The sequence below is a fragment of the Enterobacter cloacae complex sp. P29RS genome (assembly GCF_014893445.1).
In the GTDB taxonomy this organism is placed as follows: domain Bacteria; phylum Pseudomonadota; class Gammaproteobacteria; order Enterobacterales; family Enterobacteriaceae; genus Enterobacter; species Enterobacter intestinihominis.
Window position 1 is genome coordinate 115,343 of record NZ_JADBPZ010000002.1, and the last position, 55,682, is coordinate 171,024.

57 protein-coding genes and 5 tRNA genes (2 of these 62 running past the window's edge) are annotated in these 55,682 nt (G+C 58.2%); 23 read left to right on the forward strand and 39 right to left on the reverse strand.

Going from position 1 to position 55,682, the window contains the following annotated elements; all coding sequences use genetic code 11:
* From gshA to mltB, 17 genes are all read right to left on the reverse strand, one after another.
* Positions 1–1,203: the 5' portion of a glutamate--cysteine ligase gene (gene gshA, locus IM282_RS02095; protein WP_192970066.1), read on the reverse strand. 342 nt of this gene lie to the left of the window's left edge; only the first 1,203 of its 1,545 coding nucleotides appear in the window; its start codon is at positions 1,201–1,203; its stop codon lies off the left edge, out of view.
* A gap of 83 nt (positions 1,204–1,286) precedes the next feature.
* Positions 1,287–1,715, reverse strand: a complete 429-nt coding sequence (locus tag IM282_RS02100) for a YqaA family protein (protein WP_017692791.1) — start codon at positions 1,713–1,715, stop codon at positions 1,287–1,289.
* Positions 1,712–2,278 carry a fructose-1-phosphate/6-phosphogluconate phosphatase gene (gene yqaB, locus IM282_RS02105; RefSeq protein ID WP_022649138.1) on the reverse strand — a complete coding sequence of 189 codons (567 nt, stop codon included), beginning with the start codon at positions 2,276–2,278 and terminating at the stop codon, positions 1,712–1,714. Before yqaB ends, IM282_RS02100 begins: the two co-directional genes overlap by 4 nt.
* A 126-nt stretch (positions 2,279–2,404) precedes the next feature.
* Positions 2,405–2,481: transfer RNA gene (locus IM282_RS02110), tRNA-Arg, on the reverse strand.
* Positions 2,482–2,545: 64 nt separating this feature from the next.
* A tRNA-Arg gene (locus tag IM282_RS02115) sits at positions 2,546–2,622 on the reverse strand.
* A 64-nt stretch (positions 2,623–2,686) separates the two neighbouring features.
* Positions 2,687–2,763 (reverse strand) — tRNA-Arg (locus tag IM282_RS02120).
* Between the two features lie 64 nt (positions 2,764–2,827).
* Positions 2,828–2,904, reverse strand: a tRNA-Arg gene (locus IM282_RS02125).
* A gap of 4 nt (positions 2,905–2,908) precedes the next feature.
* Positions 2,909–3,001 (reverse strand) — tRNA-Ser (locus IM282_RS02130).
* 342 nt (positions 3,002–3,343) lie between these two features.
* Positions 3,344–3,529, reverse strand: coding sequence for a carbon storage regulator CsrA (gene csrA, locus IM282_RS02135; RefSeq protein ID WP_000906486.1), 186 nt, complete (start codon positions 3,527–3,529; stop codon positions 3,344–3,346).
* 241 nt (positions 3,530–3,770) lie between these two features.
* Positions 3,771–6,398, reverse strand: coding sequence for an alanine--tRNA ligase (gene alaS, locus IM282_RS02140; RefSeq protein WP_192970067.1), 2,628 nt, complete (start codon positions 6,396–6,398; stop codon positions 3,771–3,773).
* A gap of 131 nt (positions 6,399–6,529) precedes the next feature.
* The gene (gene recX / locus IM282_RS02145; RefSeq protein WP_017382782.1) at positions 6,530–7,030 is read right to left on the reverse strand and encodes a recombination regulator RecX; all 501 of its coding nucleotides are present in this window, start codon (positions 7,028–7,030) and stop codon (positions 6,530–6,532) included.
* 68 nt (positions 7,031–7,098) lie between these two features.
* The gene (gene recA / locus IM282_RS02150) at positions 7,099–8,157 is read right to left on the reverse strand and encodes a recombinase RecA (RefSeq protein WP_022649140.1); all 1,059 of its coding nucleotides are present in this window, start codon (positions 8,155–8,157) and stop codon (positions 7,099–7,101) included.
* Between the two features lie 89 nt (positions 8,158–8,246).
* The gene (gene pncC, locus IM282_RS02155) at positions 8,247–8,744 is read right to left on the reverse strand and encodes a nicotinamide-nucleotide amidase (protein WP_003862172.1); all 498 of its coding nucleotides are present in this window, start codon (positions 8,742–8,744) and stop codon (positions 8,247–8,249) included.
* A 130-nt stretch (positions 8,745–8,874) separates the two neighbouring features.
* Positions 8,875–9,753: a metal ABC transporter substrate-binding protein gene (locus tag IM282_RS02160; RefSeq protein WP_192970068.1), complete on the reverse strand. Its 879-nt coding sequence runs from the start codon at positions 9,751–9,753 to the stop codon at positions 8,875–8,877.
* 14 nt (positions 9,754–9,767) lie between these two features.
* On the reverse strand, positions 9,768–10,628 hold the full coding sequence (locus tag IM282_RS02165) for a metal ABC transporter permease (protein ID WP_192970069.1): 861 nt from the start codon (positions 10,626–10,628) through the stop codon (positions 9,768–9,770).
* Positions 10,625–11,278, reverse strand: a complete 654-nt coding sequence (locus IM282_RS02170; RefSeq protein WP_192970070.1) for a metal ABC transporter ATP-binding protein — start codon at positions 11,276–11,278, stop codon at positions 10,625–10,627. The genes IM282_RS02165 and IM282_RS02170 overlap by 4 nt, the downstream gene beginning before the upstream one ends.
* Before the next feature lie 268 nt (positions 11,279–11,546).
* The gene (mltB, locus tag IM282_RS02175; RefSeq protein ID WP_022649145.1) at positions 11,547–12,647 is read right to left on the reverse strand and encodes a lytic murein transglycosylase B; all 1,101 of its coding nucleotides are present in this window, start codon (positions 12,645–12,647) and stop codon (positions 11,547–11,549) included.
* A gap of 251 nt (positions 12,648–12,898) precedes the next feature.
* Here mltB and srlA point away from each other — a divergent pair, with 251 nt between their 5' ends.
* The 7 genes from srlA (at position 12,899) to gutQ (ending at position 17,833) form a co-directional block, all read left to right on the forward strand.
* Positions 12,899–13,462 (forward strand): PTS glucitol/sorbitol transporter subunit IIC, encoded by a 564-nt coding sequence (srlA, locus tag IM282_RS02180; protein ID WP_003862164.1) that lies wholly within the window; start codon positions 12,899–12,901, stop codon positions 13,460–13,462.
* Positions 13,459–14,418 carry a PTS glucitol/sorbitol transporter subunit IIB gene (locus tag IM282_RS02185; protein WP_022649146.1) on the forward strand — a complete coding sequence of 320 codons (960 nt, stop codon included), beginning with the start codon at positions 13,459–13,461 and terminating at the stop codon, positions 14,416–14,418. The genes srlA and IM282_RS02185 overlap by 4 nt, the downstream gene beginning before the upstream one ends.
* 12 nt (positions 14,419–14,430) lie before the next feature.
* Positions 14,431–14,793: a PTS glucitol/sorbitol transporter subunit IIA gene (srlB, locus tag IM282_RS02190; protein ID WP_022649147.1), complete on the forward strand. Its 363-nt coding sequence runs from the start codon at positions 14,431–14,433 to the stop codon at positions 14,791–14,793.
* A 14-nt stretch (positions 14,794–14,807) separates the two neighbouring features.
* Positions 14,808–15,587, forward strand: coding sequence for a sorbitol-6-phosphate dehydrogenase (srlD, locus tag IM282_RS02195; RefSeq protein ID WP_023298456.1), 780 nt, complete (start codon positions 14,808–14,810; stop codon positions 15,585–15,587).
* 91 nt (positions 15,588–15,678) lie between these two features.
* Positions 15,679–16,038 (forward strand): transcriptional regulator GutM, encoded by a 360-nt coding sequence (gutM, locus tag IM282_RS02200; protein WP_069596895.1) that lies wholly within the window; start codon positions 15,679–15,681, stop codon positions 16,036–16,038.
* A 63-nt stretch (positions 16,039–16,101) separates the two neighbouring features.
* Positions 16,102–16,875 carry a DNA-binding transcriptional repressor gene (locus IM282_RS02205; protein WP_015571676.1) on the forward strand — a complete coding sequence of 258 codons (774 nt, stop codon included), beginning with the start codon at positions 16,102–16,104 and terminating at the stop codon, positions 16,873–16,875.
* On the forward strand, positions 16,868–17,833 hold the full coding sequence (gene gutQ / locus IM282_RS02210; protein ID WP_023298458.1) for an arabinose-5-phosphate isomerase GutQ: 966 nt from the start codon (positions 16,868–16,870) through the stop codon (positions 17,831–17,833). Before IM282_RS02205 ends, gutQ begins: the two co-directional genes overlap by 8 nt.
* Here gutQ and norR read toward each other — a convergent pair.
* On the reverse strand, positions 17,830–19,344 hold the full coding sequence (norR, locus tag IM282_RS02215; protein ID WP_192970071.1) for a nitric oxide reductase transcriptional regulator NorR: 1,515 nt from the start codon (positions 19,342–19,344) through the stop codon (positions 17,830–17,832). The two genes, gutQ and norR, sit on opposite strands and share 4 nt — an antisense overlap.
* Before the next feature lie 187 nt (positions 19,345–19,531).
* Between norR and norV the strand changes: the two genes are divergently transcribed.
* Positions 19,532–20,980, forward strand: a complete 1,449-nt coding sequence (gene norV, locus IM282_RS02220; protein ID WP_022649152.1) for an anaerobic nitric oxide reductase flavorubredoxin — start codon at positions 19,532–19,534, stop codon at positions 20,978–20,980.
* Entirely contained in the window at positions 20,977–22,110 is a 1,134-nt protein-coding gene (gene norW, locus IM282_RS02225) for an NADH:flavorubredoxin reductase NorW (protein WP_192970072.1), read from the forward strand. The genes norV and norW overlap by 4 nt, the downstream gene beginning before the upstream one ends.
* A gap of 112 nt (positions 22,111–22,222) precedes the next feature.
* On the opposite strand, the gene IM282_RS02230 is transcribed toward norW, so the two are convergent.
* The 4 genes from IM282_RS02230 to IM282_RS02245 form a co-directional block, all read right to left on the reverse strand.
* The gene (locus IM282_RS02230; RefSeq protein WP_126502707.1) at positions 22,223–23,245 is read right to left on the reverse strand and encodes a HoxN/HupN/NixA family nickel/cobalt transporter; all 1,023 of its coding nucleotides are present in this window, start codon (positions 23,243–23,245) and stop codon (positions 22,223–22,225) included.
* Between the two features lies 1 nt (position 23,246).
* Positions 23,247–25,463, reverse strand: a complete 2,217-nt coding sequence (hypF, locus tag IM282_RS02235) for a carbamoyltransferase HypF (RefSeq protein ID WP_192970073.1) — start codon at positions 25,461–25,463, stop codon at positions 23,247–23,249.
* Between the two features lie 6 nt (positions 25,464–25,469).
* Positions 25,470–26,015 (reverse strand): electron transport protein HydN, encoded by a 546-nt coding sequence (gene hydN, locus IM282_RS02240; RefSeq protein WP_017382793.1) that lies wholly within the window; start codon positions 26,013–26,015, stop codon positions 25,470–25,472.
* 133 nt (positions 26,016–26,148) lie between these two features.
* The gene (locus IM282_RS02245; protein WP_022649156.1) at positions 26,149–27,162 is read right to left on the reverse strand and encodes a LacI family DNA-binding transcriptional regulator; all 1,014 of its coding nucleotides are present in this window, start codon (positions 27,160–27,162) and stop codon (positions 26,149–26,151) included.
* Positions 27,163–27,376: 214 nt separating this feature from the next.
* On the opposite strand from IM282_RS02245, the gene ascF reads away from it, so the two are divergent.
* Both ascF and IM282_RS02255 read left to right on the forward strand, forming a co-directional pair.
* Positions 27,377–28,828 carry a PTS cellobiose/arbutin/salicin transporter subunit IIBC gene (ascF, locus tag IM282_RS02250; RefSeq protein WP_022649157.1) on the forward strand — a complete coding sequence of 484 codons (1,452 nt, stop codon included), beginning with the start codon at positions 27,377–27,379 and terminating at the stop codon, positions 28,826–28,828.
* An 18-nt stretch (positions 28,829–28,846) separates the two neighbouring features.
* The gene (locus IM282_RS02255; RefSeq protein WP_192970074.1) at positions 28,847–30,271 is read left to right on the forward strand and encodes a 6-phospho-beta-glucosidase; all 1,425 of its coding nucleotides are present in this window, start codon (positions 28,847–28,849) and stop codon (positions 30,269–30,271) included.
* 59 nt (positions 30,272–30,330) lie between these two features.
* Here the strand turns inward: IM282_RS02255 and hycI are convergent, their stop codons facing one another.
* From hycI to hycA, 9 genes are all read right to left on the reverse strand, one after another.
* Positions 30,331–30,816, reverse strand: a complete 486-nt coding sequence (gene hycI / locus IM282_RS02260) for a hydrogenase maturation peptidase HycI (RefSeq protein WP_022649159.1) — start codon at positions 30,814–30,816, stop codon at positions 30,331–30,333.
* On the reverse strand, positions 30,809–31,219 hold the full coding sequence (locus tag IM282_RS02265) for a formate hydrogenlyase maturation HycH family protein (protein ID WP_023294422.1): 411 nt from the start codon (positions 31,217–31,219) through the stop codon (positions 30,809–30,811). Before IM282_RS02265 ends, hycI begins: the two co-directional genes overlap by 8 nt.
* Positions 31,216–31,983 (reverse strand): NADH-quinone oxidoreductase subunit B family protein, encoded by a 768-nt coding sequence (locus IM282_RS02270; RefSeq protein WP_022649161.1) that lies wholly within the window; start codon positions 31,981–31,983, stop codon positions 31,216–31,218. The genes IM282_RS02265 and IM282_RS02270 overlap by 4 nt, the downstream gene beginning before the upstream one ends.
* Complete coding sequence (locus IM282_RS02275; RefSeq protein WP_022649162.1) at positions 31,983–32,525, reverse strand: formate hydrogenlyase complex iron-sulfur subunit; 543 nt, start codon at positions 32,523–32,525, stop codon at positions 31,983–31,985. Before IM282_RS02275 ends, IM282_RS02270 begins: the two co-directional genes overlap by 1 nt.
* 9 nt (positions 32,526–32,534) lie before the next feature.
* The gene (gene hycE / locus IM282_RS02280) at positions 32,535–34,244 is read right to left on the reverse strand and encodes a formate hydrogenlyase subunit HycE (protein WP_022649163.1); all 1,710 of its coding nucleotides are present in this window, start codon (positions 34,242–34,244) and stop codon (positions 32,535–32,537) included.
* A gap of 15 nt (positions 34,245–34,259) precedes the next feature.
* Complete coding sequence (locus IM282_RS02285; protein ID WP_032625965.1) at positions 34,260–35,183, reverse strand: respiratory chain complex I subunit 1 family protein; 924 nt, start codon at positions 35,181–35,183, stop codon at positions 34,260–34,262.
* A gap of 1 nt (position 35,184) precedes the next feature.
* On the reverse strand, positions 35,185–36,999 hold the full coding sequence (gene hycC / locus IM282_RS02290; protein WP_192970075.1) for a formate hydrogenlyase subunit 3: 1,815 nt from the start codon (positions 36,997–36,999) through the stop codon (positions 35,185–35,187).
* Positions 36,996–37,604, reverse strand: coding sequence for a 4Fe-4S dicluster domain-containing protein (locus tag IM282_RS02295; RefSeq protein WP_192970076.1), 609 nt, complete (start codon positions 37,602–37,604; stop codon positions 36,996–36,998). Before IM282_RS02295 ends, hycC begins: the two co-directional genes overlap by 4 nt.
* A 73-nt stretch (positions 37,605–37,677) precedes the next feature.
* The gene (hycA, locus tag IM282_RS02300) at positions 37,678–38,142 is read right to left on the reverse strand and encodes a formate hydrogenlyase regulator HycA (RefSeq protein ID WP_022649167.1); all 465 of its coding nucleotides are present in this window, start codon (positions 38,140–38,142) and stop codon (positions 37,678–37,680) included.
* A gap of 210 nt (positions 38,143–38,352) precedes the next feature.
* Here hycA and hypA point away from each other — a divergent pair, with 210 nt between their 5' ends.
* From hypA to flhA, 6 genes are all read left to right on the forward strand, one after another.
* Positions 38,353–38,703 (forward strand): hydrogenase maturation nickel metallochaperone HypA, encoded by a 351-nt coding sequence (hypA, locus tag IM282_RS02305; protein ID WP_045308751.1) that lies wholly within the window; start codon positions 38,353–38,355, stop codon positions 38,701–38,703.
* Positions 38,704–38,706: 3 nt separating this feature from the next.
* Positions 38,707–39,570 (forward strand): hydrogenase nickel incorporation protein HypB, encoded by an 864-nt coding sequence (hypB, locus tag IM282_RS02310; RefSeq protein WP_032625971.1) that lies wholly within the window; start codon positions 38,707–38,709, stop codon positions 39,568–39,570.
* Positions 39,561–39,833, forward strand: coding sequence for a HypC/HybG/HupF family hydrogenase formation chaperone (locus IM282_RS02315; RefSeq protein ID WP_045308750.1), 273 nt, complete (start codon positions 39,561–39,563; stop codon positions 39,831–39,833). The genes hypB and IM282_RS02315 overlap by 10 nt, the downstream gene beginning before the upstream one ends.
* Positions 39,834–39,836: 3 nt before the next feature.
* Complete coding sequence (gene hypD, locus IM282_RS02320; RefSeq protein ID WP_045308749.1) at positions 39,837–40,958, forward strand: hydrogenase formation protein HypD; 1,122 nt, start codon at positions 39,837–39,839, stop codon at positions 40,956–40,958.
* On the forward strand, positions 40,955–41,965 hold the full coding sequence (hypE, locus tag IM282_RS02325; protein ID WP_063148649.1) for a hydrogenase expression/formation protein HypE: 1,011 nt from the start codon (positions 40,955–40,957) through the stop codon (positions 41,963–41,965). Before hypD ends, hypE begins: the two co-directional genes overlap by 4 nt.
* A 63-nt stretch (positions 41,966–42,028) precedes the next feature.
* Positions 42,029–44,101: a formate hydrogenlyase transcriptional activator FlhA gene (gene flhA, locus IM282_RS02330; protein WP_023330179.1), complete on the forward strand. Its 2,073-nt coding sequence runs from the start codon at positions 42,029–42,031 to the stop codon at positions 44,099–44,101.
* A 140-nt stretch (positions 44,102–44,241) separates the two neighbouring features.
* Here flhA and IM282_RS02335 read toward each other — a convergent pair whose 3' ends face one another.
* Entirely contained in the window at positions 44,242–44,586 is a 345-nt protein-coding gene (locus IM282_RS02335) for a nitrous oxide-stimulated promoter family protein (protein WP_022649174.1), read from the reverse strand.
* 165 nt (positions 44,587–44,751) lie between these two features.
* On the opposite strand from IM282_RS02335, the gene IM282_RS02340 reads away from it, so the two are divergent.
* A complete protein-coding gene (locus IM282_RS02340; RefSeq protein WP_022649175.1) occupies positions 44,752–44,982 on the forward strand; it encodes a SymE family type I addiction module toxin in 231 nt (76 codons plus the stop codon).
* A 113-nt stretch (positions 44,983–45,095) separates the two neighbouring features.
* Positions 45,096–47,657 carry a DNA mismatch repair protein MutS gene (mutS, locus tag IM282_RS02345; RefSeq protein WP_192970077.1) on the forward strand — a complete coding sequence of 854 codons (2,562 nt, stop codon included), beginning with the start codon at positions 45,096–45,098 and terminating at the stop codon, positions 47,655–47,657.
* A 140-nt stretch (positions 47,658–47,797) separates the two neighbouring features.
* Here the strand turns inward: mutS and IM282_RS02350 are convergent, their stop codons facing one another.
* Genes IM282_RS02350 through IM282_RS02360 form a run of 3 tightly spaced genes read right to left on the reverse strand, consistent with a single transcriptional unit; the run spans position 47,798 to position 50,049 of the window.
* The gene (locus IM282_RS02350; RefSeq protein WP_003862116.1) at positions 47,798–48,019 is read right to left on the reverse strand and encodes a non-oxidative hydroxyarylic acid decarboxylases subunit D; all 222 of its coding nucleotides are present in this window, start codon (positions 48,017–48,019) and stop codon (positions 47,798–47,800) included.
* 10 nt (positions 48,020–48,029) lie between these two features.
* Positions 48,030–49,457, reverse strand: a complete 1,428-nt coding sequence (locus IM282_RS02355; protein WP_022649178.1) for a non-oxidative hydroxyarylic acid decarboxylases subunit C — start codon at positions 49,455–49,457, stop codon at positions 48,030–48,032.
* Positions 49,447–50,049 carry a non-oxidative hydroxyarylic acid decarboxylases subunit B gene (locus IM282_RS02360; protein ID WP_192970078.1) on the reverse strand — a complete coding sequence of 201 codons (603 nt, stop codon included), beginning with the start codon at positions 50,047–50,049 and terminating at the stop codon, positions 49,447–49,449. Before IM282_RS02360 ends, IM282_RS02355 begins: the two co-directional genes overlap by 11 nt.
* Before the next feature lie 172 nt (positions 50,050–50,221).
* Here IM282_RS02360 and IM282_RS02365 point away from each other — a divergent pair, with 172 nt between their 5' ends.
* Positions 50,222–50,629, forward strand: coding sequence for a MarR family winged helix-turn-helix transcriptional regulator (locus IM282_RS02365; RefSeq protein WP_022651767.1), 408 nt, complete (start codon positions 50,222–50,224; stop codon positions 50,627–50,629).
* Here the strand turns inward: IM282_RS02365 and IM282_RS02370 are convergent.
* On the reverse strand, positions 50,626–51,513 hold the full coding sequence (locus tag IM282_RS02370; protein WP_023298477.1) for a LysR family transcriptional regulator: 888 nt from the start codon (positions 51,511–51,513) through the stop codon (positions 50,626–50,628). The genes IM282_RS02365 and IM282_RS02370 overlap by 4 nt on opposite strands.
* Before the next feature lie 109 nt (positions 51,514–51,622).
* Between IM282_RS02370 and IM282_RS02375 the strand changes: the two genes are divergently transcribed.
* Together IM282_RS02375 and IM282_RS02380 are read left to right on the forward strand one after the other, a co-directional pair.
* Positions 51,623–52,825 carry an MFS transporter gene (locus IM282_RS02375; RefSeq protein WP_038416600.1) on the forward strand — a complete coding sequence of 401 codons (1,203 nt, stop codon included), beginning with the start codon at positions 51,623–51,625 and terminating at the stop codon, positions 52,823–52,825.
* Positions 52,822–53,199 carry a DUF4440 domain-containing protein gene (locus tag IM282_RS02380; protein ID WP_045308747.1) on the forward strand — a complete coding sequence of 126 codons (378 nt, stop codon included), beginning with the start codon at positions 52,822–52,824 and terminating at the stop codon, positions 53,197–53,199. Before IM282_RS02375 ends, IM282_RS02380 begins: the two co-directional genes overlap by 4 nt.
* Before the next feature lie 50 nt (positions 53,200–53,249).
* On the opposite strand, the gene rpoS is transcribed toward IM282_RS02380, so the two are convergent.
* Both rpoS and nlpD read right to left on the reverse strand, forming a co-directional pair.
* Positions 53,250–54,242 carry an RNA polymerase sigma factor RpoS gene (gene rpoS, locus IM282_RS02385; RefSeq protein ID WP_022649182.1) on the reverse strand — a complete coding sequence of 331 codons (993 nt, stop codon included), beginning with the start codon at positions 54,240–54,242 and terminating at the stop codon, positions 53,250–53,252.
* A 60-nt stretch (positions 54,243–54,302) separates the two neighbouring features.
* Positions 54,303–55,376, reverse strand: coding sequence for a murein hydrolase activator NlpD (nlpD, locus tag IM282_RS02390; RefSeq protein ID WP_306307778.1), 1,074 nt, complete (start codon positions 55,374–55,376; stop codon positions 54,303–54,305).
* Between nlpD and IM282_RS21980 the strand changes: the two genes are divergently transcribed.
* The gene (locus IM282_RS21980; RefSeq protein ID WP_306173474.1) at positions 55,318–55,449 is read left to right on the forward strand and encodes a peptidase; all 132 of its coding nucleotides are present in this window, start codon (positions 55,318–55,320) and stop codon (positions 55,447–55,449) included. The genes nlpD and IM282_RS21980 overlap by 59 nt on opposite strands.
* Before the next feature lie 94 nt (positions 55,450–55,543).
* Here the strand turns inward: IM282_RS21980 and IM282_RS02395 are convergent, their stop codons facing one another.
* Positions 55,544–55,682 carry the 3' portion of a protein-L-isoaspartate(D-aspartate) O-methyltransferase gene (locus IM282_RS02395; RefSeq protein WP_022649184.1) on the reverse strand. Its footprint extends 488 nt past the window's final position, so the window shows 139 of its 627 coding nt (coding positions 489–627); the start codon falls outside the window, past its right edge — the gene reads right to left on this strand; the stop codon is at positions 55,544–55,546.

Consider the following 55,682-nt stretch of genomic DNA (forward strand, 5'->3'; position numbering starts at 1 on the left):
TACCTTAGACAGTGGGAACTGAGCCGTTTCACAGCCAATACCTAACGTCAGGCCCGGCTTGCGCCCTTCCAGAATCACGCGATTCCAGTTGGCACGGGTACACAGCAGTTCGTCGGAACTCATTTCCGGCGCATCCGCCAGTACGCACCAGACCATAAACAGGTCAAGGAAACGAACCTGCTGCTCGTCAACGCCAATCGGTGAGAACGGGTTGATATCCAGCGAGCGCACTTCAATGTATTCGATCCCGCCGCGCTGTAGCGCATCCGACGGCGTTTCACCGCTGCGCGTCACGCGCTTCGGACGAATCGGCGCATACAGTTCATTTTCAATCTGCAACACGTTGGTGTTAATTTGCAGGCGCTTGCCGTCTTTTTCGAGGCCGATTTTTTCGTACTCTTCCGACGGGGTTTTTATCGCCCGCTTCAAGCCTGCCACATATTCGTGCAGATCGTTAAACGTAATTCCGAGATTGCTTTGCGATTTATTGGTATAGCCAAGGTCGCTCAGGCGCAGGGAGGTCGCGTATGGCAGGTAATACATGCCACATTCGGTCTTCTCGAACGGTAGCGTGGTCGGTTTCCCTTGCAGGAACGAAGAACAGACGGCCGGTGAAGCGCCGAACAGATACGGAATAACCCAGCCAAAACGGTAGTAGTTGCGGATCAGGCGGAAGTAGCCCGCGGAGATCGCTTCTTTATCCGTTTCACCGCACTTCGCCTGCCAGAACGCCATCGGCAGAGAGAAATTGTAATGCACGCCAGAGATCGTCTGCATCAGTGCGCCGTAGCGATTTTTCAGTCCTTCGCGATACAGCGTTTTCAGCCGTCCAATATTCGAGGTGCCGTACTGAGCCAGCTCAATCTCCTGCCCCTGCTCGATATAGCACGGCATGCTGAGCGGCCACATACGCTCGTCGCCGAGGTTGCGGGCGGTGAAGCGATGCACGTCGCGCATGATCGTCAGCATATGATCAATATCACCGTCTACTGGCGTAATGAACTCCAGCAGCGCTTCGGCGAAATCGGTTGTGATCCATTTATGTGTCAGCGCCGAGCCTAACGCCTTCGGGTGTCCCGTAGTCGCTAAGCTACCATCCGCATTTACGCGCAGCGTTTCGCGCTCAAGCCCACGCTGAATCCCCTTCAGTGCCTGAGGGTGATTTTCCAGCCAGGCCAGCGCCTGTGATACGTCCGGGATCAATTTGACCTCCCGCCTGTCAAAAAATTGTCACTCAGCATAATTGTAATGGTTGACGATTGAAGGTCGCGAATTCATTCCACCAATTAGTGCCACCACGTCATACCCTGTAGTGTTACCCATGCCAGTAAAACATAGCGTAACGCCTTGCCAAGGCACAAAAAAAAGAGCACTGGTCCCCAGGAGATGCGCATCCATCCCGCCAGCAGACACAGTAAATCGCCTATTACAGGCATCCAGCTTAATAACAGCGTGGCAGCGCCATAGCGTTTTAGCCAGCCCACTGCCTTTTCCTGCCAGCGAGATTTTTCGCGTAGCGGAAAGAAACGTCCAAGAATAACGTTAGTCAGCCCTCCAAGGCTATTACCCATTGTTGCTATTAAGACCAGCAACCAGGGCTGACTCACGCCGGACAACAGCATCGCCACCAGCACCACTTCCGAATTCCCCGGTAAGAGGGTGGAGCTTAAAAAACTGCTGGCGAATAATGAAGCGAGTGACAGCGCGTCACTCACAGTAAGCGAACGTCCACCGCCGCCATTCCGGCATCACGCGCGGCCTGAATGCCAAAATCAGCATCTTCAAACACCACGCATTTTGCAGGTGGTACACCCATTAATTCTGCACAGCGCAGGAAGGTATCCGGTGCGGGTTTGTGATGTTTAACATGATCGGCGGCAACGACGGCAGAAAAATAGTGGCGCAGGCCAAGGTGTTTGAGTAGCGCTTCAGCAATCGCGCTCTCGCTGCCCGTACCGACAGACATAGGACGACGGCCGTGCCACTCCTTGACGACGTCAATGAGTGGTAAAGGCTGCACGGTGTCTAACAGTATGGCTTTTACCGCGTCGGTTTTTTCACGCGCGAGCTGGTGCGGGTCGAGATCGGCCTGATTCAGCTCAATCACGGCCTGTGCGATACGCCAGGTGGGCGATCCGTTGAGGGCAATCATCGCCTGTAAATCGAAGCGCATACCGTAACGGCCCAGGACTTCGGTCCAGGCCTGACGATGCGTGGGTTCGGTATCCAGGAGGGTGCCGTCCATGTCGAAGATCAAACCGTCATACTGTGCGTACATCGTGCTCTCGCTAAACGATTAACAAAGCATTACTTTATCGTAAAAGGGGATTTTTGTCGCTGATTGCGAAGTGATAACAATGAGAGTGATTAAGAACTAAACATCGAAGGGGATCACAAGAAGAGATGGTGCATCCGGGAGGATTCGAACCTCCGACCGCTCGGTTCGTAGCCGAGTACTCTATCCAGCTGAGCTACGGATGCATCGGGATTTGCTGCTGTACTTCTCGATACTCATATCACTTCAAAAGCAATATGAATTAAAAAATGGTGCATCCGGGAGGATTCGAACCTCCGACCGCTCGGTTCGTAGCCGAGTACTCTATCCAGCTGAGCTACGGATGCATCGGGATTTACTACTGTACTTCTCGATACTCATATCACTTCAAAAGCAATATGAAGTAATAAATGGTGCATCCGGGAGGATTCGAACCTCCGACCGCTCGGTTCGTAGCCGAGTACTCTATCCAGCTGAGCTACGGATGCATCGGGATTTACTACTGTACTGCTCGATATTCATATCACTTCGAAAGCAATATGAAGTAATAGATGGTGCATCCGGGAGGATTCGAACCTCCGACCGCTCGGTTCGTAGCCGAGTACTCTATCCAGCTGAGCTACGGATGCAAAATGGCGGTGAGGCGGGGATTCGAACCCCGGATGCAGCTTTTGACCGCATACTCCCTTAGCAGGGGAGCGCCTTCAGCCTCTCGGCCACCTCACCACACAACGCCTCTTTCGAGTGCTTCGAGCAACTCGTTAAGAGCTTCTCGTCGCTGCGTGGCGCATATATTACTTTCTGGGACTTATAAGTCAAACAATTTTCCACATGCTTTTTTCGTTTGCACAATTCGCACCCAATTCGCATGTAAAAGCCGCAAAGAGAGTGTTTTATAAGCGGATTTTGCAGGCATCTTCACAGAATTGTGTTGAGAGAAGCGCGTCTTTTGGATGAGATAAGATTATGAGAGTGGTCAAAAACGAAGCGTTTGAAATAGAACGGTAACTTTATGCAGGAAAAATAGCAGGAGGGTTGCGTCTCGCCCGACAGCGAGACGCGACAATATCAGTAACTGGACTGCTGGGATTTTTCAGCCTGGATACGCTGGTAGATCTCTTCACGGTGGACAGATACTTCTTTAGGAGCGTTAACACCAATACGTACCTGGTTACCCTTTACCCCTAAAACTGTCACGGTGACCTCATCCCCAATCATGAGGGTCTCACCAACTCGACGAGTCAGAATCAGCATTCTTTGCTCCTTGAAAGATTAAAAGAGTCGGGTCTCTTGTATCCCGGCATTATCCATCATATAACGCCAAAAAGTAAGCGATGACAAACACGTAAAGTGTAAGCAGTCACGGCATCACATTCTGTTAAACGTAAGTTTAGCCGATATACACAAACTCAACCTGACTTTATCGTTATCGATAGCGCAGTGAGCAAGACGCCATAACGTTACCGCTATGGCGTCTGCTTGTGCTTTGTAGTTATTACAGTTTCGCGCTTACCCAGCTTTCAACGCTGGCTAATGCCGCGGGAAGTGCCGCCGCATCCGTACCACCGGCTTGCGCCATGTCCGGACGACCGCCACCTTTGCCACCCACCTGCTGGGCGACCATGCCAATCAGTTCCCCTGCTTTGACACGATCCGTCACATCCTTAGAGACGCCCGCAATCAGAGAAACCTTACCCTCTGCGACCGTTGCCAGCACGATAACCGTCGAACCAAGCTGGTTCTTCAGATCGTCGACCATGGTACGCAGCATCTTAGGCTCAACGCCCGCCAGATCGCTGACCAGCAGTTTGACGCCCTTAATGTCTACCGCTTTGCTGGAGAGGTTTGCGCTCTCCTGCGCCGCAGCCTGTTCTTTCAGCTGCTGGAGTTCTTTTTCCAACTGACGGGTACGATCCAGCGCGACACGCACTTTTTCGCCCAGGTTCTGACTATCGCCTTTCAGCAGCTGCGCGATCTCGAGCAGCTGGTCGCTCTGCGCATGCAGGCTGGCAATCGCGCCTTCCCCGGTCACCGCCTCAATACGACGCACGCCTGCCGCCGTCCCCGACTCGGAAACGATGCGGAACAAGCCGATGTCACCGGTGCGGGATGCGTGAGTACCGCCACACAGTTCGGTAGAGAAGTCGCCCATGCTCAGCACGCGAACGCGGTCGTCATATTTCTCGCCAAACAGCGCCATCGCACCTTTCTTCTTCGCTGCCTCAAGATCCATGATGTGGGTTTCGATTGGCAGGTTACGGCGGATCTGGGCATTCACCAGGTCTTCCACCGCACGAATTTCAGACGGCTTCATCGCTTCAAAATGCGAGAAGTCGAAACGCAGCACTTTGTCGTTAACCAGAGAACCTTTCTGTGCAACGTGCGTACCCAGCACTTCGCGCAGGGCTGCGTGCATCAGGTGGGTTGCCGAGTGGTTCAGACGGATGCGCGCGCGGCGAGCTTCGTCAACGTTGGCCTGAACGCCCTCGCCCACTTTCAGAGAACCGGAAACCAGTTTGCCCTGGTGACCAATTGCCTGACCGTATTTCTGGGTATCGCTTACGCTGAAGCTGAAGCCATTGCCTTTCAGTTCGCCTTTATCGCCAACCTGGCCGCCGGATTCCGCATAGAACGGTGTTTTATCCAGGATAACAACCGCGTCCTGACCTGCGCTAATGCTGTCTACGGCTTTACCGTCAACAAACAGCGCGGTCACGTTGCTGGTCAGAGCCAGCTCTTCGTAGCCTTTAAATTCAGACGCGCTATCAACGCGAATCATCGCGTTGTAGTCCGCGCCAAAACCGCTGGATTCACGCGCACGACGACGCTGCTCTTCCATTGCGGCTTCAAAGCCTGCTTCGTCAACTTTGATGTTGCGCTCGCGGCAAACGTCCGCCGTCAGGTCAACCGGGAAGCCATAGGTGTCGTACAGGCGGAAAGCGGTTTCGCCATCCAGCGTGTCGCCCTTGAGTTTCGCCAGCTCGTCGTCCAGCAGCGCCAGTCCGCGCTCCAGCGTACGGGCAAACTGCTCTTCTTCGGTTTTCAGAACCTGTTCAACTTGCGCCTGCTGGCGTTTCAGCTCGTCACCGGCAGAGCCCATCACGCCAATCAGTGGCCCAACGAGTTTATAGAAGAAGGTGTCCTTCGCGCCCAGCATGTTGCCATGACGGATCGCACGACGAATGATACGACGCAGCACATAGCCACGGTTTTCATTCGACGGGATAACGCCGTCAGCAATCAGGAACGCACAAGAACGAATATGGTCTGCGATAACGCGCAGTGATTTGTTGTTCAGATCGGTTGCGCCCGTCACTTCGGCAACGGCTTTGATCAGGGTGCTGAACAGGTCAATCTCATAGTTGGAGTTAACGTGTTGCAGAACGGCCGCGATACGCTCAAGACCCATACCGGTATCTACGGACGGTTTTGGCAGCGGCTCCATGGTGCCGTCGGCCTGACGGTTGAACTGCATGAAGACGATGTTCCAGATCTCAATGTAGCGATCGCCATCTTCTTCCGCGCTTCCCGGAGGGCCGCCCCAGATGTGGTCACCATGATCGTAGAAGATCTCGGTGCATGGACCGCAAGGGCCGGTGTCACCCATCTGCCAGAAGTTATCAGACGCGTAAGGCGCGCCTTTGTTGTCACCGATACGGATGATACGTTCGCGAGGGATACCCACTTCTTTTTCCCAGATGTCGAACGCTTCGTCATCGGTCTCATACACGGTCACCCACAGACGCTCTTTCGGCAGATTAAACCAGTTTTCACCGGTCAGCAGTTCCCACGCATATTGAATGGCGTCGTGTTTGAAGTAGTCGCCGAAGCTGAAGTTACCCAGCATTTCGAAGAAAGTGTGGTGGCGCGCGGTGTAACCGACGTTTTCCAGATCGTTGTGTTTACCGCCCGCACGCACGCAACGCTGTGAGGTTGTGGCGCGGGAATAATTACGCTTGTCGAGACCAAGGAACACATCCTTGAACTGGTTCATCCCGGCGTTGGTAAACAGCAGAGTCGGGTCATTGTTCGGTACCAGGGAGCTGCTGGCAACAACCTGGTGTCCCTTACTATGGAAAAAATCGAGAAACGCCTGACGGATCTCAGCGGTGCTCTTGCTCATAATTATCCTGAAATCAAGCTAACGAAATGTCGCAGCAGATCTGTATCTGTAAACAGTTGGACGGACCAGCTACTGGAAAAAGTGGGAATAAGATAAGTTTTCTTTAGTGGGAAGTAAAATCCCGCATGCGTTCAATCGGTAAAATTACGCCAGATATCCTGAATATCTTCCATCAGGAAGCCGCGGTAGAGCAAAAAGCGCTGGATTTTAACTTTTTCTGAAAATTCACGCGGCAGCGGCTCACCGTACTTTCGTACCGCCTGCTCACGCGCCAGTTCGCACCAGTCGATTTCACTTTCGCGCATGGCTTTTTCAATCGATTCACGGGCTACACCTTTCTGGTTCAGCTCCTGGCGGATACGCGCTGGCCCATAGCCTTTACGACCACGGCTGGCAAGAAAGCGAGCGGCAAAACGGCCGTCATCCAGATAGTGATGCTCGTAGCACCAGGCAACCACGCGGTCATAATCTTCCGCGGTGGCATCAATGTCTTCCGGACCGTTTTTGCTCATGACGGGCGCTGACAGTTTCCGCCGCAGCTCCTGTTCACTATGGTCACGCACGGCAAGAATACGCACGGCCCGATCCAGCAAGCGTGAGTAGGCTGGTCGGCGTGATGTCGGTTCACTCATAAAAAACCTGTCGATTCAGAAATGCAAAAAGGGCCGCATCAGCAGCCCTTCATTTTTATCCGAGAGGATTAAAAGTCTTCGTTGGTTTCTTCAGCATCCGCGCCGTCGACCACGAAATCAGGTTTAGAGTCCTGGTTGCTCAGCAGGAGTTCACGCACCTTCTTCTCAATCTCTTTCGCCGCCGCCGGGTTCTCTTTCAGCCAGGAGATAGCATTCGCTTTACCCTGACCAATCTTGTCACCGTTGTAGCTGTACCATGCGCCCGCTTTTTCAATCAGCTTCTCTTTCACGCCCAGGTCAACCAGCTCGCCGAGGAAGTTGATACCTTCGCCGTAGAGGATCTGGAATTCAGCCTGTTTGAACGGTGCTGCGATTTTGTTCTTCACAACCTTCACGCGGGTTTCGCTACCGACGACGTTATCCCCCTCTTTCACCGCGCCGATACGGCGGATATCCAGACGGACAGAAGCGTAGAATTTCAGAGCGTTACCGCCGGTGGTGGTTTCCGGGTTACCGAACATTACACCAATTTTCATACGGATCTGGTTGATAAAGATCAGCAGCGTATTGGACTGCTTCAGGTTACCCGCCAGCTTACGCATCGCCTGGCTCATCATACGTGCCGCGAGGCCCATGTGAGAGTCACCGATTTCACCTTCAATTTCCGCTTTTGGCGTCAGCGCCGCAACGGAGTCGACGATGATCACGTCAACCGCACCTGAGCGCGCCAGCGCGTCACAAATTTCCAGGGCCTGCTCGCCGGTGTCCGGCTGTGAGCACAGCAGGTTGTCGATATCAACGCCCAGTTTACGGGCATAGACCGGGTCCAGCGCGTGCTCGGCATCGATAAACGCACAGGTTTTACCTTCGCGCTGTGCCGCCGCAACAACCTGCAACGTCAGGGTGGTTTTACCCGAGGATTCCGGACCGTAGATTTCTACGATACGGCCCATCGGCAAACCGCCAGCACCCAGTGCGATATCAAGAGAAAGCGAACCAGTGGAGATAGTTTCCACGTCCATGGAACGGTCTTCACCCAGGCGCATGATGGAGCCTTTACCGAATTGCTTTTCGATCTGGCCCAGTGCTGCCGCCAACGCTTTCTGTTTGTTTTCGTCGATAGCCATTATTACTCCTGTCATGCCGGGAGAAGCAACTGCGCTTCACCATGGACTTCTGTTCTGTTGAGGCAATTATACTGTATAGTCATACAGTATCAAGTATTTTGTAGAAATTGTTGCCAGAGCGTTTTTAACGCGTATTCCGTTGCCTGACGACGCACGCTTTCGCGATCGCCGCTGAAGCATTCCCGGCGAGTGATCCCTTCACCTTTTGAGGTGGCAAAGCCAAACCAGACGGTGCCGACAGGCTTCACGTCGCTGCCGCCGTCCGGCCCCGCGATACCGCTGATGGAGATAGCGTAATCTGCGCGCGCCTCTTTCAGCGCGCCAATCGCCATTTCGATCACCACCGGCTCGCTGACCGCGCCATGCTGCTCAAGCGTGGCTTCACGCACGCCAATCATCTGCGCTTTAGCCTCGTTACTGTAGGTCACAAAGCCGCGTTCAAACCAGGCGGAACTGCCAGCAATATCGGTAATTGCTTTCGCCACCCAGCCGCCGGTGCAGGATTCTGCGGTCGTAAGAGTCGCGCCGCGCTGTTTCAGCGCCAGCCCCACCACTTCGCTTAGCTGCATCAATTCATGGTCAGTCATTCTCGCTCCAGGCCTTAGAAAAACATGCAGCACAAGATAGCACTTTCTCATCAAATATGGGGATGCGCGTCGGGTTTTACGAGGGGGCTTCAGAAAAAAGCCGATGCGGGCGCATCGGCCAGAGAGACGCTTATTTCATGCTGTTAGCGAGGGTATCCACATTGTGGCGAAACGCCTTGACGTAGGTGTCCGCCACGCCGCCCTTCGCGGACAGCGCTTCCGGGTAAAGTTCACCGCCCGGCTGGGCGCCCGTGGCGGTCGCAATCTGCTTCACCAGGCGCGGATCAAGCTGGTTTTCCATAAACCAGGTTTTCACACCGTCAGCTTTAATCTGATTGATGATCACCGCTACCTGCGCCGCGCTGGCTTCACTCTCAGACGACAGCCCCTGCGGCGCCATAAACGTCACGCCGTAGGCGCGGCTGAAATAGCCGAAAGCGTCGTGGCTGGTCAGCACTTTGCGCTTCGCCTGTGGGATGTCGCTGAAACGCTTTTTAGCCCAACCGTCCAGCTGAGAGAGATGCGCAATATAGGGTTTACCGGTAGCTTCAAGCGCCGCCGTATCTTCAGGATCGGCCTTCACCAGCCCTGAGAGAATATTTTGCGCATACAGCGCGCCGTTCGCCGCGCTGTTCCACGCGTGCGGATCGGTCACGGTTTTACCGTCCTCTTCCAGCGTGTGCGTTTTCACGCCGTCCGAAGCAACCACCAGCTGGCCTTTGAATCCGGAGGCTTTCACCAGACGATCGAGCCAGCCCTCCAGCCCCAGCCCATTGACCACCACCACGTCAGCTTTACTCAACGCCGCGCTGTCTTTGGGCGAGGGTTCGAAAGTATGGGGATCACCGTCCGGCCCCACCAGCGTCGTCACCTTCACACGATCGCCGCCAACCTGCTGCGTGATGTCTCCCAGGATGGAAAAGCTGGTCACCACATTAAGCGTTTTCGCCATTACGCCGTGCGTCATCATGCCGAGCGCGAGCGCCACGGCTAACCCTGTACGTTTCATCGTTTCCCCTTGCGTTAAAAAAGCGCCCGCAGGCTATCCGCCAGCCTGCTGCGCGTGCCAAATAAAACGGAAATAAAGAACAATGCGCTGGCGGTCAGCACAATGGAGGGCCCGGCGGGCAGACTCACTGCCCAGGAAAGGCTTAAGCCCAGCCACGCGCAAAAAATACCGCTGATACCCGCCATCAGAAGTAACCCTGGCAGGGTGCGCACCCAGCAGCGTGCCGCCACGGCGGGTAACATCATCAGCCCGACGGCCATCAACGTGCCGAGCACCTGAAAACCGGCCACCAGGTTGAGCACCAGCAGCGCCAGAAACAGACCGTGTAACATCCCGGGCAGCCAGCGCGCGTTCACCTGCAACCACGCGGTATCGAACGCTTCGCTGACCAGCCCACGATAAAACATCGCCAGCGTGAGGAGCGTGAACATGCAAACGCCCGTCACGAACAGGGCTGACGCGCTATCCACGGCGAGAATGGAGCCAAACAGAAGATGAAGCAGATCGACATTTGAACCGCGCAGCGACACCAGCGTGACGCCCAGCGCCAGGGAACCCAGGTAAAACCCCGCGAAGCTGGCATCCTCTTTAAGGGGCGTGCGGCGGCTGACCAGCCCGGCCACCAGCGCAACGGCGATCCCGGCAATAAACCCGCCGACAGTCATTGCCAGAAGCGATATACCGCTGAGCAGATAGCCCACCGCGACACCCGGCAAAATGGCATGAGAAAGGGCGTCCCCCATCAGGCTCATCCGACGCAGCTGAAGGAATACCCCCAGCGCCGTGGTGCTGACGGAGAGCGCCAGGCAAACCACAAGTGCACGGCGCATAAAGCCGTACTCAATAAACGGCTGGAAGAATGTATGCCAGATCATGCCACCCTCACCCGCTCGGTTTTCCATTGGGGACTATCAGCGTCCAGACGTAACGTCTGCGGGAAGTGACGTGCTACGCGCTCGCTGTCATGCAGAACCGCCAGCAGGGTCTGCCCCTGCATATACATCTCCAGCATCAGATCCATCAGCACGTTGCAGGTCGCTTCATCGACGCCGGAGAAGGGTTCGTCCAGCATCACCAGCGGTGCCTGCTGCACTAAAACGCGGGCAAACAGCATGCGCTGGAATTGCCCGCCGGAGAGTTCATCGATGGTGGATAACGCCATGGACGCCAGCCCCACGCGCTCAAGCGCGCCGGCAATGCGCATGCGGGTATCCCGACGAAAACTGGCAAATAGCGAGATTTCTGGCCAGCAGCCCATGCTCACCACGTCCTGCACGGTCAGAGGAAATTGCGCCTCCAGCGCGTGACGCTGCGCCAGCCAGCCCACCACCGGACGTCTCCCCTGCCAGCGAAACGTACCGCTGACGGGCGGAAGAAAGCCAGCGAGCGTTTTCAGCAGCGTGGATTTGCCGCAGCCGTTGGCCCCGACGATGGCGGTCATGCTCCCGCGTTCAATCACGCCGGACAGTGCGCGCGTAACGGGCTGGCGATCGTAACCCGCCACCAGGTCGTTCATCACTATCATGGCAACGCCACCGCCCAGCGCACGGCCAGGCCGAGAAACAGAATGAGCACCAGCGCCAGCAGCAGCCGAACCGGGGATGAGAGAGAAAACAGGGACATGGACATCTCAATTCAAAATTATGTTATAACATAACAATAATGAAAGACGATTAAGATGTAAACGGCGGGAGTGAAATGGGAATGTGGCGAAATGTTTCTGCGGGAAACAGGTGCGGGCGGGTGCCCTCACCCCAGCCCTCTCCCACAGGGAGAGGGAGGCATAAGGGGACTTACTGGCTAAACGGTGACGCTGCCGGCACACGCGCCTGAGACACCGCCAGCCCCAGCTGCCACACCGCCATCGCATAGTGCGTGCTGTGGTTGTAGCGGGTAATGGTGTAGAAGTTCGGCAGTCCGAACCAGTACTGATAACCGGTTCCGACATCCAGGCGCAGCAGGCTCACCTGGTCAACATTGCCCAGCGGCTGCGACGGCGTTAAGCCTGCCGCTGCAAGCTGCGCAACGCTGTATTTGGTTTTAAATCCGTTTTCCAGACCAAACGCCTCGCCGTTCGCCTGTACCGCCACCTGGCCGCCCGGCGTCCAGCCGTGCGCTTTGAAGTAGTTGGCCACGCTGCCAATGGCGTCTTCGGGATCCCACAGGTTGATGTGACCATCCCCGTTAAAATCTACCGCGTACTGCTTATAGGAGGACGGCATAAACTGGCCGTAGCCCATCGCACCGGCGAACGACCCTTTCAGATCTAACGGATCGTCCTGTTCGTCTCGCGCCATCAGCAGGAAGGTTTCCAGTTCAGAGGAGAAATACTCGGCGCGGCGCGGGTAGTTGAAGGAGAGCGTCGCCAGCGCATCGAGGATGCGGGTTTTACCCATAATGCGTCCCCAGCGGGTCTCAACCCCAATAATACCGACGATGATCTCCGGCGGCACGCCATAGACCTGCCACGCGCGGTTCAGAGCGTCTTCATACTGATTCCAGAACACCACGCCATTTTGCACGTTGTCCGGGGTAATAAACTGTTTGCGATAGCGCAGCCACGCCCCGTTTGGCCCGGTCGGCACCTGGGCCGTCGGCGCCTGCCTGTCCATCAGGCGCAGCACGTAGTCCAGACGCTTCGCCTGAGACAAAATGGCATGCAGCTGCTGGCGATCAAAACCGTGCTTGCTCACCATTTTATCGATGAACTGTTCGGCCGCAGGGTTATTCGCGAAGTCGCCGCCCATCTGCATCATATTGTGCTGCGGCTCAAGCAGGAACCCGCCGGAAGGCGCGCCCGCCGTTTGTTGAACAGCTTCAGTCCTGGGTTTGCTACTACAGGCGGACAGGAGAATAAGCGCAGGTAACAGCGCTGCATAACGACGCTTGAACATGTGGCATCCATTTAACGAGTTCGGTAAGAACCCAGTATGGTAAAGCATCCGCAACACCTCAAGGAAGCGGTACACACCTCCCCAACGCAAATCCGCGCTTTTTTCCATCGAAAATCATTCGCCCCATCAATTATCTTTCAAATTAATCCATTTTTCTTTCATTGTGAGATCTAATTAACACTTTAAAAGCTTTCAATTTGATTATTATTAGCCCCGAGCAGACAAAAACAAACGCCCTACAGGAGAGAAGAATGATAGAAACCATCACCCACGGCGCCGAGTGGTTCATCGGGCTTTTTCAGAAAGGCGGCGAGGTATTCACCGGCATGGTGACCGGGATCCTGCCCCTGCTGATCAGCCTGCTGGTGATCATGAACGCGCTGATTAACTTTATCGGCCAGCAGCGTATTGAACGCTTCGCCCAGCGCTGCGCCGGAAACCCGCTGTCCCGCTACCTGATCCTGCCCTTCATCGGCACCTTTGTGTTCTGCAACCCGATGACCTTAAGCCTCGGCCGCTTTATGCCAGAGAAGTACAAGCCGAGCTATTACGCCGCCGCCTCCTACAGCTGCCATTCCATGAACGGCCTGTTCCCGCACATCAACCCCGGCGAGCTGTTCGTTTATCTCGGGATCGCCAGCGGCCTTACCACGCTTGGCCTGCCGCTCGGCCCGCTGGCGGTGAGCTACCTGCTGGTCGGTCTGGTCACCAACTTCTTCCGCGGCTGGGTGACGGATCTCACCACCGCCATTTTTGAGAAAAAAATGGGCATCCAGCTTGAACAGAAAGTCCATCTTTCAGGAGCCACAGCATGAACCGGATCCGCATTGAGAAAGGCACGGGCGGCTGGGGCGGCCCGCTGGAGTTCGACGCCACCGAAGGCAAAAAGATTGTGTACATCACCGCGGGCACGCGCCCGGCGATCGTCGACAGGCTGCACGAGCTGACGGGCTGGGAAGCGGTCGACGGCTTCAAGGAAGGGGAACCGCCGGAAGCGGAAATCGGCGTGGCGGTGATCGACTGCGGCGGCACGCTGCGCTGCGGCATCTATCCGAAGCGCCGCATTCCGACGGTAAATATTCACTCCACTGGGAAATCCGGCCCGCTGGCGCAGTACATCCTTGAGGATATTTATGTCTCTGGGGTGAAGGAGGACAACATCACGCTGGTGAATGGCACATCCGCGCCGCAAAAAGCGGCCCCGCGCGAGTACGACACCAGCAAAAAAATCACCGAGCAGAGCGATGGCCTGCTGGCGAAGGTCGGGATGGGGATGGGGTCCGCCGTGGCGGTGCTGTTCCAGTCCGGGCGCGACACCATTGACACGGTGCTGAAAACCATTCTGCCGTTTATGGCGTTCGTCTCGGCGCTGATCGGTATCATCATGGCCTCCGGCCTCGGCGACTGGATTGCCCACGGCCTCGCCCCGCTCGCCAGCCACCCGCTCGGCCTGGTGACGCTGGCGCTGATCTGCTCCTTCCCGCTGCTGTCGCCGTTTCTCGGCCCGGGCGCGGTGATTGCCCAGGTCATCGGCGTGCTGATTGGCGTACAGATTGGTCTGGGCAACATTCCCCCGCACCTCGCTCTGCCAGCCCTTTTTGCCATTAACGCTCAGGCGGCGTGCGACTTCATCCCCGTCGGGCTGTCGCTGGCCGAAGCACGTCAGGACACCGTGCGCGTGGGCGTCCCCTCCGTGCTGGTGAGCCGCTTCCTGACGGGCGCGCCCACGGTGCTGATTGCCTGGTTTGTCTCCGGCTTTATTTATCAATAAGAGGTTCCTGCCATGACCGTGATTTACCAGACCACCATTACCCGCATCGGCCAGAGCGCGGCCGATGCGCTGAGCGACCAGATGCTGATCACCTTCCGCGAAGGGGCGCCTGCGGATATCGAAGAGTTTTGCTTTATCCACTGCCACGGCGAGCTAAACGGCGAGCTGAAGGCCGGGAGCCAGCTTGAGCTGGGCGAGGCGCGCTATGCCGTGACCGCCGTCGGCGACGTCGCTGAACAAAACCTGCGCGAGCTGGGGCACATCACCCTGCGTTTTGACGGGCAGCCGCAGGCGGAGTATCCCGGCACGGTTCACGTTGAGGGGCCGGTTCCGCAGGCTGTCACACCAGGCTGTACGTTAAAATTTGTTGCGTAATTAAGGAGAAACACATGAGTCAGGTTGCCGTTGTCATTGGTGGGGGACAAACCTTAGGCGAGTTCCTCTGCCGTGGGCTTGCCGCAGAGGGTTACCGCGTGGCGGTTGTGGACATTCAGAGTGAAAAAGCCGCCCGTGTGGCGGACGCCATCAACACCGAGTTTGGCGAAGGGATGGCGTACGGATTTGGTGCCGACGCCACCAGCGAGCAGAGCGTGATGGCGCTGGCCCGCGGCGTAGATGAGATATTTGGGCGTATCGACCTGCTGGTCTACAGCGCGGGGATCGCGAAAGCGGCCTTTATCAGCGATTTCGAACTGGGGGATTTTGACCGCTCGTTGCAGGTGAATCTGGTGGGCTATTTCCTCTGCGCCCGTGAGTTTTCCCGGCTGATGATCCGCGATGGTATTCAGGGGCGCATCATTCAGATCAACTCGAAATCCGGGAAAGTGGGCAGCAAGCACAACTCCGGCTACAGCGCGGCGAAGTTTGGCGGCGTGGGGCTGACGCAGTCTCTGGCGCTGGATCTGGCCGAATACGGCATCACCGTTCACTCGCTGATGCTGGGTAACCTGTTGAAATCGCCGATGTTCCAGTCCCTGCTGCCGCAGTACGCCTCCAAGCTCGGCATCAAAGCTGAAGAAGTGGAGCAGTACTACATCGACAAAGTGCCGCTCAAGCGCGGGTGTGATTATCAGGACGTGCTGAACATGCTGCTGTTTTACGCCAGCCCGAAAGCCTCGTACTGCACCGGGCAGTCGATTAACGTCACCGGTGGGCAGGTGATGTTCTGAGTTTAATCCCCGGTGGCGCTGCACTTACCGGGGCTACAACCCCCGTAGGCCGGGTAAGGCGCAGCCGCCACCCGGCAATTAAGGAGCCGATATGGTAACCGCATTAATCACCTTCGCCGCCCTCGCCTGGATCTGCCAGATGGCGTTTGGCGGCTGGCAAATCCATCAGTTTAACCGCGCCTTTGACGCCCTGTGCCAGAAAGGCCGTGTGGGCGTCGGGCGTTCCGGCGGACGCTTCAAACCGCGGGTTGTCGTCGCTGTTGCGCTGGATGAAAACAATAAGGTCTGCGATTCCCTCATCATGCGCGGCATGACCGTCTTTGCCCGCCCGGTGAAAATCCAGGCGATCAACGGCATGTTGCTGCATGAATTACAACCTGATGTGATCTTCCCCCATGATTCACTCTGTCAGAATGCACTATCATTAGCGCTTAATCTGAAACATGGATAATTTCGTTGTGAAAGTTATAAACTTGCGGAATTATCATTTCGCAACGTAAGGAACGAAGCGCCTATGAAACCACGTCAGCGGCAGGCGGCCATACTTGAGCATCTGCAAAAGCAGGGAAAGTGCTCGGTAGAGGATCTGGCCCACTACTTTGACACCACCGGCACGACAATACGCAAGGACCTGGTGTTGCTCGAAAACTCCGGCGCCGTCATTCGTACCTACGGCGGCGTGGTGCTCAATAAAGACGAAGCCGACCCGCCTATCGATCACAAGACGCTGATTAATACGCACCAGAAAGCGCTGATTGCCGAAGCTGCGGTCAAATTTATCCAGGACGGCGATTCCATCATCCTCGACGCTGGCAGTACCGTCCTACAGATGATCCCGCTGCTCAGCCGCTTTAATAACATCACCGTGATGACCAACAGCCTGCACATCGTCAATGCCCTGTCAGAGTTCGACAGCGAGCAGACCATCCTGATGCCCGGTGGCACCTTCCGTAAAAAATCCGCGTCGTTTCACGGGCAGCTGGCGGAGAATGCCTTCGACCACTTCAGCTTCGATAAGCTGTTTATGGGCACGGACGGCATCGACCTCAACGCGGGCGTGACCACCTTCAACGAGGTGTTCAGCGTCAGCAAAGCGATGTGCAACGCCGCGCGGGAAGTGATTTTGATGGCGGACTCGTCGAAGTTTGGCCGTAAAAGCCCCAACATTGTCTGTAGCCTTGAAAGCGTCGATAAGCTGATTACCGACGCAGGTATCGATCCGGCATTTAAAAAAGCGCTGGAAGCGAAGGGCATCGACGTGATCGTAACCGGAGAGAAAAATGAGTGATTTTCTGTTAAACGCAGGCCGCCAGACTCTGCTGCTGGAGCTACAGGAAGCCAGCCGCCTGCCGGAGCGTCTGGGTGAGGATTTTGTTCGTGCAGCCAACACCATTATCCACTGCGAGGGCAAAGTGATCGTGGCGGGTATCGGTAAATCCGGTCATATCGGCAAGAAGATTGCCGCGACGCTTGCCAGCACCGGCACACCGGCGTTCTTCGTGCATCCTGCCGAAGCGCTGCACGGCGATCTGGGGATGATCGAAAGCCGCGACGTGATGCTGTTTATCTCCTACTCCGGTTCAGCCAAAGAGCTGGATCTCATCATCCCTCGCCTGCAAGAAAAATCGGTAGCCCTGTTAGCGATGACCGGCAAATCCCGTTCGCCGCTGGCGCTGGCCGCGAAAGCAACGCTGGATATTTCCGTTGAGCGCGAAGCCTGCCCGATGCACCTGGCACCGACCTCCAGCACCGTCAACACGCTGATGATGGGCGACGCGCTGGCGATGGCGGTGATGCAGGCGCGCGGTTTTAATGAGGAAGATTTCGCCCGTTCCCATCCTGCTGGCGCGCTTGGGGCACGTCTGCTCAACAAGGTTCACCACCTGATGCGCACGGACGATGCCATTCCTCAGGTCAAACTCGACACCAGCGTGATGGACGCCATGCTGGAGCTGAGCCGCACCGGGCTGGGGCTGGTTGCGGTATGCGACAACGACCGCCAGGTGAAGGGCGTCTTCACCGACGGCGACCTGCGCCGCTGGCTGGTGGGCGGCGGCAAGCTGGAGGCGCGGGTATCCGAAGCAATGACCCGGGGCGGGCTGACGCTTAATGCCGACAGCCGCGCCATTGAAGCCAAAGAGGTGCTGATGAAGCGCAAAATCACCGCTGCGCCGGTGGTGGACGAGCACGGCAGGCTGTGCGGCGCGATCAACCTGCAAGACTTCTACCAGGCGGGGATTATTTAACCCTTAAGCCCCAGACGTTTCGCCAGCCTGTGAAGGTTGGCGACGTCCATCTCCAGCGCCCGCGCGCATGCCGCCCAGCTGCGGTTATTCTGCTCCAGGGCGCGGGTGATCATCTGACGCTGGAACGCATCCGTCGCCTCGCGCAGGTTTTCGTTCACGCTCTCAGTTATCACTGGCTTCACGGACGGCGTCGTTTCCTCATGCAGCGCGAAATGGCGCGCATGAATAACCACTTCATCCCCCGAACGCGTAGCCCGCGCCAGCACCACCGCGCGGTGAATCGCATGTTCCAGTTCACGCACGTTACCCGGCCAGCCGTAGCTCAGCAGGTGCGTCCTCGCGCCGGGGCTTAGCACCACGCGGGAAAGCCCCATTTTGAGCCGACACTGTTCGCAGAAAAAGCCCGCCAGCAGCACCACATCATCGCCCCGCTCGCGCAGCGGCGGCACCGTGAGCGGGAACACGCTCAGACGGTGGAACAGATCGGCGCGGAAATTCCCCGCCAGCACCTCTTCGCGCAGATCGCGGTTCGTCGCCGCCAGCACGCGCACATCCACGCGTAAGCTGCGATCGTCACCCACGCGTTGAATATCGCCATACTGCAACACCCGCAGCAGTTTGGCCTGGAGCGAAAGGGAGAGTTCGCCAATTTCATCGAGGAACAGCGTGCCGTTATCAGCCATTTCGAACTTGCCGCTGCGGTTGCTGATCGCCCCGGTAAAGGCTCCTTTGACGTGTCCGAACAGCTCGCTTTCCGCCACGCTTTCCGGCAGCGCCGCGCAGTTGAGATACACCAGCGGGTTCACCGCACGGGGCGAGGCTTCGTGGATCGCTTTCGCCACCAGCTCTTTACCGGTGCCGGTCTCCCCGAAGATCAGCACGTTCAAATCAGACGCGGCGACAATCTCAATCTCTTTTTTAAGCTGCGCCATGCCCGGCGAAAGGCCAATCATTTCGGTGTGCGCCACCTGCTCAAACGCCGTCGGGCTACCCGGAAGAATATTCTGGCTCTCCAGCTGTTCTATCAGCAGGGCGTTGTTCAGCGCCCCGGCCGCCAGCGCGGCAATCAGCCGTAGCTCTTCGTCGCTGAAGGTATCGAACTGATCCGGCGACATGCCGTCGAGGGTTAACGCGCCAATCAGGTTCTGCCCGGCAAACAGCGGCAGGCCGATACAGGCGTGAACCTTCAGGCTCTCCTGGCCGGGGATCAGGCCGTCGTACGGATCGGGCAGATCGCTGTCTGCCGGGAAACGCACCACGTCACCCGCGCGGGCGATGGTTTCCAGACGCGGGTGACCCTCCAGGGTAAAGCGCCGCCCGAGTACGTCCTTCGCCAGACCGTCGATAGCCAGCGGAATAAACTGCCGCCCTTCGTAACGCAGCAGCGCCGAGGCATCGCAATCCAGCACGTGGCGCAACGTGGAGATCAGCCGCTGAAAGCGGTCCTGATGACCAATACCGGTTTGTAGTTCTATGGCGATCTTCGCCAGCACATCTACGGAAAAGCTCATCTCTGCCTCACTGTCATTTTGACAACACATAGTGTCATATTGACAATTTTTAAGATAGTCAAAATGACTACCCATTAGGGAGAATCAAAACACAAATATATTATTTTCAATAAGTTAAAAAACTGGCACGCAACTTGATATATGACAGTCATCTTATTTGAAAACGCCGTATTAAGTTGAGGTTGCTATGTCTATTCTGGTTAAAAATAACATTCATTGGGTGGGTCAACGTGACTGGGAAGTACGTGATTTTCACGGGACGGAATACAAAACGCTGCGCGGCAGCAGCTACAACAGCTACCTCATTCGCGAAGGTAAAAACGTCCTGATCGATACCGTCGATCACAAATTCAGCCGCGAGTTCGTGCAGAACCTGCGCAGCGAAATCGATTTGAATGACATCGACTACATCATCATCAACCACGCGGAAGAGGATCACGCCGGGGCGCTGACCGAGCTGATGTCCCACATCCCGGATACCCCGATCTACTGCACCACCAACGCCATTGACTCCATCAACGGCCACCACCACCATCCAGAGTGGAACTTCCACACTGTAAAAACCGGCGACACGCTGGATATCGGCAACGGCAAACAGCTGATCTTCGTGGAAACCCCAATGCTGCACTGGCCGGACAGCATGATGACCTACATGACCGGTGACGCGGTGCTGTTCAGTAACGACGCCTTCGGCCAGCACTACTGCGACGAACGTCTGTTCAACGACGAAGTGGATCAGACCGAGCTGTTCGAACAGTGCCAGCGCTACTACGCCAACATCCTGACGCCGTTCAGCCGTCTGGTCACGCCAAAAATCACCGAGATCCTCGGCTTCAACCTGCCGGTGGATATGATTGCCACCTCCCACGGCGTGGTATGGCGTGAAAATCCAACCCAGATCGTCGAGCTGTACCTGAAGTGGGCGGCGGACTATCAGGAAGACCGCATCACCATCTTCTACGACACCATGTCCAACAACACCCGCATGATGGCGGACGCCATTGCCCAGGGCATCAACGAAGTGGACCCGAACGTGGCAGTGAAAATCTTCAACGTGGCGCGCAGCGATAAGAATGAGGTATTGACCAACGTCTTCCGCTCCAAAGGCGTGCTGGTGGGTACCTCCACCATGAATAACGTGATGATGCCGAAAATTGCCGGACTGGTGGAAGAGATGACCGGCCTGCGCTTCCGTAACAAACGCGCCAGCGCCTTTGGTTCACACGGCTGGAGCGGCGGCGCGGTAGACCGTCTCTCCACCCGTTTACAGGATGCCGGTTTTGAGATGTCCCTGAGCCTGAAGGCGAAATGGCGTCCGGATCTCGACGCGCTGGAAATCTGTCGCCAGCACGGTCGCGACATTGCCCGCCAGTGGGCGCTTGCGCCGCTGCCGGAAACCGCACCCGCCGCGGCTGCTGCGCCGGAAGCCGTAGCAGAAGCCGCTCCTGCCGCTGCCGACCTCGGCCCCTGCATGCAGTGCAGCGTCTGCCAGTGGATTTACGATCCTGAGCTTGGCGAGCCGTTGCAGGATGTCGCGCCGGGTACACCGTGGAGCGAGGTGCCGGACAACTTCCTCTGCCCGGAATGTTCCCTCGGAAAAGACGTCTTTGATGAACTGGCAACGGAGGCAAAATGAGCCACGGCATCGTCATTATCGGCTCGGGCTTTGCCGCCCGCCAGCTGGTGAAAAATATCCGCAAACAGGATGCTAACGTGCCGTTGACGGTGATCGCCGCCGACAGCATGGATGAGTACAACAAGCCTGATTTAAGCCACGTCATTAGCCAAAATCAGCGCGCCGACGATCTCACCCGCCAGACGGCGGGGGAGTTTGCAGAACAATTTAATCTGCGTCTGTTTCCGTACACCTGGGTCACCGATATCGACGCCGACGCCCACGTGGTGAACGCGAAAGATAAAACCTGGCAGTACGACAAGCTAGTGCTGGCGACGGGGGCATCTGCGTTTGTGCCGCCGGTTGAGGGCCGCGAGTTGATGGTCACGCTCAACAGTCAGCAGGAGTATCAGGCCAGCGAGACCCTGTTACGCGACGCCATGCGGGTGATGATTGTCGGCGGCGGGCTGATTGGCACCGAGCTGGCGATGGACTTCTGCCGGGCGGGAAAATCCGTCACCCTGGTTGACCACGCGGCCAGCATTCTGTCAGCGCTGATGCCGGCAGAAGTAAGCAGTCGCTTACAGCATCGTCTGACCGACATGGGCGTGCATCTGCTGCTGAAATCGCAGTTGCAGAGCCTGAGCAAAACCGAAACCGGCATTTGTGCGACGCTCGACCACAACCGCAGGGTGGAAGTGGATGTGGTTATTGCGGCGACGGGGCTGCGCCCGGAAACCGCGCTGGCGCACCGCGCAGGCGCAGAGATCAATCGCGGCGTGAAGGTAGACAGCTACCTGCAAACCACCCAGCCGGACATTTATGCCCTGGGCGACTGCGCGGAAATTAACGGCCAGGTGCTGCCGTTCCTGCAACCGATTCAGTTAAGCGCCATGTTCCTGGCGAAAAACCTGCTCGGCGGCAACGCCCCGGTGAGATTACCCGCCATGCTGGTGAAGGTAAAAACGCCAGAACTACCGCTGCATCTCGCAGGTGAAACGCAGCGTCAGGATCTGGACTGGGAGATTGTCCTTTCGCCTCAGGGCATGGTGGCGCGCGGCACCGATACTGTCGGTCAGATGCGCGCCTTTGTGGTCAGCGAAGACAGAATGAAGGAGGCCTTCGCGCTGCTGAAATCGTTACCTGCTTGACCCTCGTCATGCCGGGTGGCGCTCCGCTTACCCGGCCTACTTAACACCATAACGGCAAACCTTGTAGGCCCGCGCAAGCGTAGCGCCGCCGGGCAAAACAGGGCTGCGTGGTTCAGGACCGCACCACCAGCGCGTCATAACCGCGCCAGCGGTAGTTCGCCATTGAGATCAGCCAGCAGGCGACAAACAGCCCGACCACCACAAACCCGGCGTCGCCCAGGTTATCGTTCACCGCGCCAATCATATCCCACACGCCGCCGCTGAGGGCGAACTTGTCCATCAGCAGACCCAGCGCTTCCAGCCCGCCGATAAACAGCGCCACCACCACCGAAGTGCCGGTGATGGTCATGTTGTAGTACAGCTTGCGCTGCGGCTTGTTGAATGCCCAGCCGTAGGCACCCACCATCAGCAGGTTATCGAGCGTATCCACCAGCGCCATGCCGCTGGCGAAGAGCGCCGGGAAGATCATGATCGACCACACCGACATCCCGCTGGAGGCGCTGGCGGCGGAGATCCCCAGTACGCCGATTTCGGTGGCCGTGTCAAAGCCGAGGCCAAACAGGAAGCCCACCAGATACATCTGCCAGCTTTTATTGACGAGGCGGAAGGTTTTGCCGAACAGCCAGTTCATGACGCCACCCTGGGCAGGCAGCGTGATGTCGCCCTGCACGGGCCTGCCGTGTTTCAGTGCCTGAAAACTGCGCCAGACGCCGCGCAGGATCACCATATTCACCAGCGCCATCGCCAGCAGGAAGGTGGCGGAGACGGCGGTGCCAATCAGGCTGCCGGTTTCGTGGAACCATTCCATATTTTTCTGAAACGCCGTGGCGGTGGCGGCGATGGCAATGGAGGCCAGCACCACGATGGTGGAGTGTCCGAGGGAAAACCATGCGCCCACGCCGGACGGGCGCTTGCCCTGCTGCATCATCTTACGCGTCACGGTATCAATCGCGGCGATATGGTCGGCATCCACCGCATGACGCAGTCCGTAACACCAGGCCAGCAGGCTGGCCGCCATCAGCGCCGTACTGCCGCTAAAGGTGTGCCACGCCAGCCCCCAGGCCAGCAGGTTAGCCATCACCAGAGCCAGCAGCAGGCACGCTGCACGAGGTTCATTGCGTAAAAGTCGTAACATTTTAAATCCTTTGTGAACATGATCGGGCGGCAGCAACCACCGCCTGCCCGAAGGAGATCGCTCCGTCGCCTGCGGGCAGGCGCGAAGGAAAAAGAAGCGTGAAATCAGAAAGGTAATGACGAAGGCGCGCGCGTAGCAGGCGGTTGTGAAGGACACCTCCGCTGAAGCACACCGTAGAGATCGACCGTCGGCGGGCATGCGTTGCCGCCAGTTCGCTCAGCCCTTTTGCCAGCGCATCATGAAAGGCCCAGGCGCGCTCGCCGGGCTCCGCCCGCCAGGCCAGCCACTGCTGCCAGAACAGCGCAAGGTTATCCGTCTTGAGCGTCACCGGATGATCAACCCCTGCACAGCGTTCGGCCAGCGCCTCCAGCCGGCACGCGGCTTCGCCCTCATAGCGTTGCGTTTCAATGCCCAGCGCACAGGCCACGGCGTCGAACAGACGACCACAGGAGGAGGCCCGCGGCGCATTGATACCGCGCGACACTGCCGTTGCCAGCAGCGGCCAGTTTTGACGCTGTACCGCCTCTGTTTCCGGGTACTGCTGCCAGTCAGGTACGAACGCCAGACAGTGGGCGAGCAAATTGCGCCACGGCTGTTTTGCCGCCAGATCGCCCCCCGGCAGCGCAACGGCTGGCAGACCGCCCAGCCGTTCGCAGTCGCGATAGTTCACCCGCAGGCACTCGCCGCCCCACAGCGCGCCGTTCTCACCCATACCGATCCCATCCAGCGTCAGGGCAATAACATCCCCGCCGTCGAGCGGCCAGCCATTCTCCGCCAGACACGCTGCCGCATGCGCATGATGATGCAGCACGGTCTCAACGGGCAGCGCCTGCGCCCGGGCCCACTGTCGGGCGTGATATCCCGGATGGGCATCGCACACCACGCGCTCTGGCTGGAAGGCGTAGATGTCCTGCATCGTCGAGAGCGCACTGCGCCACTGCGCCTCTACGCCCTCGTCGCTCAGATCGCCAAAATGCTGGCTCAGCACCGCCTGGTTGCCACGTACCAGGCAGAAGGTATTTTTCATCTCCGCGCCGGTGCATAACATGGGCGGGATGTCGCGGAATCCGGCGGGCAATGTGATGGCATCCGGCACAAAACCGCGTGCGCGACGCAGCATCGTGCCCTCCCGATCCATTACTGAATCATCCATCCGTTGAAGAATATCGCGGTTGTGCAGCAGGAAGCCGTCAGCGACGTCACTGAGTTCTTCCAGCGCCTGCTGGTTGCTTATGGCGGGTGGATGGCCGCTGAGGTTGCCGGAGGTCATCACCAGCGGGCGCTGGCAGTCCAACATCAGCAAATGCTGGAGCGGGTTCGCAGGCAACATCACGCCAATTGTATTCAGCCCCGGCGCAATCTCCTCAGGAAACGCAGGAAGGCAGGCTTTTGGCGTCAGCACAATCGGCGCAGCGGGTGAACCTAACAGCGTCTGGATGGCCTCCGGCAGATCGTTCGCATGCGGGATCATCACCGCCAGCGGCTTGGTCGGGCGCTGCTTGCGTGCCCGCAATTTCCGAATCGCCTGTGGGTTAAGCGCGTCGCAGACCAGGTGAAATCCGCCCAGCCCTTTGACCGCCACAATCCCGCCGTTTTTCAATCTCTCCACCGCCGCGCTTAACGCCGATTCGCGGGTGGTGGCAGCATCCCCGGCTTGCCACTCCAGCTGCGGCCCGCAGTCCGGGCAGGCCACCGGCTGGGCGTGAAAACGCCGGTCAGCCGGGTTGCGGTACTCCGTTTCACAGGGCACACAGAGCGGGAAAGGCGCCATTGACGTGGCCGGGCGGTCATAGGGCATGGCGCGGATAATGGTAAACCGCGGCCCGCAGTGGGTGCAGTTGATAAACGGGTAGCGATAACGGCGCTCGCGCGGATCGCGCATCTCCGCCAGGCACGCGGGACAGGTGGCGGCATCCGGGACGATTTGCGTGTCCATCGCCCCGCTCTCGCTGTGGCGGATGACAAACTCGTCCGGCAGCGTATTCCAGCTGTACGGCTGCGTTTCAACGCGATCGATGCGCGCCAGCGGTGGGCAGTCCTGGCGCAGTCTCGCGGTAAAGTCACCCCCACTACCCGCGAGACGCACCAGGACACCCTCTCCGTCGTTGCACACGTCGCCCGCCAGCCCCAGCTGGTGTGCAAGCTGCCAGACGAAGGGACGGAATCCTACCCCCTGCACCTTGCCGCGCACCCGAAGCTGTACGCCGTTAACGCGCATTGCAGCTTAAAACAGCAGCGATGACGAGGTGTCGAACGCCGCACGGCGGCGTTTTTCGGCACTCATCTGTTCGAGCTTGTCGCGATCGACGCAGACCAGCGCATGCGTCGGACAGGCTTCCATACACGCCGGACCGGCGTCGCGGTGGTAGCAGAGGTCACATTTATTGGCTTCGGCTTTCTCCGCGCGCACACTCAGCCCGATACCGCTGTTGCGCACCACCGGGCGAACGACCACCTCCATCGCGCCATACGGACACGCCACCACACAGGTTTTGCACCCGATGCAGCGCTCCTGCATCACATGCACGAAGCCTTTCTCGCGCTTAATCGCCCCGTTCGGACAGACGTTGGCGCACGGCGCGTCTTCGCACTGGCGACAGATAGCGGCGGTGGAAATATTCACGCCTTTAATGACGTGGATGCGCGGCAGGAAGGTGTCGGGGGTCAGGGAGGCGCAATCCTGCTCCGCCTGATGGGACACCACGCACGCCACTTCACAGGTACGGCAACCAATGCATTTGCTGGCATCGGCCATAATAAAACGGTTCATCTGCTTCTCCGGCATAACTGTTATGCGCGAAGCTATTCATAAACCGTGCCAATATTTAACACATTGATTTTAAAGCGAAATAAAAAATAAGAGGATCTGTCATCGTCATTTGTGACGATGACAGATGTCGACGTCAGCGATGCGGGCCGTCAATGACGGAGCCGCGCAGGATAAGCTCGCCGGAAAAAGTTTGCTGAGGCTTAAACTCACCGCCGTCAAGCATGAAGATCAGGCGGCTGATGGTCTCCTGGATCATCTCCGTTACCGGAATACGCACGCTGGAGAGGGACGGCACGATATAGGGCGCGATTGCCACGTCGTCAAAGCCGATGACGGACACCGCGCCCGGCGTGGCGACGCCGCTCTCGTGCAACTGCCTGATGGCGCCAATCGCCATATCGTCGTTACTCGCCACAAGGGCGGTAAACGTTTCGCCGCGGGTGAGCAGCTGAGAGACCGCCGCCGCGCCGCTGGCCGGGCTCCACTTCCCTTCGGCGATCAGCGCGTCACGCAGGGCAATGCCGTGCTGCGCCAGCGCGTCCTTGTATCCGGAAAGACGCTCCACGCCGGTGGGGGAATCCAGCGAACCGGTGATAAACGCAATCTCCCGGTGGCCTTTCGCGATCAACTGCGATACTGCGTCCTGACACGACGCTTTATGATTGGACCAGACGCTGTGGCTGCTGTTTTTCCGCAAACGGCGGTTGAGCACCATAATCGGCTGCTCGCATTTCTCAATAATTTCGTCCAGCGCTTCCACGCTCAGAAAACGCGGGTAGATGATCACCGCGTCGCAGCGCATGTCGAGCAGGTACTGGATCGCCTCGCGCTCCTCTTCGGCGCTGTGCTTGCCGTCCGCCAGGATCAGCTGACGCCCCTTCTCTTCCGTCATCCGCGCGGCGTTAAACAGCAGCTCGCTAAAGTAGACCCCATGGTACAGGGTGTTTGTCACCACCAGCCCCAGGGTCTGGGTGCGTTTGGTCGCCAGGTTTCGCGCCAGCAGATTGGGGCGATACCCGCTCTCTTCGATGGCCTGAAACACGCGGTCTTTCGTCTCCTGGCTGACGTAACCGTTCCCCGACAGCACCCGGGAGACCGTCGCTTTCGACACGCCTGCCCGCTTCGCCACTTCCAGCATCGTGGTCATAGTGTTATTCCATTCAAAACCGATGAGCCGCAGTGTACTTCACCGCAGAAAAATTGTCGCAGCGGCGTTATCACGCTTTTTACGGCCACGAGTGATCGTCATCACGAAACGAAAAAATGCATAAAAAGTGGTCTTGTTTCATTAAAAGAAACTCATGATGATTATATGAAACCGGTTTCCTACACTTCTCACAACGATAACAGGATCTCATCCGATGGCAAAAAATTACGCTGCGCTGGCAAATGACGTGGTTAGCGCGCTGGGCGGTAAAGAGAACATCGTCGCCGTCACCCACTGCATGACGCGCCTGCGCTTCGTTCTGAAAGACGAAAGCCTTACCGACGCCGCGCGTCTGAAAAGCATCAGCGGCGTGCTCGGCGTGGTGCGCAACGACAACCAGTGCCAGGTGATCATCGGCAACACCGTATCCCAGGCATACCGTGAAGTGGTGAGCCTGCTGCCCGCCAACCTGCAACCTGCCGTAGCGGAAGGTCCACAGAAGCTTACGCTGCGCCGGATTGGCGCCGGGATCCTCGACGCGCTGATCGGCACCATGTCTCCGCTGATCCCGGCGATCATCGGCGGGTCGATGGTCAAGCTGCTGGCGATGATCCTTGAGATGACCGGCGTGCTGGGCAAAGGTGACCCGACGCTGACGATCCTGACCGTTATCGGCGATGGCGCGTTCTTCTTCCTGCCGCTGATGGTGGCGGCTTCCGCAGCGGTGAAGTTCAAAACCAACATGTCCCTGGCGATAGCCATTGCGGGCGTACTGGTTCACCCGAGCTTTATCGAGCTGATGGCGAAAGCGGCGCAGGGCGAGCATGTAGAATTCGCCTTAATTCCGGTGACGGCGGTGAAATACACCTATACCGTTATCCCGGCCCTGGTGATGACCTGGTGCCTGTCGTATATCGAACGCTGGGTGGATCGCATCACCCCGGCGGTGACCAAAAACTTCCTCAAGCCGATGCTGATCGTGCTGATTGCCGCCCCGCTCGCCATCGTACTGATTGGCCCGCTCGGGATCTGGATCGGTAGCGCCATCTCCGCGCTGGTCTACACCATTCACGGCTATCTGGGCTGGCTCTCCGTTGCCATTATGGGCGCGCTGTGGCCGCTGCTGGTGATGACCGGGATGCACCGCGTGTTTACGCCGACCATCATCCAGACCATTGCCGAAACGGGCAAAGAAGGGATGGTGATGCCGTCGGAAATCGGCGCCAACCTGTCGCTCGGCGGTTCATCGCTGGCGGTGGCGTGGAAAACCAAAAACCCGGAGCTGCGCCAGACGGCGCTGGCGGCTGCGGCCTCCGCCATCATGGCGGGGATCTCTGAACCGGCTCTGTACGGCGTGGCGGTACGCCTGAAGCGTCCGCTGATTGCAAGCCTGATCAGCGGCTTTATCTGCGGCGCGGTGGCCGGCATGGCCGGTCTTGCCAGCCACTCCATGGCGGCGCCGGGGCTGTTCACCAGCGTGCAGTTCTTCGACCCGGCCAACCCGATGACCATCGTCTGGGTGTTTGGTGTGATGGGTCTGGCGGTGGTGCTATCGTTCGTGCTGACCCTGCTGTTAGGGTTTGAAGATATCCCGGTAGAAGACGAAGCCGAAAAAGCACGCGCCCTGCAAACCGCACCGGTACAGAACAAAGCAGCAGAAGCATAAACTGAAAGCGAGGTAAGAATGTCTGTTTTTCCACAAGGATTTTTATGGGGCGGCGCGCTTGCCGCCAACCAGAGTGAAGGGGCTTACCGTGAAGGCGGCAAAGGACTGACGACGGTCGATATGATCCCCCACGGCGCAAACCGTCTGGCGGTAAAAGTCGGCAAGGAAAAACGGTTTTCGTTGCGTGACGACGAATTTTACCCGAGCCACCAGGCGATTGATTTTTACCATCGTTACAAAGAAGACATTGCCCTGATGGCGGAGATGGGCTTTACGGTGTTCCGCACCTCGATTGCCTGGAGCCGCCTCTACCCGAACGGCGACGAACCGTTGCCAAATCAGGAGGGCATTGCCTTCTACCGCGCGGTGTTCGAGGAGTGCAAAAAGTACAACATCGAGCCGCTGGTGACGCTCTGCCATTTCGACGTGCCGATGCACCTGGTGACGGAGTACGGCTCCTGGCGCAACCGTAAGATGGTGGATTTCTTCGCCCGCTACGCCCGCACCTGCTTCGAGGCGTTTAACGGGCTGGTGAAATACTGGCTGACCTTCAACGAAATCAACATTATGCTGCACAGCCCGTTCTCCGGCGCGGGGCTGGTGTTTGAGGAAGGGGAAAACGAAGACCAGGTGAAATACCAGGCCGCGCACCACGAGCTGGTGGCGAGCGCGCTGGCGACCAAAATCGCCCACGAGGTGAACCCGGAAAACCAGGTCGGCTGCATGCTGGCGGGCGGTAACTTCTACCCCTACTCCTGCAAGCCGGAAGACGTGTGGATGGCACTGGAGAAAGACCGCGAGAACCTGTTCTTTATCGACGTGCAGGCGCGCGGCAGCTATCCGGCCTACTCCGCCCGCGTGTTCCGCGAGAAAGGGGTGGTGATTGTGAAAGACCCCGGCGACGACGACCTGCTGAAAAACACCGTCGACTTTGTCTCGTTCAGTTATTACGCCTCGCGCTGCGCGTCGGCGGATATGAACGCGGGCAACACCAGCGCGGCGAACATCGTGAAGTCCCTGCGCAACCCGCACATTCAGGTGAGCGAGTGGGGCTGGGGCATCGACCCGCTCGGGCTGCGCATCACCATGAACATGATGTATGACCGCTACCAGAAGCCGCTGTTCCTGGTGGAAAACGGCCTCGGGGCGAAGGACGTCATTGATGAAAACGGCGAGATCAACGACGACTACCGCATCAGCTACCTGCGCGAGCATATCCGTGCGATGGGTGACGCGATTGAGGACGGCGTCCCGCTGATGGGCTACACCACCTGGGGCTGCATTGACCTGGTCTCGGCCTCAACCGGGGAGATGAGTAAGCGCTACGGGTTTGTCTACGTCGACCGCGACGACGCCGGGAACGGCACGCTGGACCGCAAGCGCAAGAAATCGTTCTGGTGGTATAAGAAGGTGATTGCTAGTAACGGGGCGGATCTGGAGTAGCCTGTTTTGCCGGGTGGCGGCGTTGCCTTACCCGGCCTACAAACTGCTCGATGCGGTTTTCACCCTCTCCCCTCTGGGGAGAGGGCCGGGGTGAGGGGCTGAAATCCCCCGTCCCCAACCCACCCGGCAAGCCGTGAATACACCACGTCCACCGCCTCTTTCACCGGCGGCGTCATCGGATAATAAAACCCGACGATGTCCGGCTGAATGCCCAGAAACAGCACCTCACCCACGTCGTCTTTAATCTGATCCACCAGGTAGTTCAGCGGCATGTTGTGGGTGGTCATCATAAACATCTCGGCGATGTCGTCCGGGTCAATCAGGCGGATCTCGCCGGGGTTGAGCCCCATATCGGTGGCATCGACGATTAACAACCTGTCCGGGCGCAGCTCGCGAATGGCCACCACGTCGTTTTCCGGCGCGCTGCCGCCGTCAATCACCACCCAGTTGCCCGGCGGGTTCGCGGCGCACATCTCCGCCAGCAGCGGGCCCGCGCCGTCGTCGCCCATCATGCTGTTGCCGACACACAGTAAAACGTCAGTCACGTAATCTCCTCACCATCAGGTAGATGGCGCTCTCCTGATGAATATCGTGCAGCATGCCGAGCAGCGTTTTGCTCCACGCCTGCTGCTCTGGGGTTTGCCTGCCGAGCGCCGCGTCAAAGGCGTTGGCGAGCATCGCAATGTGGTTGGCGTCGATAACGATCTCGCCGTACTTCGGCACGCCCTCCATTTTGCGCCGCGCCGTGCTGCCCTCCTCCAGCGTGGCGATCCACGCCAGGTACTCGGGCCACGGGCAGCTTAACGCCGCCTCCAGGCAGTCGATCACCCCGAGGTGGTGCCCAATCGCCAGGCTGTAATAGACCACCTGCTGCGCCGCATCCGGCGTGGCATCGTTCTCATCAATAAACTTACGGCTCAGCTGGCTGAACACCACCGTTTCACTCATCGGATACGCGCCTCATCCACAATACTGTTCAGGTTCGCCACGATCTCATTGAGACGCGGATCGTTCTCGGCCTCCAGCCAGCGCGCCACCTGATGGTCGCCCTGGCTCAGCAGACGCAGATAATCGTCGGCAATCTGACGGCCATAGCGGTAACCCGCCAGCCTGCGCGCCGTGCGATCGATCTTCACCCGCAGCGGCTGCACCATATCCGGGTGCAGGAGAGTGGCTGGCTGGTTGTCCAGCTCGCCCGGCTCGCGGGCGTGGATCTTCTGCTCCAGCAGGCCGAGCGCCATGGCAAAACCGTACAGCGTGGCGGCGGGCGTCGGCGGGCAGCCCGGAATGTAAACGTCCACCGGCACGATTTTGTCGGTGCCGCCCCAGACGCAGTAAAGATCGTGGAAGATGCCGCCGCTGTTGCCGCAGGCGCCGTAGGAGATGCAGATTTTCGGATCCGGCGCAGACTGCCAGGCGCGCAGCGCAGGCGAGCGCATCGCGCGGGTGACCGCGCCGGTGAACAGCAGGATATCCGCGTGGCGCGGGGACGGCACCACTTTGATGCCGAAGCGTTCGGCGTCAAACAGCGGCGACAGGGTGGCGAAGATTTCGATCTCACAGCCGTTGCAGCCGCCGCAGTCCACGCGATAGACGTAGGCCGAGCGTTTGATTTTTTTCAGCAACGACGCCTTCATGCTGGCGATGGACTCCTCCACCGTCAGCGGCACCGGAATGCCGTTAGCGTCGCGCGGGCCGAGTAAGTTTTCCATCAGCTGGCCTCTCTCATATGACGGGTTAAATCGATGCGGTCAGACGGCAGCAGGCATTTCTGACGTTTGCACTCCGGGCAGGTTTCGAAGCTTTCACGGTGATGCTCCGCACGCACGTCGCCGTTGTGCTTCAGCAGCGCGATGGCGTAGTCGATCTCTTTTTGCACGGCGAACGGACGCTTGCAGACGCGGCAGTTGCACAGCGCAAAGCGCGACTGCTGGAGGAAATCCTCTTTTTTCCACACCGCCAGCTCGTACTCCTGAGACAGGCGAATGGCTACCGTCGGGCAGACCTCCTCGCAGCGGCCGCAGAAGATGCAGCGCCCGAGGTTAAACTGCCAGGCCAGCTCGCCGGTTTTCAGGTCCGTTTCCACCGTTAAGGCATTCGACGGGCAGGCGTTGACGCAGGCCGCGCAGCCGATGCACTGCTGCGGGTTGTGCTCCGGCTTGCCGCGAAAGTTTTTATCCACCGGCATCGGCTCCAGCGGATAACTGCTGGTCTGCGCGCCGGTTTTGATCACTTTTTTGATAAAGGTAAACATGACGAGTCCTTATTTCAGCGGCGAGTTCTTACGCTCGATGCTGTAGCGCTCAAGCTCTTTGTACGGCACCACCTGGCTTTTCTTCTTGCGCACGTCCACGACGGTCATGCGGTCGGTGCAGGAGTAGCACGGGTCGAGGCTGCCGATGATCAGCGGCGCGTCAGAGACGGTGTTACCGCGCAGCATGTAGCGCAGGGTTGGCCAGTTGGCGTAGGTCGCCGCACGGCAGCGCCAGCGGTAGAGCTTCTGGTTGTCGCCGGTCATGCTCCAGTGAATGTCATCCCCGCGCGGCGCTTCGGCGAATCCGAGGGCAAAGCGGTTTGGAATGTAGGTGAAGCCTTCCACCATCAGCGGGCCGCCCGGCAGGTTATCAAGGCCGTAGTCGATCATGTTCAGCGCGGTAAACACCTCGTTGATGCGCACCTTCAGGCGGGAGATGACGTCGCAGCCCTGCTCGCTGTGCACGGTCATCGGCAGCAGGCCGTAGCCGACGAACGGGTGATCGGCGCGGGTGTCGCGGGCGTGGCCGCTGGCGCGCACCATCGGGCCGACGTTGCTGAAGTCGCGGGCGATTTCCGGGTCAAGACGACCAATCCCGACGGTGCGCTGCTCGATGTTTGGCGTGCTGAGCAGCATGTCCACCAGCTCCTGCACGTCGCGGCGCATCTGCTGCGCCAGCTGGCGGGTCTGGATCATGTCGTCTTTCAGCAGGTCGCGGCGGATCCCGCCGATCAGGTTCAGGCCGTAGGTTTTACGCGCCCCGGTGAGGATCTCCGCCATCTTCATTGATGCCTCACGCACGCGGAAGAACTGCATAAACCCGGAGTCAAAGCCGACGAAGTGGCAGGCCAGGCCGAGGTTCAGCAGGTGTGAGTGCAGGCGTTCCACCTCCAGCAGAATGGCGCGGATCATCTGCGCGCGTTCCGGCACCACGATCCCCATGCCGTTCTCCACCGAGGTGGTGTAGGCGGTGCTGTGGGCAAAGCCGCAGATGCCGCACACGCGGTCAGAAAGAAACGTGACTTCGTTGTAGCCCATGCGGGTCTCCGCCAGCTTCTCCATGCCGCGGTGGACGTAGAACAGGCGGTAGTCGGCGTCGATAATGTTTTCGCCGTCGACGAACAGGCGGAAGTGGCCCGGTTCGTCAGAGGTGACGTGCAGCGGGCCGATCGGCACCACATTATTCTTCTTGCTGCCCAGCTCGTTGATGAACTCGTAGGTTTCGCTGTCGGTTGTCGGGGCCGGACGCTGGCGGTAGTCCATGCTGTCCTTGCGCAGCGGATAGAGTTCATCCGGCCAGTCGTCCGGCAGCACCAGGCGACGCTCGTCAGGCAGACCAACCGGCACCAGGCCGTACATGTCGCGCACTTCGCGCTCGCCCCAGACGGCGGCGGGTACGCGCGGCGTGACGGACGGGTACTCCGGCTTGTTCGGGTCAACTTCGACGCGCACGGTGAGCCAGCACTTCTCGCCCTGCTCCATCGACATCACGTAGTACACCGCATAGTTGCCGCACAGCTGACGCTCGTCGTTGCCGAACAGCACCGACAGCCAGCCGCCCTGCTGGTAGTAAAGAAACTCCACCACTTCCGGCAGGTAGTTCACCTTAATGGTGACGGTTACCTGGTCTTTGGTTTGCCATGACTCCTCCAGCACCACGCCCGGGAAAGCCTGATGCAACGCGGCGAGATACTGCTGACCTTTCTTTTCTTCAGACATAAACACTCTCTTTAATCACGCCACCAGCAAGGAGACGAACGCTAAAAATGCAAAACCAAAACCAGCCCAGGTAATGCGTGACGTTTCGACAAAACGCAGGCGCGCCATGCTGTTTTCAAACAGGGCAATCACCAGCACGCCGATAAGCAGCTTGAGCGCAGCCACCACAACGGCCAGCAGCAGGCCGCCCGCAGAGAAGTGCGTCATCTGCCCCCACGGGAAGAAAACGCCGACGAACATCTGCAACACCACCAGCTGCTTGAGGCTGATGCCCCACTTCAGCACCGCAAAGCCGTAGCCGCTGTACTCGGTGAGTGGCCCCTCCTGCAATTCCTGCTCCGCTTCCGCGAGATCGAACGGCAGCTTGCCCATCTCGATAAAGGTGGCGAACGCGCAGGCGCAGAGCGCCAGCACCAGCGGGAGCGAACGTGAAACCGGCCAGTGGTAAACGGTGTCGGTGATGAAACTGATGTGGGTCGAGCCAGCAACCTGCGCGGCGACCCACAGCCCCAGCAGCAGAATTGGCTCAACCAGCACGCCGAGCATCGCCTCACGACTGGCGCCGATACCCGTAAACGGGCTGCCGGTGTCCAGGCCCGCAATCGCAAAGAAGAAACGCGCGATGGCGAAGAGGTAGATCAGCGTAATCAGATCGCCAAGCACGGGCAGCGGCGAGCCCACCGTCACTACCGGCAGCGCGGTGGCGATGGTCAGCATCACGCCGACCATCACGAACGGCGTCAGGCGGAACACCCAACCTGCGGCATCCGGCGCGACGCTCTGACGGGAGAGCAGCTTGAAGAGATCGCGGTACTCCTGGAGCACGCCAGGCCCGCGACGGTTGTGTAGCCGGGCGCGCGCCACGCGCGTGATGCCCGACAGCAGCGGCGCGGCGGCAAACAGCACCAGCGCCTGAAGAATTGCCAGTAACAAACTCATGTCAGGCTCCTCGTGAAATGACAATCACCACCAGCACCGCCAGCTCGATCAGCGCCAGGCGGCGGAACAGCACGGGCACGGCGGCACTCTGCCAGCCCGGCACCCAGCCCACCGGGTTCAGCCAGTGGCGCAGCTTCAGCACGGCGGCGAAGTTCTCCTTCACCGGCATGGCGAAACCGTGGGCGGTGATGACCATCGACTGCTCGTGTTCGTAGCCGCAGGCCCACGCCGCGCCGCGCGAGCGGGAGGCGAGACGGTCGCGTCTGAAGAACAGCATCAGCACGAACGGCAGGAGCGGCGCGGCAATCAGCAGCAGCGCCATCATCGGCTGGGACACGACGGTATGCGCCGTAGCCAGCGGCAGCGGAATGGCGTGGCCCAGAAGCGGCAGCAGCCACGGCGCGGCAACCCCACCTGCGATACAGCACAGCGCCAGCGCGACCACGCTGGTGGCCATCAGCACCGGGGCGCAACAGGCGTTTTCCGCTTCGCGGGTGCGCGGCGCGCCCAGGAAGGTGACGCCGTAAACCTTCGCCATACACATCACCGCCAGTGCCCCGGTAATCGCCAGCCCAACCGCCATCAGCGGGCCGAGCAGCCGCGCGATAAACGCGTCGCTCTGGCCGAGCGCGAAGAAGGATTGATAGATCACCCACTCCCCGGCAAAGCCGTTCAGCGGCGGAAGCGCGGCCATCGCCATCAGCCCGACCAGCATCGCCAGCGAAATGACGGGCATTTTTTTGCCAATCCCGCCGAGCTTTTCAATATCGCGGTGCCCGGTGCGAAACCAGACGCTGCCCGCGCCGAGGAACAGGGTGCTTTTAAACAGGCTGTGGTTGATAAGGTGATACAGACCGCCAATAAACCCGGCGGCAATCAGCGCCGGCTGGTTGAGCGCCAGCCCGCTGACGCCCGCGCCCATGCCGAGCAGGATGATGCCGATATTCTCCAGGGTGTGGTACGCCAGCAGGCGCTGGATGTTATGCTCCATCAGGGCGTACAGCCCGCCGACAAATGCGGTGATCATCCCCGCAATCAGCAGCGCCACGCCCCACCACAGCGGCGGCTGGCCGCCCGTCAGGGTTATCGTCAGGATGCCGAACAGACCGACCTTCATCACCACGGTGGAGAACAGCGCGGCAGCCGGGGCCGAGGCATTGGCATGCGCCTGCGGCACCCAGCCGTGCAGCGGGATAATCCCGGCCAGCAGGCCAAAACCGACTACGCCCAACAGCCAGACGTCATTCCCCAGCGGCTGGCCGTTAAGCACGGCAAAGTCCAGCGTGCCGAAACGCTGCCACACCAGCCAGCAGGCCAGCGCCAGCAGCAGCGTACCGAGTCGTCCGAGCGCAAACCACAGCTTGCCGGAGGCGCTGCATCCGGTCAGGAACACGCCGCACAGGGCCATGATTTCAGCCATCACCACCAGCGCGCCGAGGTTGCTGGCGACAACGGTGCAGACCGCGGCGGCCATCAACAGGTTGACCAGCAGGCCGTTGGCGTTGGTGTGCTGATGGCGGTGCCAGTCGATATTAAACAGGCTGATAAACAGCCCACACAGACCAAAGGTGACCAGCCAGATGGCATTTAGCGGCGTAAGCTCAACGGCGTGGTGAATCAGCGGGATGAGGGTGTCGACGGATTGGCCGTCGATCAGGACAACGCCGCCCGCCGCCAGCGTCATCAGGCTGCCGACCGCTCCGCCGATACCGGCGATCCAGCCGCTCAGCGTTTTATGGAAGGAGAGGAGCAGCGCCAGGACAGCGGCGGCGGCAAACCAGGCCACGCCGCTGGTCATCATAACTATCGCGTTCATTTCGCCCCCTCGTTAAGCGTCCGCAGCAGCGAAAGATCGCCGACGTCAGTATTGATGGTCAGCTCGCGCTTGCGTTTGCTGGTGCGGGCGATGTCGCGAATATTAACCAGAATTAACGCTTTGGTCGGACAGGTGCGCACGCAGGCCGGACCTTGTTCATCGAAGCTGCACAGGTCGCACTTCACCGCGACGGCGCGAATGCCCGGCACCCAGTCCAGCAGCGTGCTCACGCGTGCCGGTGCCGGCGGCGCAGGCGGCGCTTTCGGGGTGTTGGCATTCGCCGGAATATGCAGCGGACGGCTGCCGGAAAACTCAATGGCGCCGAACGGGCAGGCGATGCCGCACAGCTTGCAGCTCACGCACAGGCTTTCGTTCAGCTGTACCGCGCCGTCAACGCGGGTGATGGCATTGACGGGACAGACGCCTGCGCATGGCGCGTCTTCACAGTGGTGACAGAGCTGCGGGGCAGACTCTTTCTCATTACGCATGACGCGCAGGCGCGGCATGGACTGTAGCCCGTGCAGGCGGTGCGTTTCCGAGCACGCCGCCTCACAGGTTCGACAGCCAATACAGACCGTCGAGTCAGCAATTACAAAACGGTTCACCGGGTCATCCTCTGGTGATGGTCATTTTTGACGAAAAAAAACTGTCTTATCGACACTTCTCGACACTCGCTCTTCAGGCCACGTTCGCGGAGGATTTTCCGTCGATCAGCTGTTTCAGGTTGATCGGCTGATCGTGCTCAACGGCAGCGTAGAGGCCGTTATAAACCGGCGCGATTTTCTCCAGATAGTGCTCCAGCACCTGCTGGCGATCGCGGGTGCTGACGTGACCGTCCACCATGCCGTCGGCCATCAGTTGGGCTTTCGCAATACACTGTTTTTCACCCTCTTTTGTCTCAACGTAATACTCAATGGTGTGGCTGTTGAAGCTCTCCGCCAGGGTGACAAAAATCGTGAAGTGTCCAAACAACACAAAGCGCATATCCCCCTGCGCCGCGCAGCTCATGGCATGGTGCAGACGGGCTTTTGAGAGGGTGATCCCCTGAATCAGAGAGTTGCAGTAGAGGTGCCACTGATCCTGAAGCTGCTGATGACGTTGCGCGATGTAATCCGCTTTTTCGCTAATTTCCCAAATAGTCATAAAAGGTATCCGGTTAATGGAGTTAGCGGCTGTTAAGCAGATTTCGTGCCAATTTTTAATTTATTGATTTAAATGGATTTTAAAGAGATGCGCACTGTCACCGCCGCGGTGTCGACGTGTCATTTCGACAGCGTTGACATCGTCACGCCGTAACGCAAAACAAGCTGGCACTGTTATTGCATTAAAGGGGCAATTCATTAAGGAGGCGTCATGCACGAAATCACCCTCTGCCAGCGGGCACTGGAACTTATCGAACAGCAGGCTGTGCAGAACCATGCGAAGCGCGTGACCGGCGTCTGGCTGAAGGTCGGGGCGTTTTCCTGCGTCGAGACCAGCGCCCTCACCTTCTGTTTTGAGCTGGTGTGCCGCGGCACGCTGGCGGAGGGTTGCGCACTGTATATCGAGGAGCAGCAGGCGGAGTGCTGGTGCGAGCAGTGTCAGCAGTACGTCACGCTGCTGTCATCGAAGGTACAGCGCTGTCCGCAGTGCCAGAGCAGCGGGCTGCGCATCGTGGCGGATGACGGTATGCAGATCCAACGCCTCGAAATCGAGAAGGAGTAATGTATGTGTAGTACCTGCGGTTGCGCTGAAGGCAACCTGTATATAGAAGGGGATGAACACCGTCCCCACTCCGCGTTTCGCTCCGCACCCTTTTCTCCTGCCCCGCGTCCTGCGGCGGCACTGACCGGCATCACCTTTGCGCCGCAGCGTTCAGACGCGGGCGACCTGCATTACGGCCACGGCGAAGCAGGCACCCACGCGCCGGGCATCAGCCAGCGCGAGATGCTGGAGGTGGAGATCAATGTGCTGGACAAAAATAACCAGCTCGCCGCTCGCAATCGCGCCCGCTTTGCCGCCCGTCAACAGCTGGTACTGAACCTGGTCTCCAGCCCCGGCTCCGGTAAAACCACCCTGCTGACCGAAACCCTCAAACGACTGAATAAACGTGTCTCCTGCGCCGTTATCGAAGGCGATCAGCAAACGGTAAACGACGCGGCGCGCATCCGCGAAACCGGTACGCCCGCGATTCAGGTCAACACCGGCAAGGGCTGCCACCTGGATGCGCAGATGATTGCCGACGCCGCCCCGCGCCTGCCGCTGGCGGATAACGGCATCCTGTTTATTGAAAACGTCGGCAACCTGGTCTGCCCGGCAAGCTTCGACCTTGGCGAGCGGCATAAAGTGGCGGTGCTCTCCGTGACCGAAGGGGAAGACAAGCCGCTGAAGTATCCACATATGTTTGCCGCCGCCTCCCTCATGCTGCTGAACAAAGTCGACCTGCTGCCGTACCTGAATTTCGACGTGGATAAGTGCCTGGCTTACGCCCGGGAAGTGAACCCGGACATTGAGATCCTGCTGGTTTCCGCCACGCGCGGCGACGGGATGGACGCCTGGCTGAACTGGCTGGAGAGCGAACGATGTGCATAGGCGTCCCCGGACAAATTCATTCGATCGACGGCAATCAGGCCAAAGTGGAGATCTGCGGCATCCTGCGCGATGTCGATCTGACGCTGGTGGGCAGCCACGATGAGACCGGCGCAACGCGTCTCGGCCAGTGGGTGCTGGTCCACGTGGGGTTTGCCATGAGCGTGATTAATGAGGAAGAAGCCCGTGACACGCTGGACGCGCTACAGAATATGTTCGACGTTGAGCCGGACGTGGGTGCCCTGCTGTATGGTGAGGAACGATAACACATGCGTTACGTTGATGAATATCGCGCGCCTGAGCAGGTGTTGCAGCTTATCGATCGCCTGAAAACCCGCGCGTCCCTGCTGGACTACACGAAAGAAAAACCGCTGCGGATCATGGAGGTGTGCGGCGGACACACCCACGCCATCTTTAAATTTGGCCTCGACCAGCTGCTGCCGGAGAACATCGAATTTATCCACGGCCCCGGCTGCCCGGTGTGCGTGCTGCCCATGGGGCGCATCGACAGCTGTCTCGACATCGCCAGCCGCCCCGGTGTGATTTTTTGCACCTTTGGCGACGCCATGCGCGTACCGGGAAAAAATGGCTCGCTGCTCCAGGCGAAGGCGCGCGGCGCGGACGTGCGGATCGTCTACTCACCGATGGATGCCCTGACGCTGGCAGAGGCTAATCCTGAGCGTAAGGTGGTCTTTTTCGGGCTGGGTTTTGAAACCACCATGCCCGCCACCGCTATCACTCTCCAGCAGGCGAAAGCCCGCAACGTCACTAACTTTTACTTTTTCTGCCAGCACATCACGCTTATTCCCACGCTGCGTAGCCTGCTTGAAGCGCCGGACAACGGCATCGACGCCTTCCTGGCACCAGGACACGTCAGCATGGTGATCGGCACAGAAGCCTACGGTTTTATCGCTGAACAGTACAATCGTCCGTTAGTGGTGGCTGGTTTCGAGCCACTTGATCTACTGCAAGGCGTGACCATGCTGGTTGAGCAGAAAATAGCGGCCCTGAGTGTGGTGGAAAATCAGTATCGCCGCGTGGTGCCCGATGCAGGTAACAGACGGGCACAGCAGGCGATAGCCGACGTGTTTAGCGTCGAAGGCGACAGCGAGTGGCGCGGACTGGGGCTGATTGCCGAATCCGGCGTACACCTGACGCCCGCGTATCGCGCCTTCGATGCCGAAGCGCATTTCCGCCCGCAGCCGCAGAAGGTGTGCGACGATCCCCGCGCCCGCTGTGGCGACGTACTCACCGGCAAATGCAAACCTCATCACTGCCCGTTATTTGGCAACGCCTGTAACCCGCAAACCGCGTTTGGCGCGCTGATGGTCTCTTCCGAAGGGGCATGCGCCGCGTGGTATCACTATCGCAACCAGGAGTGTGAAGCATGAACACGGTGGAAATGGCGCACGGAAGCGGTGGACAGGCGATGCAGCAGTTGATTAACAGGCTGTTCATGGAAGCCTTTAACAACCCCTGGCTCGCCGAGCAGGAAGATCAGGCGCGTATTGACCTCGCGGCCCTGACCGCCCACGGCGACAGGCTGGCGTTCTCTACCGACAGCTACGTGATTGACCCGCTGTTCTTCCCGGGCGGCGATATCGGCAAGCTCGCCGTCTGCGGCACGGCAAACGACGTGGCCGTCAGCGGCGCGATCCCCCGCTACCTCTCCTGCGGGTTTATCCTCGAAGAAGGGTTACCCATGGAGACGCTCACGGCGGTGGTCAACAGCATGGCGCACACCGCCCGCGAGGCGGGGATCGCCATCGTGACCGGGGATACCAAGGTGGTGCAGCGCGGCGCGGCGGATAAGCTCTTCATTAACACCGCCGGAATGGGGGCGATCCCCGCCGACATTCACTGGGGCGCGCAACAGCTTTGCGCAGGCGACGTGCTGATTGTCAGCGGCACGCTGGGCTGCCACGGGGCAACCATCCTGAACCTGCGCGAAGGCTTAGGGCTGGATGGCGAGCTGCACAGTGACTGCGCGGTACTCACGCCGCTGATCCAGACGCTGCGCGACATGCCGGGTGTAAAAGCCCTGCGCGACGCCACGCGAGGCGGCGTGAATGCCGTCGTACACGAATTTGCCGCAAGCAGCGGCTGCGGAATTGAACTGACCGAGCGCGGCATGCCCGTTAAGCCTGCTGTACGCGGGCTGTGCGAGCTATTAGGGCTAGACCCGCTTAACTTTGCCAACGAAGGCAAGCTGGTGATCGGCGTGGAACGCACGGCGGCGGAAGCCGTACTTGAACAACTGCGCGCACATCCCTTAGGGAAAGACGCGGCCATCATCGGCGACGTGGTTGAGCGCAAAGGGGTGCGCCTGACCGGGCTTTACGGCGTGAAGCGTACGCTGGATCTGCCGCACGCTGAACCGTTACCCCGAATTTGCTAGACCGCGCCAAAAGCGGTCAGCGCTGAATGTCTCTTTTTTGCCAGTTTCTATTGGAAAGCAATAATGCCGTATACACCGATGAGCGATCTTGGACAGCAGGGCCTGTTTGACATCACGCGCACACTTTTACAACAGCCCGACCTCGGCGCGCTGAGCGATGCCCTGACGCGGCTGGTCAGGCAATCAGCGCTGGCGGACAGCGCCGCCATTGTGCTCTGGCATAGCGCAACCCACCGCGCGAGCTATTTCTCAACGCGTGATAACGGCAAAATCTTCGAATATGAAGATGAAACGTTTCTGGCCCACGGTCCGGTGCGACGTATTCTCTCCCGCCCGGAAGCGCTGCACTGCAATTTTGACCAGTTTCGCCAGGCCTGGCCGAAGCTGGCAGAGAGCAACCTTTACCACCCGTTCGGCCACTACAGCATGCTGCCGCTGGCGGTGGAAGGGCAAATTTTTGGCGGCTGCGAGTTTATCCGTAATAACGACCAGCCCTGGACCGAGGCGGAGTACGAGCGGTTGCATACCTTCACGCAGATTGTGGCCGTCGTGGCAGAGCAGATCCAAAGCCGCGTCACCAATAACGTGGATTACGACCTGTTGAGCCGCGAGCGCGATAATTTCCGCATACTGGTCGCCATCACCAATGCCGTGCTGTCGCGTCTCGATATGGACGAACTGGTGAGCGAAGTCGCCAAAGAGATCCATCACTATTTCAGGATCGATGCCATCAGCATTGCGCTGCGCGGCAACCGTAAGGGCAAGCTGAACATCTACTCCACCCACTACCTCGACGAAGCTAACCCGGCGCACGAGCAAAGCGAAGTGGACGAAGCGGGAACCCTGTCTGAACGGGTATTTAAAAGCAAAGAGATCCTGCTGTTAAACCTCAGCGAGCAGGATCCGGTAGCGCCCTACGAGCGGATGCTGTTTAACACCTGGGGCAACAAGATCCAGACCCTGTGCCTGCTGCCGCTGATGTCCGGCAACACCATGCTCGGCGTGCTTAAACTGGCGCAGTGCGATGAAGCCGTATTTACCACCGCCAACCTGAAGCTGCTGCGCCAGATCGCCGAACGTATCTCCATTGCGCTGGATAACGCCCTCGCCTATCAGGAGATCCACCGTCTGAAAGAACGGCTGGTGGACGAAAACCTGGCGCTGACCGAGCAGCTCAACAATGTGGACAGCGAGTTTGGCGAAATCATCGGACGCAGCGATGCCATGTACAACATCCTCAAGCAGGTGGAGATGGTGGCGCAGAGCGACAGCACGGTGCTGATCCTCGGTGAAACCGGCACAGGGAAAGAGCTGATTGCCCGGGCGATCCACAACCTGAGCAACCGCAACAGCCGCCGGATGGTGAAGATGAACTGCGCGGCGATGCCTGCGGGCTTACTGGAAAGCGACCTGTTCGGCCACGAGCGCGGCGCGTTTACCGGCGCCAGCAGCCAGCGGCTGGGCCGTTTTGAACTGGCGGATAAAAGCTCATTGTTCCTCGACGAAGTGGGCGATATGCCGCTGGAGCTTCAGCCTAAGCTGCTGCGCGTTTTGCAGGAGCAGGAGTTCGAGCGTCTCGGCAGCAACAAGCTGATCCAGACCGACGTGCGTCTGATTGCCGCCACCAACCGCGATCTGAAAAAAATGGTCGCCGACCGCGAGTTTCGCAGCGATCTTTACTATCGTCTGAACGTCTTCCCGATCTGCCTGCCGCCGCTGCGCGAACGCCCGGAAGATATTCCGCTGCTGGTGAAAGCCTTTACCGCGAAGATTGCCCGCCGGATGGGGCGAAATATCGACAGTATTCCTGCCGAAACGCTACGCACCCTTTCGGCGATGGAGTGGCCGGGGAACGTGCGCGAGCTGGAAAACGTCATTGAGCGCGCGGTCCTGCTGACGCGCGGGAACGTGCTCCAGCTCTCCCTGCCAGAGGTTACTCTCTCTGAAACGACCGTGGCCGCAAGCGAGCTTGCGAAAGAGGGAGAAGATGAATATCAGCTCATTATGCGAGTGCTGAAGGAGACCAACGGCGTGGTAGCCGGACCGAAAGGTGCGGCGCAACGGCTGGGGCTGAAGCGTACCACCCTGCTCTCGCGTATGAAGCGTCTGGGAATCGATAAAGAGAGCCTGAAATAACCCGTCATTCCGGCGGCGAGCGTCAGCGGGTACATATCGCTCCCGCGCTGGCGCAGGGATATTTGGTGCTCTTTTTATGTCTGCCTGCGCCGCGCCGTAGCCCTGAGCGTGATTTGTCGTCCACTGCGGCGCTGAGACGATTATTTTTTAGGCCGATACTTTTCCGGTAATTCCGGAACCGGACGACGATCGTCGATCAGATGTCGGATGGTCAGAATCGGATGACGCCATAACATACGTGGCCCTGCCCAGCGCATTACCTGCTTCATCTCTTCCCGTCGGGCGGGCTGATAACAGTGCACCGGGCACTGTTTGCAGGCAGGTTTTTCCTCACCAAACACGCATTTATCCAGCCGCTTATCGGCATAAGCCTTAAGCGCCGAATAGTGCCCCTCTTCTTTTATGGCGTGCGGACACCTGTTTTCGTACAGGGCGATCATTCTGGCGATCGTCTTTTTTTCTCGTGAAATACGTTTACCGGACATAACGTCGTCCTCAACAATAAAGTGTATTTATAATACCTTTTTATCCGCACATTTTCAGTTATTGCATTCCGTTTTCTGAAGCGTCCTTCCAGAATTACCCCTCCCCTCGCTGCGTTTTACTGGTATTTTATACAGGTGTAAATAACCGCATTCACCGGAGAGCTTATGCAACAGATCGCGATCGCCAAACCCTATCGGCACTTAAAAGTGGGTTACTTCAGAAAACGTCATGAAGACCGTAAAACGAAAATTCCAAAACGCTACAGCGTACACGCAGCGCTGAGCCTGAAAGGCGACTGGCTTGAACAAGCGGGATTTACCACCAACTCGCAGGTTCGGGTGGGCGTCGAGCACGGAAAAATCATCATTGAATTAATAGCGGAAGATGCCTCGTAAAGTCGTGACTTTTTTCTGCGCCGCACCTTTTTTTCATGCGACAATAGAAGGAACAATCGGCCATTGAGCCGCTCAAAGCGTAATATTTTCAAAGAAATGGATATCATAACTCCATGAGCACAATCGACAATTTCGACGCGCATACGCCGATGATGCAGCAGTACCTGAAGCTGAAGGCACAGCATCCGGAAATTCTGCTGTTTTACCGTATGGGCGATTTTTACGAGCTTTTTTATGACGATGCGAAACGTGCGTCTCAGCTGCTCGACATTTCTCTGACGAAACGTGGCGCGTCGGCAGGCGAACCCATCCCGATGGCGGGTATCCCGCATCACGCGGTTGAAAACTATCTGGCGAAGCTGGTGAACCAGGGCGAATCTGTCGCTATCTGCGAACAAATTGGCGACCCGGCCACGTCGAAAGGCCCCGTTGAGCGCAAGGTCGTACGCATCGTGACGCCGGGAACCATCAGCGATGAAGCCCTGCTTCAGGAGCGCCAGGATAACCTGCTGGCGGCGATCTGGCAGGACGGTAAAGGGTTTGGCTACGCCACGCTGGATATCAGCTCCGGTCGTTTTCGCCTGAGTGAACCGGCTGACCGTGAAACCATGGCGGCTGAACTACAGCGCACCAATCCGGCAGAACTGCTTTATGCAGAGGATTTCGCCGAGATGGCGCTGATTGAAGGTCGCCGCGGCCTGCGTCGTCGTCCACTGTGGGAGTTCGAAATTGATACCGCGCGCCAGCAGCTGAACCTGCAATTTGGCACGCGCGATTTGATTGGCTTTGGTGTGGAAAATGCCCCGCGCGGGCTATGTGCTGCAGGCTGCCTGTTGCAGTACGTGAAGGATACGCAGCGTACCGCCCTGCCCCATATCCGTTCAATTACCATGGAGCGTCAGCAGGACAGCATCATCATGGATGCCGCCACGCGCCGCAACCTGGAGATCACGCAGAACCTCGCGGGCGGCATGGAAAATACGCTGGCGTCGGTTCTTGACAGCACGGTTACCCCCATGGGCAGCCGTATGCTCAAACGCTGGCTGCATATGCCGATCCGCAACACCGAAACGCTGATTGGCCGTCAGCAAACCATTGCCGCATTGCAGGATCGTTACACCGAATTGCAGCCGGTGCTGCGTCAGGTGGGTGACCTTGAGCGTATCCTGGCGCGCCTGGCATTGCGTACCGCGCGTCCACGCGATCTCGCCCGTATGCGTCACGCTTTCCAGCAGTTGCCGGAACTGCGCGCTCAGCTGGGAGAGATCGACAGCGCGCCAGTGCAAAAGGTGCGCGAAACCATGGGCGAATTTACCGAGCTTCGCGAACTGCTGGAACGCGCCATCATTGATGCGCCGCCTGTTCTGGTGCGGGATGGCGGGGTTATTGCTCCGGGTTATAACGAAGAGCTGGACGAATGGCGTGCGCTGGCCGATGGCGCGACGGATTATCTGGATAAACTGGAAATCCGCGAGCGTGAACGTCTGGGGCTCGACACCCTGAAAGTCGGCTACAACGCGGTACACGGTTACTATATCCAGATCAGCCGTGGGCAGAGCCACCTGGCACCGATTCACTACGTTCGCCGCCAGACGCTGAAAAATGCCGAGCGCTACATTATTCCCGAGCTGAAAGAGTACGAAGACAAAGTGCTCACGTCGAAAGGTAAAGCGCTGGCGCTGGAGAAACAGCTGTATGACGAGCTGTTCGACATCCTGATGCCGCATCTGGCTGACCTTCAAATGAGCGCCGCTGCGCTGGCCGAGCTGGATGTGCTGGTAAACCTGGCCGAGCGCGCCGAAACGCTGAACTACACCTGTCCTACCTTTACTGACAAGCCCGGCATTCGCATTACCGAAGGTCGCCATCCGGTGGTTGAGCAGGTGCTGAACGAGCCGTTTATTGCCAACCCGTTGAATCTGTCACCGCAGCGAAGAATGCTGATCATTACCGGCCCCAATATGGGCGGTAAAAGTACCTATATGCGCCAGACAGCCCTTATCGCGCTGCTCGCCTACATCGGCAGCTACGTTCCGGCGCAGAAGGTTGAGATTGGCCCTGTCGACCGTATCTTCACCCGTGTGGGTGCGGCTGACGATCTGGCGAGCGGTCGCTCTACCTTTATGGTCGAGATGACCGAAACCGCCAACATTCTGCATAACGCGACAGAGAACAGTCTGGTGTTGATGGACGAAGTAGGACGCGGTACCTCCACCTATGACGGCCTGTCCCTGGCCTGGGCGTGCGCGGAAAGTCTGGCGAATAAAATCAAGGCGCTGACGCTGTTCGCGACGCACTATTTCGAACTGACACAGCTGCCAGAGAAAATGGAAGGCGTGGCTAACGTCCACCTTGATGCGCTTGAGCACGGCGACACCATCGCCTTTATGCACACGGTGCAGGACGGCGCGGCAAGCAAGAGCTATGGCCTGGCCGTCGCCGCGCTGGCGGGTGTGCCGAAAGAGGTGATTAAGCGCGCGCGTCAGAAATTGCGTGAGCTGGAAAGTTTGTCACCGAATGCGGCAGCTACGCAGATAGATGGTACGCAGATGTCACTGCTGGCGGTGCCGGAAGAGACCTCTCCGGCTGTGGAAGCGCTGGAAAATCTCGATCCGGATTCGCTGACGCCGCGTCAGGCGCTGGAGTGGATTTATCGGTTGAAGAGTCTGGTTTAGTTCTCTGCGGTCTTTTTTGCCGGGTGGCGGCTTCGCCTTACCCGGCCTACAAAACCCGTAGGCTCGGTAAGCGTAGCGCCACCGGGCAAAAGACCGCACAATATTATCGCCCGGTAAGCGCAGCGCCTCCGGGCTTTTTATTACAGCAGCGGCGGGATCGTCGGCACCTGCGGTGCTTCATCAATATCCTTCTGCGTCATGCGGAACGCTTCCGGGTAATGCTCGCGGCTGGTACGGCGCAGCGGTTCGGTATCGCGCCAGGTATACAGACAGTGCTGACACTGGTATACCGTCCAGACACCTTTCACCGGTGATGTTGCCATCACCTCAATATGTTCATCGGCACAACGTGGACAAATCATTTTTTCCTCCTTATTGACGTGCCGCCAGCATCGCGGTCAGTTTTTCGGCCCAGGCTTTGGTTTCAGGGAGATCCTGTACCGGCTGGCTGTAGTGACCACGGTTGTCCGGAGCGACTGGGGTGGTGGCATCAATGATCAGCTTGTCAGTGATCCCCGCCGGGCTGGAGCCGGGGTCAAGCTCCAGCACAGACATATTCGGTAGCTGCACCAGATCGCCTGCCGGATTGACCTTAGATGACAGCGCCCACATCACCTGCGGCAGGTTAAACGGATCGACGTCCTCATCCACCATAATCACCATTTTCACGTAACCCAGACCGTGTGGCGTGGTCATGGCGCGGAGCCCGACTGCACGGGCAAAACCGCCGTATCGTTTTTTGGTGGAGATAATCGCCAGCAGGCCGTGGGTGTACATGGCGTTTACCGCCTGCACTTCCGGGAATTCCGCCTTCAGCTGCTGATAGAGCGGCACGCAGGTAGCGGGCCCCATCAGATAATCAATCTCGGTCCACGGCATCCCCAGGTAGAGAGATTCGAAAATGGGTTTTGTGCGGTAAGAGACTTTATCAATGCGCACGACCGTCATGTTGCGCCCGCCGGAGTAGTGTCCGGTAAACTCACCGAATGGCCCTTCAATTTCACGTTTTCGGCCTTCAATCACCCCTTCGAGGATCACTTCCGACCCCCACGGCACATCGAAACCGGTCAGCGGAGCCGTCGCAATCGGATACGGGCTTTCGCGTAGCGCACCGGCCATCTCATACTCGGATTGATCGTATTTCAGCGGCGTGGCGCCCATCAGGGTGATGATCGGATCGTTACCCAGCGTAATGGCAATAGGCAGGTCTTCGCCGCGCTCTTCTGCCTTATGCAGATGCAGCGCGATATCATGCATCGGCACCGGTTGCAGGCCGAGCTTACGCTTGCCCTTCACTTCCATACGGTAAATCCCGACGTTCTGCTTGCCGAAGTGTTCGGGGTCGAGCGGATCGCGGGAGACAACGCACGCTTTATCGAGATAAAAGCCCCCGTCACCGTCGTTCAGGCGGAACAGCGGCAGAATGTCGAACAGGTTGATGTCTTCCCCGTCCACCGTGTTCTGCGCCCAGGCCGGATTTGCACGACGCTCTGGCGAGACGGGGAATTTGTCCCAGCGACGAATAAACTCGTCGATCTGTTTTTTCACCGGGGTATTTGCTGGCAGCCCCATCGAAATAGCGTGGTTTTGCCACGAGCCGATAGTGTTCATCACCACACGGGCATCTGTGAAGCCGCGAATATTATCGAACCACAGCGCAGGCGCACCATCGCCAATGCGTCCGGTAGCGTTGGCGGCGGCGGCTAAATCCGGCTCAGCGTTTACCTCTTCCTCAATTTTCAGCAGCTGCCCTTGCTCATCGAGCGCCTGCAAGAAGCTTCTCAAATCATCAAATGCCATCTTTATTCTCCTGTGAAAAATGTTTCGCTGCCTGCAAACCTTCCCAGCGTCGGGCTTTTTTATGCTCCAGACCAAACTGGTCGAGAACGCGGGTCACGATATGCTGGGTTATGTCATCGGCGGTTTGTGGGTGGTTGTAGTACGCAGGCATAGGCGGCACCATCGCCACGCCCATGCGGGAAAGGGCAAGCATGTTCTCAAGATGGATGGTGCTGAGCGGCGTCTCACGCGGAACCAGCACCAGCTTGCGTCCCTCTTTCAGCACCACGTCTGCCGCACGCCCTACTAGCCCTTCGGCGTAGCCCGCGCGGATACCCGCCAGCGTTTTCATGCTGCACGGAATGACGATCATGCCGTCGGTGCGAAACGAGCCGGAGGAGATGGTGGCAGCCTGATCGGCCGGGCTATGGACGACATCCGCCAGTGCATCAACGTCATGCGCAGTGAAGGGCGTTTCCAGCTCAATCGTGGTTTTTGCCCACTTCGACATCACCAGATGCGTTTCCACCTCCGGCATTTCCCGCAGCGCCTGCAACAACGCCACGCCTAATGGCGCACCCGTCGCGCCCGTCATTCCCACAATCAATCTCATTCAGCACCTCAATTATTTTGTTCGTATACGAACATATTAACTAAACTACGCCTCGATCCTGCTGCTGACAAGATCGTTCGCATACGATCACACTATTCGCTAAAAACTCTCGCGTTAAAATTCAGCCCGAGAGCGGCTATCATAGAGGGAGTATTTTTCCGTCGGAGTGTCCATGGAGTTAAGACAAGAAGCGTTTCACCTGCTACGTCAGCTTTTTCAACAGCATACCGCCCAGTGGCAACACGCATTGCCCGAACTGACCAAACCACAATATGCGGTGATGCGGTCAATTGCTGAAAATCCTGGCATTGAGCAGGTTGCCCTGACTGAAGTCGCGGTGAGCACCAAAGCGACGCTGGCAGAAATGCTGAGCCGCATGGAAGCACGCGGCCTGGTCAGGCGCGAGCACGATCCGGCGGACAAACGCCGTCGGTTTGTCTTTCTGACGGCCGAAGGTGAGGCCCTGCTTGAGAGCAGTAAACCGATTGGAAATGAGGTGGATGAGGCGTTTTTAGGGCGCCTTAACGGCGCGGAACGAGAGCAATTTTCAGCGCTCATTAAAAAGATGATGCAGGGTTAAGTAACCCTGACGCGCATAAAATCAATAAATGTTCGCACTTTCGCGGGCACATGCCGGGCATCGGGATAAACAGCATAGATGCCCTGCTGAGCAAACGTGTACTCCGGTAACAGCGAGACCAGCTTCCCTGCATCCAGTGCGTTACGCACCAGCCACTCCGGCAACAGCGCCACGCCACATCCCGCGAGGGCAAAAGCCATCAACGCCTGGGCACTGTCTGCATACAGGCGCGGCGCTTTTCTGATCTCAAAGGAAACCGGATGCCGATCAACGCCTCTCACCTGCCAGCGCAGCGGCGACGTTAAACGCTCGTGAATGATCCAGTCCGCTTCCGCCAGCTGCTCCAGCGAGTCAACCGGATGGTTTGCCAGCCAGCATGGCGTCGCCACGGGCAGGATGGTGAAGGAGGTCATCAACGCGGCGTGGTAGCGCGAATCTGCAAGCGTGCCGAGCCGGATAGCGACATCGAAGCGCTCGGCGATAAGATCGGCATGCAAAGAGGACGAGACATGCCGCACGCGGAGATCAGGGTGCAGCTGGCTAAACTCAGCCAGCAAAGGCACCACCACCTGCGAGCCATACTCGGGCGTGGTGGTGATCCGCAGTTCTCCCGTCAGCCCGGCGTGGTTGGCGCGAACATCATCCTGCAATCGCTCTGCATCCCGTAACAGCATCACGCTTCGTTGATGAAAGAGCTTCCCCGCTTCGGTCAGCGTCAGGCGTCGGGTGGTTCGCAGCAACAGGGTGACGCCCAGCTCCTCTTCAAGCTGACGAATATGAAAGCTGACCACCGCTTTTGTCAGCCCCATCGCCTCCGCCGCGGCGGTGAAACTGCCGGTGTCCGCTACGGCGATAAACATCGCCGTACGCTGTAAATTAAGCATCGCTTGCCTGGTTAACTGTCAAAATAATGTTGACAGTATATCGTCCTTTGTCGCGTTTATCCGTAACGCGCGGGCCGATACGATACGCCACCTCACCGGAGGAACTTCCATGACGTATCGCAGCAAAATCGCCGTCGTCTTTCTGCTCGGCTTTTTCCTTGATTTGATAAACATGTTTATTGCCAGCGTCGCCTTTCCGGCGATGGCTCACGCATTCAATACCACACCTTCCGCGCTTGCCTGGGTAAGTAACGGATACATTGCCGGGCTGACGTTAGTCATCCCATTCAGCAGTATTCTGACGCGCCGCGTCGGGCCGAAGCGCGTTATTCTGCTCTCACTGCTTCTCTTTAGCGCGGCCTCCGTTGCGGCGGGTCTCTCATCTTCGCTGGAAAGTTTGATTGCCTGGCGCGTCGTGCAGGGCGCCGGAGGGGGTTTACTGATCCCGGTTGGTCAGGCGCTGACCTGGCAACAGTTTAAGCCTCATGAGCGGGCCAGACTCACCTCGGCGGTGATGCTGGTCGCGCTGCTTGCCCCCGCCTGCTCACCGGCTGTGGGCGGCATGCTGGTTCAGACATTCACCTGGCGCTGGATATTTTTTGCCACCCTGCCCGTCGCCATTGTCACCTTTGTTTTGGCCTGCGCGTGGCTTAAAACAGAACCGTCACCGATAAACACCACCAGAATAGTAAACCTGTCTTTGCTGACGGATCCGCTGTTGCGCTTATCCATGCTTATCTATGTATGCGTACCCGGCATCTTTATTGGCGTGAACGTAACGGGCATGTATTACCTTCAGAGCGAGGCCAATATGACGCCCACCGCAACGGGCATGCTTATGCTGCCGTGGTCTGTGGCATCGTTTTTGGCTATCACCGCGACAGGACGCTATTTCAACCGTATCGGCCCGCGGCCGCTGGTGGTCATCGGTTGCCTTTTGCAGGCAACGGGCATTCTGCTTTTAATCAACGTCGGCCCGGCTATGCTGTTACCTGCCGTTGCGTTTGCGTTAATGGGTGCGGGGGGAAGCCTTTGCAGCAGTACGGCTCAGAGCAGCGCGTTTTTGACAACGCGGCGGGAAGATATGCCTGATGCCAGTGCGCTATGGAATCTGAATCGTCAGTTGAGCTTTTTTGCGGGTACCCTGCTGCTGGCGCAGGCGCTGAGCTTCATGCAAGCTTATTTTACGCCGCTGGCCGCCTGGCACGGGATGTTTATTTTTGCCGCAGTTATCACTCTGCTGCCCGTACTGTACGTCTACCGTCTTAATAACACGCAGTTACTTGCGCAACTGCAACAGGAGCAACCATGACTCATTTCGAACAAGAGATCCTCGACATCCACGTCGCCCTTGAAAACTGGTTAGGTGCAGGCGAAGGCGATCGGGACACCCTGCTCGCCCGTTTTCGTCCGGATTTTCTGATGGTTCCACCGAGTGGCACCCATTTAGATCATCACGCTCTGGCCAAATTTTTATATGCGCAGCGGGGAACCCGACCCGGGCTCAGGATCGGCATTGATGCGCTAACGACGCTTCAGACATGGGACAACGGCGCGGTGCTCCATTACCGGGAGACGCAAACCCGGCCTGGCCAGCCCGTCAACGTGCGCTGGTCAACCGCGGTGCTTAATCAGGAAGGGGATAACATCACCTGGCGTTTGCTGCACGAAACGGCGCAATCGTAAGGCATAAAAAAGGCCCGTCTCACGACGGGCCTTTTCTGACGAATGGTTGCTTACTCGCGGAACAGCGCTTCGATATTCAGACCTTGCCCTTGCAGGATTTCACGCAGGCGGCGTAGCCCTTCAACCTGAATCTGACGAACACGTTCACGGGTCAGGCCAATCTCACGGCCGACATCTTCCAGTGTCGCAGCTTCATACCCCAGTAAACCGAAACGACGTGCCAGCACTTCACGCTGTTTGGCGTTCAGTTCGAACAGCCATTTGACGATGCTCTGTTTCATATCATCGTCCTGCGTGGTGTCTTCCGGGCCGTTGTCTTTTTCATCGGCCAGGATGTCCAGCAGCGCTTTTTCGGAGTCACCACCCAGCGGGGTGTCAACCGAGGTAATGCGCTCGTTGAGACGCAGCATACGGCTTACGTCATCAACCGGTTTGTCGAGTTGCTCTGCGATCTCTTCCGCACTTGGCTCGTGGTCCAGTTTATGGGACAACTCGCGCGCGGTACGCAGATAAACATTCAACTCTTTGACGATGTGGATCGGCAGTCGAATCGTACGGGTCTGGTTCATAATAGCCCGTTCGATGGTCTGACGAATCCACCAGGTCGCGTAGGTTGAGAAACGGAACCCGCGTTCCGGGTCAAACTTCTCAACTGCGCGGATGAGACCTAAGTTGCCCTCTTCAATCAGATCCAGCAGAGCCAGACCACGATTGCCGTAACGGCGGGCAATTTTCACGACCAGTCGCAGGTTACTTTCGATCATGCGACGACGCGAGGCAACATCACCACGCAAAGCACGACGTGCGAAATAGACTTCTTCTTCGGCCGTTAGCAGTGGGGAGTAACCAATCTCCCCAAGGTAAAGCTGAGTCGCGTCCAGCACACGCTGTGTGGCACCCTGCGATAACAGCTCTTCTTCAGCCAAATCGTTATCACTGGGTTCCTCTTCTACTAAGGCTTTTTCGTCAAAAGCCTCTGATCCGTTCTCATCAAATTCCGCGTCTTCATTTAAATCATGAACTTTCAGCGTATTCTGACTCATAAAGGTGGCTCCTACCCGTGATCCCTGGACGAGACACCCTGGCTGGCATGCCCCGTCAATTTATCGCTGCGGTAAATATTGCAGCGGGTTTACGGATTTCCCCTTGTAACGAATTTCAAAATGCAAGCGTGTAGAACTGGTTCCGGTGCTACCCATGGTAGCGATTTTTTGCCCCGCCTTAACTTCTTGTTGTTCCCGGACCAGCATAGTGTCGTTATGGGCGTAGGCACTCAGGTAATCATCGTTATGTTTGATGATAATAAGATTACCGTAACCGCGCAGTGCGTTACCGGCATAGACAACGCGTCCGTCTGCGGTCGCGATGATTGCCTGTCCTTTACTGCCTGCGATATCGATCCCTTTGTTGCCCCCCTCAGAGGTAGCGAAGTTCTCGATAATCTTGCCGTCAGTTGGCCAGCGCCAGGTGGTGATTGACGAGCTGGCATTCTGACTGCTTGCAGTCGGTACAGTAGAGCTAACCACAGGTGCCGTAGTCGGTGCTGTGACAACAGTCGCAGTACCTTTATTATTCGGCAACATTTTGTTAGCACTCTGATCACCTGAATCCTCAGAATACGTAATTACAGGTTGTGAAGCAACCACCGTGGTGGTTTTTTGTGCAGGAGTAACGCTGTTATTTTGCGCAGTTACGTCGGCCGCTGAAACGGTGTTGCCTGGTGTAAGCGGTGTCCCCGTCGCGTTGCCAACCTGAAGCGTTTGCCCGACTTCCAGAGCATACGGGGCCTGGACGTTGTTTCGCTGTGCCAGATCGCGGAAATCGTTCCCGGTGATCCAGGCAATATAGAACAGCGTATCGCCGCGCTTCACGGTATAGGTGCTGCCGCCGGTATAGCTACCTTTCGGAATGTTCCCATACTTACGGTTATACACTATGCGGCCATTTTCAGTCTGAACAGGCTGTTCCACTGCCTGAATCTGCGTAGGCTGCGTAACTGGACGCTGAACCGGCTGGATCTGCGGAGTTTGCTGCGCCGTTGAGGTGCCCATTTTAGGCGGAGGGGTGATCAACATTCCGCTGGACGTGTTACCCGAGCCGCTGGTTCCATTAACGGAACTGACGGGCGCAGGCGCGTTATTTGAACTTGTACAGCCTGCCAGCCAGAGCGAAACCAGTGATAATGCCGCAACACGGCTGATGGTGAATTTTGGGCTTCCCGCGCTCATTTATCCCCCAGGAATGTGTTAACTACCAGTGACTTAAAAATAACCGTGAAGGCACGAATCTATCGCGCCACACCATACGCTGAATTTGCCTTAATAACCCTGGAAAAATCCGAGTCTCAGGCCAGTTCGCCCTTAACCAGGGGCACAAAGCGCACGGCTTCCACGGTATCGATAATAAACTCGCCGCCGCGTCGACGAACGCGCTTCAAAAGCTGCTGCTCATCGCCGACGGGCAATACAAGAATGCCACCCTCG

Excerpts from the sequence above, each read along its gene's own strand:
- srlA (WP_003862164.1), top strand. The coding sequence starts at position 12,899 with ATGATAGAAACCATCACCCACGGCGCCGAGTGGTTCATCGGGCTTTTT.
- hypE (WP_063148649.1), top strand. The coding sequence starts at position 40,955 with ATGAACACGGTGGAAATGGCGCACGGAAGCGGTGGACAGGCGATGCAG.
- srlD (WP_023298456.1), top strand. The coding sequence starts at position 14,808 with ATGAGTCAGGTTGCCGTTGTCATTGGTGGGGGACAAACCTTAGGCGAG.
- mltB (WP_022649145.1), bottom strand. The coding sequence starts at position 12,647 with ATGTTCAAGCGTCGTTATGCAGCGCTGTTACCTGCGCTTATTCTCCTG.
- norW (WP_192970072.1), top strand. The coding sequence starts at position 20,977 with ATGAGCCACGGCATCGTCATTATCGGCTCGGGCTTTGCCGCCCGCCAG.
- csrA (WP_000906486.1), bottom strand. The coding sequence starts at position 3,529 with ATGCTGATTCTGACTCGTCGAGTTGGTGAGACCCTCATGATTGGGGAT.
- recX (WP_017382782.1), bottom strand. The coding sequence starts at position 7,030 with ATGAGTGAACCGACATCACGCCGACCAGCCTACTCACGCTTGCTGGAT.
- pncC (WP_003862172.1), bottom strand. The coding sequence starts at position 8,744 with ATGACTGACCATGAATTGATGCAGCTAAGCGAAGTGGTGGGGCTGGCG.
- gutQ (WP_023298458.1), top strand. The coding sequence starts at position 16,868 with ATGAGTGATTTTCTGTTAAACGCAGGCCGCCAGACTCTGCTGCTGGAG.
- IM282_RS02360 (WP_192970078.1), bottom strand. The coding sequence starts at position 50,049 with ATGAGATTGATTGTGGGAATGACGGGCGCGACGGGTGCGCCATTAGGC.
- hypA (WP_045308751.1), top strand. The coding sequence starts at position 38,353 with ATGCACGAAATCACCCTCTGCCAGCGGGCACTGGAACTTATCGAACAG.
- norV (WP_022649152.1), top strand. The coding sequence starts at position 19,532 with ATGTCTATTCTGGTTAAAAATAACATTCATTGGGTGGGTCAACGTGAC.
- norR (WP_192970071.1), bottom strand. The coding sequence starts at position 19,344 with ATGAGCTTTTCCGTAGATGTGCTGGCGAAGATCGCCATAGAACTACAA.
- IM282_RS02205 (WP_015571676.1), top strand. The coding sequence starts at position 16,102 with ATGAAACCACGTCAGCGGCAGGCGGCCATACTTGAGCATCTGCAAAAG.
- IM282_RS02270 (WP_022649161.1), bottom strand. The coding sequence starts at position 31,983 with ATGGAAAACTTACTCGGCCCGCGCGACGCTAACGGCATTCCGGTGCCG.
- IM282_RS02375 (WP_038416600.1), top strand. The coding sequence starts at position 51,623 with ATGACGTATCGCAGCAAAATCGCCGTCGTCTTTCTGCTCGGCTTTTTC.
- IM282_RS02275 (WP_022649162.1), bottom strand. The coding sequence starts at position 32,525 with ATGTTTACCTTTATCAAAAAAGTGATCAAAACCGGCGCGCAGACCAGC.
- IM282_RS02245 (WP_022649156.1), bottom strand. The coding sequence starts at position 27,162 with ATGACCACGATGCTGGAAGTGGCGAAGCGGGCAGGCGTGTCGAAAGCG.
- IM282_RS02230 (WP_126502707.1), bottom strand. The coding sequence starts at position 23,245 with ATGTTACGACTTTTACGCAATGAACCTCGTGCAGCGTGCCTGCTGCTG.
- srlB (WP_022649147.1), top strand. The coding sequence starts at position 14,431 with ATGACCGTGATTTACCAGACCACCATTACCCGCATCGGCCAGAGCGCG.
- IM282_RS02170 (WP_192970070.1), bottom strand. The coding sequence starts at position 11,278 with ATGATAGTGATGAACGACCTGGTGGCGGGTTACGATCGCCAGCCCGTT.
- IM282_RS02365 (WP_022651767.1), top strand. The coding sequence starts at position 50,222 with ATGGAGTTAAGACAAGAAGCGTTTCACCTGCTACGTCAGCTTTTTCAA.
- IM282_RS02350 (WP_003862116.1), bottom strand. The coding sequence starts at position 48,019 with ATGATTTGTCCACGTTGTGCCGATGAACATATTGAGGTGATGGCAACA.
- IM282_RS02340 (WP_022649175.1), top strand. The coding sequence starts at position 44,752 with ATGCAACAGATCGCGATCGCCAAACCCTATCGGCACTTAAAAGTGGGT.
- IM282_RS02380 (WP_045308747.1), top strand. The coding sequence starts at position 52,822 with ATGACTCATTTCGAACAAGAGATCCTCGACATCCACGTCGCCCTTGAA.
- recA (WP_022649140.1), bottom strand. The coding sequence starts at position 8,157 with ATGGCTATCGACGAAAACAAACAGAAAGCGTTGGCGGCAGCACTGGGC.
- IM282_RS02185 (WP_022649146.1), top strand. The coding sequence starts at position 13,459 with ATGAACCGGATCCGCATTGAGAAAGGCACGGGCGGCTGGGGCGGCCCG.
- hypD (WP_045308749.1), top strand. The coding sequence starts at position 39,837 with ATGCGTTACGTTGATGAATATCGCGCGCCTGAGCAGGTGTTGCAGCTT.
- IM282_RS02335 (WP_022649174.1), bottom strand. The coding sequence starts at position 44,586 with ATGTCCGGTAAACGTATTTCACGAGAAAAAAAGACGATCGCCAGAATG.
- hycE (WP_022649163.1), bottom strand. The coding sequence starts at position 34,244 with ATGTCTGAAGAAAAGAAAGGTCAGCAGTATCTCGCCGCGTTGCATCAG.
- IM282_RS02160 (WP_192970068.1), bottom strand. The coding sequence starts at position 9,753 with ATGAAACGTACAGGGTTAGCCGTGGCGCTCGCGCTCGGCATGATGACG.
- hypB (WP_032625971.1), top strand. The coding sequence starts at position 38,707 with ATGTGTAGTACCTGCGGTTGCGCTGAAGGCAACCTGTATATAGAAGGG.
- mutS (WP_192970077.1), top strand. The coding sequence starts at position 45,096 with ATGAGCACAATCGACAATTTCGACGCGCATACGCCGATGATGCAGCAG.
- hycA (WP_022649167.1), bottom strand. The coding sequence starts at position 38,142 with ATGACTATTTGGGAAATTAGCGAAAAAGCGGATTACATCGCGCAACGT.
- ascF (WP_022649157.1), top strand. The coding sequence starts at position 27,377 with ATGGCAAAAAATTACGCTGCGCTGGCAAATGACGTGGTTAGCGCGCTG.
- alaS (WP_192970067.1), bottom strand. The coding sequence starts at position 6,398 with ATGAGCAAGAGCACCGCTGAGATCCGTCAGGCGTTTCTCGATTTTTTC.
- rpoS (WP_022649182.1), bottom strand. The coding sequence starts at position 54,242 with ATGAGTCAGAATACGCTGAAAGTTCATGATTTAAATGAAGACGCGGAA.
- hydN (WP_017382793.1), bottom strand. The coding sequence starts at position 26,015 with ATGAACCGTTTTATTATGGCCGATGCCAGCAAATGCATTGGTTGCCGT.
- hypF (WP_192970073.1), bottom strand. The coding sequence starts at position 25,463 with ATGCGCGTTAACGGCGTACAGCTTCGGGTGCGCGGCAAGGTGCAGGGG.
- IM282_RS02370 (WP_023298477.1), bottom strand. The coding sequence starts at position 51,513 with ATGCTTAATTTACAGCGTACGGCGATGTTTATCGCCGTAGCGGACACC.
- gutM (WP_069596895.1), top strand. The coding sequence starts at position 15,679 with ATGGTAACCGCATTAATCACCTTCGCCGCCCTCGCCTGGATCTGCCAG.
- flhA (WP_023330179.1), top strand. The coding sequence starts at position 42,029 with ATGCCGTATACACCGATGAGCGATCTTGGACAGCAGGGCCTGTTTGAC.
- IM282_RS02285 (WP_032625965.1), bottom strand. The coding sequence starts at position 35,183 with ATGAGTTTGTTACTGGCAATTCTTCAGGCGCTGGTGCTGTTTGCCGCC.
- IM282_RS02315 (WP_045308750.1), top strand. The coding sequence starts at position 39,561 with ATGTGCATAGGCGTCCCCGGACAAATTCATTCGATCGACGGCAATCAG.
- hycC (WP_192970075.1), bottom strand. The coding sequence starts at position 36,999 with ATGAACGCGATAGTTATGATGACCAGCGGCGTGGCCTGGTTTGCCGCC.
- IM282_RS02355 (WP_022649178.1), bottom strand. The coding sequence starts at position 49,457 with ATGGCATTTGATGATTTGAGAAGCTTCTTGCAGGCGCTCGATGAGCAA.
- yqaB (WP_022649138.1), bottom strand. The coding sequence starts at position 2,278 with ATGTACGCACAGTATGACGGTTTGATCTTCGACATGGACGGCACCCTC.
- IM282_RS02265 (WP_023294422.1), bottom strand. The coding sequence starts at position 31,219 with ATGAGTGAAACGGTGGTGTTCAGCCAGCTGAGCCGTAAGTTTATTGAT.
- IM282_RS02165 (WP_192970069.1), bottom strand. The coding sequence starts at position 10,628 with ATGATCTGGCATACATTCTTCCAGCCGTTTATTGAGTACGGCTTTATG.
- IM282_RS02255 (WP_192970074.1), top strand. The coding sequence starts at position 28,847 with ATGTCTGTTTTTCCACAAGGATTTTTATGGGGCGGCGCGCTTGCCGCC.